Source organism: Salinicola sp. RZ23 (genome assembly GCF_003206675.1).
Taxonomy (GTDB): Bacteria; Pseudomonadota; Gammaproteobacteria; order Pseudomonadales; family Halomonadaceae; genus Salinicola; species Salinicola endophyticus.
Map to the genome: position 1 here is coordinate 56400 of NZ_PZJK01000009.1, position 57325 is coordinate 113724.

Consider the following 57325-nt stretch of genomic DNA (forward strand, 5'->3'; position numbering starts at 1 on the left):
GGTGAAGGCCAGCGCTGCGGCGATGCAGACACACAGCGCCAGCGCCCAGCGCGGTGAGGTGAAGCGCGGCACCACCAGCACCAGGAAGAGTGCGGGCAGGGCGAAGGGCATCACCTCGCCGAGCAGCGGCCACTGCGCCATCAGCCACTCCCCGGCGATGGCACCGAGCAGCGAGCCGGCGATCCAGCTCAGCCAGGCGAGCAGCGCCGCGCCGCAGAACCAGCCGACCCGCTGGCGCTCGGCGAGCTGAGGCAGGCGGGCGTGGGCCAGGGCGAAGACCTGATCGGTCAAGCCATGCATCAGCCAGGGCCACCAGCGGCTCGGCGGTAGCCAGGGGGCGAGGTTGGGCGCATAGACGACGTGGCGCAGGTTGATCAGCAGGGTCATGGCCACCGCAAGCCACAGCGGCGCGCCGCCGGCCACCATGCCCACGAACACGAACTGCGAGGCGCCGGCGTAGATCAGCCCCGAGATCGCCAGCGTCTCCAGGCTGCTGAAGCCGGCCTGGGTGGCGACCAGCCCGAATGAGACAGCGACCGGGATATAGCCACTCAGCAGTGGCAGCGAGTCGCGCACGCCCCCCAGCCAGGCAGGGGCGGTGGATGGGGCTAGGTCGTGATCAGACATGGGCGGCCGGCTCCGGGAGATAGACGATGGTGACCAGCAGCGCGGCACCGCTGTCGCCGCTGAGATAGGCGTGGGGACGGTCGCTGTCGAAGGTGTAGAGCTCGCCGACGTCGAGCTGGCGGCTCTCTTCCGGCGGCCCCACCGTCAGGCTGCCCTCGATCAGTTGCACCGTCTCGCGGGTGCCGGCGGTATGTGCCTCGGCTTCGCGCCGGTGGCGCGGGGCGAGGCGCATCAGGTAGGCATCCACCGGCACGCCGCTGCGGCTCTGCATGATCAGCTGCACGCTGGCGCCGGCATCGTCGACGGCGGCGGCGAGGGGGGCGACCAGGGTGCCGAAGGGCACGCCGAGCTGGCGCGCCAGTCGCCACAGGGTGTCGAGGGTAGGGTTGCCGTCGCCCTGTTCCAGCCGCGACAGGTTCGATTTGGCGACCTTGGCCTGGGCCGCCAGCTGCGATAGCGACAGCCCGTGGGACTGGCGCAGCGTCTGCAGATGCTGGCCGAGGATGTGGCGCGAGGCGGCGTCCATGGCGGCGGTCTCCTGAGGGTGTCGTGGTGAGGGACGTCGGATCGAGCGATGTGGCGGGCGGCGTGCCGGCAGCGAGTGTCGCGATCGGAATGGCGTCACACAGGGTTGTTCTATTTAAAGAACGTTCTACAAAAGGAACGCTCAGGCGTCAATAGCGCTGTGGCCGCGGGCTGGCGGCGCCGCGGCCGAGCATGGCAGCGGCGGGTATCCTCTGCGGATCGCGGAAGGGGCGGTGGGGTGGCGCGTCGGGGCGTCGTGGAGAGAACGTTCGGCGTGACGCAATCGGAACACTCGGATTCGCTTTCGGTCGGCGAGCGGGCAGGGCGCAGGGATATGCTGCGCGGAACAGTCGCTCTCGCCGCTTCATCATCGTGATGCCAAACCGGGAGCGCGCAACCGAGGAGGATTTCCGCATGTCGACGTCATCCGTGCACGACGATGCCATCATCATCGACGGCCTGATCATTGCCAAATGGGACCGCGCCCTGTTCGAGGACATGCGCAAGGGCGGCCTGACCGCGGCCAACTGCACGGTGTCGGTCTGGGAGGATTTCGAGTCCACCGTCGACAACATCGTCGCCGTCAACCAGCTGATGCGCGACAACGCCGAGCTGGTGCGCCCGGTGCACACCACCCGCGACATCGCCCGGGCCAAGGAAGAGGGCAAGACCGGCATCATCCTCGGTTTCCAGAACGCTTACGCCTTCGAAGACAAGCTGGGCTACATCGAGATCTTCAAGAAGCTCGGCGTGGGCATCACCCAGCTCTGCTACAACACCCAGAACCTGGTCGGTACCGGCTGCTACGAGCGCGACGGTGGCCTCTCCGGCTACGGCCGCGAGGTGATCGCGGAGATGAACCGGGTCGGCATGATGTGCGATCTCTCCCACGTCGGCTCGAAGACCTCGGAGGAGATCATCCTCGAGTCGAGCAAGCCGGTCTGCTACTCCCACTGCCTGCCCAGCGGTCTCAAGGAGCACCCGCGCAACAAGTCCGACGAGGAGCTCAAGTTCATCGCCGACCACGGCGGTTTCGTCGGGGTGACCATGTTCACGCCCTTCCTCAAGGCCGGCGTCAACGCCACCGTCGAGGATTACGTCGAAGCGATCGTCTACATCATGAACATCGTCGGCGAGGATGCCATCGGCATCGGTACCGACTTCACCCAGGGCCAGGACGAAGCCTTCTTCGAGTGGCTGACCCACGACAAGGGCTACGCCCGCCGTCTGACCCGCTTCGGCGAGATCATCAATCCCAAGGGCATCCGCACCATCGGCGAGTTCCCCAACCTGACCCAGGCGCTGCTGGACCACGGCCTGTCCGAGCCGGTGGTGCGCAAGATCATGGGGGAGAACTGGGTGCGGACGTTGCGCGACGTCTGGGGCGAGTGAGCCACCGAGCCTATTACGCTCGCGGGCGCGTTGTTGCGAATTGGGTCGCCATGCTCATGAACAAACACGTTCACTCCGCTGGCTCCCCAATCCGCGCCTACCGCCCGCTTCGCTCATGACGGCTCCGCAAGGCCCGCGGAGTCGGCTGGAGGCCCCAAGCCATCATTCTGCGCTTAGCCTGCGGCTGGAAGCGCCGCTCAAGAACAACTTCAGAGGTAATCGATATGACCCAGATGGCTCCCGAACTGCCGATCAACGTCGATAGCGACACCGGTGTCTGGACCACCGATGCGCTGCCGATGCTCTACGTGCCGCGTCACTTCTTCATCAACAACCATGTCGCCATCGAAGAGGCGCTGGGGGTCGAGGCCTACGCCAAGATTCTCTACGACGCCGGCTACAAGTCCGCCTGGCACTGGTGCGAGAAGGAAGCCGAGCTGCACGGTCTCGAGGGCGTGGCGGTCTTCGAGCACTACATGAAGCGGCTGTCGCAGCGCGGCTGGGGGCTGTTCATCACCGAAGCGATCGATCTCGACGCCGGCACGGCCAGGGTGCGCCTGGAGCACTCCTGCTTCGTCTATCAGCTGGGCAAGACCGGGAAGAAGGAAGAGTACATGTTCACCGGCTGGTTCGCCGGTGCCATGGACCAGATCCTCGAGGCCCGCGGCAGCAGCCTGCGGACCCGTGCCGAGCAGACCCAGAGCGGTGCCGAGGCGGGCTGCGAGGTCGGTTACTTCGACGTCACGCCGCGCTGACGGCGGCACCGATACGCCTCGCGATAGATACCAATAATTCAAGCAATTCCGTGTACTGAAGAACTCGTGGCGGCCGCACCTGACCCAGGGGCAGTGCGAGTTCGAGGAGATGACCGGCCATGGCCCATGAAGCGCTATTCAAGCCGATTCAGATCGGCAAGCTGACGATCCGCAACCGTGTGGTCAGTACCGCCCACGCCGAGGTCTATGCCACCGACGGTGGCATGACCACCGATCGCTACGTCAAGTATTACGAAGAGAAGTCGAAAGGTGGCTGTGGGCTCTGCATCTGCGGCGGCTCCTCGCCGGTCTCCATCGATAGCCCGCAGCAGTGGTGGAGCTCGGTCAACGTCTCCACCGACCGCATCATTCCGCATTTCCAGAATCTCGCCGATGCCGTGCACAAGCATGGCGGCAAGATCATGATCCAGATCACCCACATGGGTCGGCGTTCGCGCTGGGACGGCCACAACTGGTCGACCCTGGTGTCGCCCTCCGGGCTGCGTGAGCCGGTTCACCGCGCCACCTGCAAGACCATCGAGGAGGAGGAGATCTGGCGCATCATCAGTGACTTCGCCCAGGGCGCGCGGCGGGTCAAGGAGGGTGGGCTGGACGGCTGCGAGCTCTCCGCGGTGCACCAGCATTTGATCGATCAGTTCTGGAGCCCGCGGGTCAACAAGCGCACCGACCAGTGGGGCGGCAGCTTCGAGAACCGCATGCGCTTCGGCATGGAAGTGCTCAAGGCGGTGCGTGCCGAAGTCGGCGACGACTTCTGCGTCGGCATGCGTATCTGCGGCGACGAGTTCCATCCCGATGGTCTGTCGCATGACGACATGAAGCAGATCGCCGCCTACTACGATGCCACCGGCATGGTCGACTTCTTCGGCGTGATCGGCTCCGGCTGCGATACCCACGATACCCTGGCCAACGTCATCCCCAACATGTCCTACCCGCCGGAGCCGTTTCTGCATCTGGCTGCGGGTATCAAGGAGGTGGTCTCGGTACCGGTCATCCACGCCCAGAACATCAAGGACCCGACCCAGGCCGAGCGCATTCTCGAGGGCGGCTACGTCGATCTGGTGGGGATGACCCGGGCTCATATCGCCGATCCCCACATCATCGCCAAGATCAAGGATGGCCAGACCGACCAGATCCGCCAGTGTGTGGGCGCCAACTACTGCATCGACCGCCAGTACCAGGGGCTCGACGTGCTCTGCATCCAGAACGCGGCGACCTCGCGCGAGTACATGGGCCTGCCGCACATCATCGAGAAGAGCAGCGGACCCAAGCGCCGCGTGGTGGTGGTCGGCGGCGGCCCCGGCGGCATGGAGGCGGCGCGGGTCAGCGCCGAGCGCGGCCATGATGTGACCCTGATCGAAGCCGAGCCCCAGCTCGGCGGCCAGATCACCCTCGCGGCACGCGCCCCGCAGCGCGACCAGATCGCCGGCATCACGCGCTGGTACGAGATGGAACTGGCCCGCCTCGGTGTCGATGTCCAGCTCGAGACCCGCGCCGACGATTCGGTGGTGCGCGACCTGCAGCCCGATCTGGTGGTGCTGGCCAACGGCGGCCATCCGTTCCTCGAACAGGTGCCGGAGTGGGGCTACTCGGACAATTCTGACGAGAGTCTGGTGGTCAGCAGCTGGGACATCCTCGGCGGCAAGGTCGAGCCGGGCAAGAACGTGCTGGTCTACGACACCATGTGCGAGTTCAGCGGCATGTCCACCGCCGACTATCTCGCCAGCAAGGGCGCCACGGTGGAGATCGTCACCGATGACACCAAGCCTGGCGTGGCGATCGGCGGCACCACCTTCCCGACCTACTACCGCAGCCTCTATCAGCAGTCGGTGGTGATGACCGGCGACCTGGGGCTGCACAAGGTCTATCGCGAAGGTGACAAGCTGGTGGCGCTGTTCGAGAACGAGTACACCGGCGAGCACGAGGAGCGGGTGGTCGACCAGGTGGTGATCGAGAACGGGGTGCGCCCGGACGAGTCGCTCTACTACGCGCTCAAGTCGCGCTCGCGCAACCACGGACAGGTGGATCTGGAGGCGCTCTACGCGATCGCGCCCCAGCCGACCCTGGCCGAGAGCGGTGACTTCGCGCTGTTCCGGATCGGTGACTGTGTGGCGCAGCGGAATACGCATGCGGCGATATACGACGCCTTGCGGCTGTGCATGCACTTCTGAGGCAGGAACGGACTGCGCTCGACGAGACGGCGTTGAATCCCTCGTCGCCATGCTCATGGACAAACACGTCCACTCCGCTGGCTCCTCGGCATTCGCCTGGTCTCGTCGTCGCTCGTCATCGTTCCGCGAGCCGACGGCGAGAGCCAGGGCTCTCATGACAGAGCGTGTCGATATGGCTGACGTCAGTGACTTTTTCGGAGAAGTCCGATGCTGCAGACGCTACTCCCCATTCTGATCTTTGCCGCGCTGGCGGTGGGTGCGGCGGGCGCGGTGCGCCGCATCCGGCTGTGGCGCCAGGGGCGGCGCACGCCGATGCGGTGGCATCGGCTCGTGCTGATGCCCAAGCGCTATCTCAATGACCTGCACCATGTGGTCGCCCGCGACAAGGCGATCGCGCATACCCACGTGGCCACCGCCGGGGGCTTCGTCGCCGCCATGGCGCTGGCGTTGGTGGTCCACGGCTTCGGCTGGCACAACCCGATTCTCGGCGGGCTGCTGCTGGCGGCGAGCCTGTGCATGTTCATCGGCGCCCTGGCGGTCAATCGGCGGCGCATCGATCCGCCGGCCAAGCTCTCCAAGGGCCCCTGGCAGCGGCTGTCGAAAAGCCTGCTCGCCTACTCGGTGGGCATGTTCCTGGTCAGCCTGCCGCTGGTGGGCGTGGCGCCGACCCTGCTGGGTGGCGGCGTGCTGGCCCTGATCCTGCTGGCCCTGGTGGCCTGGGGGCTGGCCGAGATGCTGATCGGCATGGGCTGGGGCGGACCGATGAAGCACGCCTTCGCCGGCTCCTTCCATCTGGCCTTCCACCGCCGCCCCGAGCGGTTCGATGACCAGCACCGCGACGTGGCGCACGATGTCCATCGCGGCAGCCGCTCCACCGCGCTCTTCCCGCTCGATCTCACGGCGAAGACGCTCGGCGTGGAGAAGCCCGCCGATTTCCAATGGGAGCAGCTGCTGGGCTTCGATGCCTGCGTCCAGTGCGGACGCTGCCAGAACGTCTGCCCGGCCTACGCCGCCGGCCAGCCGCTCAATCCCAAGAAGCTGATCCAGGACATGGTCGTGGGCATGGCCGGCGGCAGCGATGCCCGCTACGCCGGTTCCGGCTATCCCGGCATCGAGGTCGGCAAGCACCATGGCGGCCCCTCTGATGCCATCGTGCCGCAACTGGTGGAGGCGCAGACCCTGTGGGCGTGCACCACCTGCCGCGCCTGTGTCGAGGAGTGCCCGATGATGATCGAGCACGTCGATGCCATCGTCGACATGCGCCGCTTCATCACTCTGGAACGGGGCGAGACCCCGGAGAAGGGCGCCGCGGCGATCGACAACCTGATCGCCACCGACAACCCTGGCGGGCTCGACAACGCCTCGCGTCTGGACTGGGCGGCGGATCTCGATATTCCGCGCATCCAGCAGCGTCCGGAAGGGGTCGACGTCCTGCTGTGGTTGGGTGACGGCGCCTTCGACATGCGCAACCAGCGCACCCTGCGCGCCCTGGTCAAGATCCTGCGCGCTGGTGGTGTGGACTTCGCCGTGCTGGGTGACGAAGAGCGCGACAGCGGCGACGTCGCCCGACGCCTGGGCGACGAGGCCACCTTCCAGCGCCTCGCCGAGCGCAATATCGCCACCCTGTCGCGCTATCGCTTCCAGCGCATCGTCACCGCCGACCCGCACAGCTTCCACGTGCTGGGGCGCGAGTACGGCGCCTTCGGCGGCGACTACGTGGTCAAGCACCACTCGACCTTCATCGCCGAGCTGTTCGACGCCGGCCGGCTCAGCGTCAAGGCCGCCGAGCCCGGCGAGACGGTGACCTATCACGACCCTTGCTATCTGGGCCGCTACAACGGGGAGTTCGCCGCGCCACGTCAGGTGCTCGCCGCGCTCGGCGTCGAGGTCGCCGAGATGGAGCGCTCCGGTTACCGCTCGCGCTGCTGTGGCGGCGGCGGCGGTGCCGCGCTCTCCGACGTGCCCGGCAAGGCGCGTATTCCCGACATGCGCATGGAGGATGTGCGTGAGACCGGGGCGACCACCGTCGCCGTGGCCTGCCCCCAGTGCACCGCGATGCTCGAGGGCGTGGTCGAGCCGCGGCCCCAGGTCAAGGATCTCGCCGAGCTGGTCGCCGCCGCGCTGGTGGAGCCGTCCGCGGCGCCGATTGCGCGTACCAGTACCGAAGCCCCTGAGGAGGTGCCGGCATGAGTGTCAGACGACTCGACCCGCACGCCGAACGCGCCCGGCGCAATCGGCTGCACCCGCGCCATCATGAGTTCGTACGTCCGGCGTGGCGCTGGACCAGCGGCGACGGGGTGACCCGGATCAATCCCCACGCCCTGGGGGCGATCGGCCCCAACGGCATCAAGCGCATCGACCGCAGCGGGGCCAGCGTCGAGGCTGCGGCGTCGGCTGGCCCCCAGGCCAGCGCCGAGCCGAGCCGGCGTCAGGTCCGCCTCGAGGCGCCGCAGGCGTATGTCGCGGTGGTGCCGGAGCTGCCGGAAGGGCGCCTGAGCGATCACGACCGCGACCTGTTCGGGCTGGCGCGCCAGCTGGCCGAAGCCCGCGGCGGTGCCGAGGCCGGGGTGGCTGTCGTCGCGATCACCTTCCAGACCGAGGTCGCCGGACTCGAGGAGGCCGGCGCCGACCGCCGGGTCGACCTCTCCTCCCGGGTCGAGGCCGACAGCTATGCGCCTGAGGCGCGTCTGGCGGCACTCGCGGCGATGGAAGCCGCGCTCGCCCCGGCGCACTGGATCTTTGCCGACGACTTCCCCGGCGGTGGCGATCTCGGCCGGCGCCTGGCCGCGCGGCTGGCGCTCGCTGGCGATGCCGCGGCGCGGGCGGCGACCCGGGTGTGGCAGTTCGCCGATGGCCAGACCCTCTCCCGGGCCGGTGACCGTCAGGACATCCAGCGCGAGGTGGCGCGTGTGCTGCTGGCGCTGCCGGAGTGCGCCGAGCCGGTCAGCGAGACCCTTCACGCGGCGACGCTGCTGGATCTCGATGCGCTGGATCATGAGCTGTCGGCCAGCGACGAGCGGGCGGCGGGTGTCGCCGATCTCGGCCGGGTCGCGGTGGATCCGCAGCAGATTCCGCTGGCCCAGGCGCCCTTCATTCTCTCCGCCGGCCGCGGCGTCAGCGACTGGGATGGCTACCACCACGCCGCCCGGGTGCTGGGTGCCAGCGAGGGCGCCTCGCGGGTGGCCGTCGATGACGGCTACATGCCGCGCTCGCGCCAGGTCGGGGCCACCGGCACCTTCGTCAGCGCGAGCTGCTATGTCGCGGTGGGCATCTCCGGCGCGGTGCAGCACCTGCAGGGCATCACCAAGTGTCAGCGCGTGGTCGCGATCAACAGCGACCCGAGCTGCGACATGGTCAAGCGCGCCGATTTCGCCATCATCGGCGATGGTGACGCGGTGCTGGCGGCGGTCTGCGCCCAACTGGGCCAACCCCGACCCGAGAGCGGCGACAGCCGGCACGAGGAGGTGCGACATGACGCAGCCTGAGCGCAGTCGAAACGCTGCCGGCGAGGCCAGGGTCGTGGCGCTGGTCTCCAGCGGTCGCCACCCGGTCTCCGGACGCGCCGGACGGGCGCGGGAGGACGCCCGCGCGGTGGAGATGGGGCTGGCGCTGGCGGGGGCTTCGCTGCATCTGGCCCACGCCGGCGATGCCGAGGATGCGGCGCTGCCGGAGTATCTGGGCATGTTCCACGGCCTGGACGGGGCCGGTGGGCCCGGTGAGCTCTCGCTGCTGCCGATGGCCGCCGGCGACGACGCCGTGCCGCTGCTGGCGACCTGGCTCGAGGCCTATGGCGCCAACTTGGTGCTGACCGGGCAGCGCGCCGAGTGCGGTGAGGGCTCGGGCCTGCTGCCCTATCTGCTGGCGGAGCGGCTGGGCTGGGCGGTGGCCACCGGGGTTGCCGCGATCGAGCACTGCGAGGGCGATCGCATCACCGTGCTGCAGGCGCTGCCCCAAGGGCAGCGGCGGCGGCTAGAAGTGCGCCTGCCGTGTCTGCTGTGTGTCGACGGTGTGGCACCGATGCCGCGCCAGAGCGCTTTCGGCCCCTCCCGACGCGGGCGGGTAGAGGCGGTGACGAATGTCACGGCCGAGCCCGATACGCTGCAGGCGGCGTGGCAGTGGCAGCCGGCGCGGGCGCGGCCCAAGCGCCTCAAGGTGGTCAAGTCCACCAACGCCCGCGACCGCTTCAAGGCGGCGGCGGCCAAGTCGGCGGCTTCCGGGGGGCAGGTGCTCACCGATCTCTCGTCGGACGAGGCAGCGCAGAAGCTGATCGACTATCTGCGCGCCGAAAAGGTGCTGCCGGCGGTACAGCCCGGGGAGGAGGGCCAGCCATCCGCCTGAATCCGGCCAGCCGCGGGTGTCGCCAGCGGCGCCTGCCTCAGTAGTCGAGCAGCTTCGGCATTCTCTCCGAGAGCGGCTGTCCGCCGAGCACGATGCGGCTCGGCGCCACCGGCTTGAAGGCGCCGTCGTGGAAGTAGGCGGCGTGGGTCCGGTCGAAGGTCACCAGCGGTTTCAGGTCGGTGCGCTTCGACTCCGGCAGCATCATCAGCGTCAGATTGTCGAGGATCAAATGGCTGCCGTCGTCCTGGCGGTAGCGCAGCACCGCGTGATAGGTCGGGGTGAGGGTGTCGTCGGCGGCGAGGAAATCCAGGCGTGACGTCGGCGTGCCCGCCTGGAGCAGGATCTGATACTTGGCGATGGCGAAGTCCTCGCAGTCGCCGTAGCCGTCGCTCACCAGGCGGTCGAAGCCCTTCCAGGTATCCACCTTCTCGACCTGCTGGCGGGCGGCATTGTTGACCACTCGATTGACGTAGACCAGCCGTTCTCTGCCTTGCAGACGCTTGGCCTTGGCGACGAACTGAGCGCGGGTGAGGGTCACCGCCGAGGCGCTGGGGTCGTCCCAGTAGGTGAAGCTGCCGGCGCTGGCCGCCGGGGCGATCGCGCTGCCCAGCAGAAGCAGGAGCAGGGCGGTTGGTCGCCGGTGCAGCGGGGCCTTGGCGGCGGATGAGAGCATGCGGAGATTTCCGTGGCGGACGTCGACTGTCCCGGGAGCGACAGTCAGACGATACGCGTATCGACCCGTCGCGGTCGAGTGCAGTAAATAGTGCAATAAGCCATCAATAGTGCGGTAAATAGCGATCAGCGCGGCGGCGGCGAGCCGCTGGCCTGCCGCCGAAGGATGTCCGAGGTCGGCATGGCCTGAGTCCGATCAGACCCGAGGAGGTATTGCATGATGATAGTCAATCTCGTCGACGGCGAGGATTTCCGCCAGCGGCTGGTCGCGCTGGGCGTACACGTGCCCGAGGCCGCCTGTCCGGAGACCTGTGCCCGCCTGGCCGCGGGCTGCTACCGGGCCGGACGCGTGCCCGAACTGCCGGCGGCGATCCGCGAGATGACCGAGCAGAGCGACATGCTGCTGCCGTCGGTCAAAGCCGCCATCGATCAGCACCTGCTGCCCGCCTTCGACGGGCACTGAAGAGACGGGATCTTCCCTCCCCGCAGTGCCCGTGCCGGGCACTGCGGCCGCTCAAATCTTGCGTAACCCCCACATAAAATACATCCCCCCGATCAGGGCCGCGATCAGCCCCGCCGGCAGCTGGTAGGGGAAGAACAGATTACGCCCCAGCCAGTCGGCCAGCACCATCACCACGATACCCAGCAGCCCGGCCCCGAGCAGCTGATGGCGGGCCCGATGCAGGCCCATCAGGCGTGCCATGTGCGGTGCCAGCAGGCCGATGAAGGAGAGCGGCCCCACCACCAGAGTGGCGGCGACGGTGAGCAGCGCCACCAGTGCCAGCAGCACCAGCCGGCTACGATCCACGTCCACCCCCAGCGCCCTGGCCGTGGGTGCGCCGAGTGGCAGTAGCGTCAGCCAGCGACTCAGCGGCAGGGTGATTGCGAACAGCGTCAGCGCCACCATGGCGATCACGCTCGCCGAGGTGAGACTGGCGTAGTAGGTCGAGCCACCCAGCCACGCCAGCAGCTCCTGGGCCCGCGGGTCGTTGCTCGAGAGCACGATGGCGCGCAGGGCGTCGAGCAGAGCGGTGATCGCGATCCCGGTCAGCAGCAGCCGCTCCGGCACGAAGCCGCTGCGCCGGTTGCACGCCACCAGCAGCAGCAGGGCGGCCACGGCGCCGGCAAAGCCGGTGACCCCACCGCTCAGCGGCGCGATCCCCAGCGGCAGCAGCATCAGCGCGATGACACCGATGGCTACCCCGGCGCTGATCCCCAGCACTTCCGGGCTCGCCATGGGGTTGCCGGTCATGCGCTGCAGCAGGGTGCCGGCGGCGGCCAGCAGCAGCCCGGCGGCGGCGGCGGTGACGACCCGTGGCAGGCGCCAGTCGATCACCAGGTCGAGCTGGTCCCAGCCCATCCAGGCCGGGTGGGCGCCCTGGGCATCGAGGCTGAAGCCGAAGCCCAGCGCCAACACCACGGCGACCACGGCCAGCAGGCCCAGCAGCCATAGCCTGCGGTGCGGGTCGGCGTGCTGCGGCAGGGTCAGCCCGGCGCTCGGCTGGGGGCGTGTGCCGGCCAGCTTGAGCCGGGGCAGCAGCCACAGCAGCAGGGGCGCACCGAAGGCCGCGGTCATCGCCCCGGTGGGCAGCAGCGAGGCGGTCAGCGGCGAGAGCTGCTGCACCACCAGATCGGTCAGCAGCAGCAGCAGGGCGCCGATCGCCATCGACCAGCCCAGCCGCTGGCCCAGAGTGCGGGCCCCGGCCAGGCGCGCGATGGCCGGCGCGGCGAGCCCGACGAAGCCGATCAGGCCTACCGCGCTGACCACGCAGGCGGTGATGAAGATGCCCAGCCCGAGTCCGGCGATGCGCAGGTTGCGCAGCGAGATCCCCAGGCTCTTGGCACCCTCCTCCTCGAGATCGAGCAGCGCCAGCGGACGCAGCAGGATGAACGCCAGCCCCAGCGCGATCAGCAGGCGCGCGAGCAGGAAGCGGGTGTCCTCCCAGTTGTTCTGGGACAGCGATCCCGAACCCCAGATGAACAGCCCGGCGAGGCTCTCCTGATGGAACAGCAGCAGCGCGCTGTTGAGGGCGCTGATGTAGAGGCTCACCACCATGCCGGAGAGCACTACCACCATCGGTGCCAACCGTCGGCGCCAGGAGAGCGCCAGCACCACCAGAGTGGCCAGCAGACCGCCGCCCAGGGCGATCCACTCGCGTCCCGCCAGCAGCCAGCTCGGCCCCCACAGGGTGGCGATCACCAGCGCCAGTTGGGCGCCGCTGGTCACCCCCAGGGTGGCCGGCGAGGCGAGCGGGTTGCGCAGCACCTGCTGCATCAGGCAGCCGGCCAGCGCCAGTGCGGCACCGCTCAGCAGCGCCACGCACAGGCGTGGCAGGAAGGTGTAGTGGAGCACCACCTGGCGGATATCTACATCATCCGGGGCGACCGCCGCCTGCCACCAGTGGCCGGCGAGATCGCCGAACTGTGACGCCAGGGTGAGATAGCCAAGCACCGCGGCGAGCGCGGCCATGGCCGCGACCAGCCCCAGGGGCGAGCGACGCAGCAGGGCGCGGTGCGGGGGCGGGCGCTGAAGGGAGGGTTTGCTCATGGTTGCTCCGGCGCCGCGGGGTGCAGTGCCGCCACCAGTTCGTGGATCAGGCGCGATAGCGACGACAGGCCGCCGAAGGTCCACACCGGCTCGATCTCGCTGACGCGGCCAGCACGCACCGCGGGCAGCAGTTGCCAGACCCGGTTGTCGGCGAGTTCGGCCGCGACGTTGCGCGGGTAGGGCTTGATCACCACGATGCGCGCCTCGGGGTGCTCGGCCAGGCGGGTGATCGGCACGCTGGCGAAGCCCCAGCCATTGGTCGGCCCCTGCCAGGCATTGATGAGCGGGGTGCGCTCGAACAGGGTGCCGACCATGCCGCCGGCGCCGAAGACGCGCACGTGCTGGGCATCGCTGAACTGCACCACGTAGACCGGCCGGGGGCTATCGGCGAGCGCGTTGGCCGCCGCCGCGAGCTGCGCTTCGGTGCGTGTGATCAACGCCTCGGCCGCCGCCTCCCGGCCCACCAGCTGGCCGATGTGGCGGGTCATGGCGCAGGTGCCGGCGAAGTAATCCTTGCCGGTATAGAAGTTGTCCACGATCTCCACCGGCATCAGCCGCGCAAGACGTGCGCTGTCGCGCACGAACAGGGCACTGGTCAGCAGCAGATCCGGCGGGCGCTGGGCCAGGAGTTCGAGATTGGGCTGATTGCGCAGGCCCATGTCGATCGTCTCTGTCGGTATCGCCGGAACTCTGACCCACTTGCGATAGTTGGCGATGTCCGCCACCGCATAGGGGACGATGCCGAGTGCGATCAGCGTCTCGGCGGAGGACCAGTTGGCGGCGGCGATCCGCGGCGTGGCGGCGGCCTGGGTGGATGCCGTCAGCAGCAGCCACACGCCCACCAGCAGCGCGATTCGGGTGACGACGGCTGGGCGTGAAGGGCGAGCTCGCGGCAACGTGACGGTTCCTGACAGCGGGGGTCGAGCGTGCGATGCCCGGCCTCGCGTGGCGGCATGGGCGGTTGACGGGCCGCCTGCCGGGGCTGGCGACCGCGAGTGATGGTAGATCGAATGACAATCGTTATCAATCGCCTTGCTGATAGCGTCAGTAAGTACTTATAAGAAGTATTCGCATTTTCATCCCTGGGAAAGCTGGCTAGAATGGGCCCGACGTGGTGCATACGTTCGATTCGGGCGCTCTGTGAGCGGCTCGTGCCAGGCGCCACATCCTTAAAACAATGGGTCTAGATCATGTCATCAGGGAACTCTTCTTCGGCGAGCCGGCTTCAGGCTCGTCTTGTGCTGACGATCGTTGCCATGGGGAGCACACCCTTGGCCGCGCCGGCCTGGGCGCAGAGCTCGACCGGTGCAAACCAGTCCCTCGACACCGTGACCGTCACCAGTACGGTACCGACCTATGGCGACACGCCGCCGCCGGCTTTTGCCGGTGGCCAGATCGCCGCCGGCGGGCGTGTCGGCCTGCTGGGTGAAAAGGATGCCATGGACATCCCGTTCAGCGTCACCAGTTACACCAGCAAATTGATCGAGAATCAGCAGTCTCAGACCCTGGGCGATACGCTGCAAAACGACGCTTCTGTCAGCGTGGGGCAGGGTTATGGCATCTACGGTGAAGCGTTCAAGATTCGCGGCTTCAACCTGACCGGCGACGATGTGGCTTACGGTGGCCTCTACGGCGTGCTACCCCGCCAGCTCATCAACAGCGATATTGCCGAACGCATCGAGGTGTTCAAGGGAGCCAGTGCTTTCACCTCCGGTATTCCCATCGGTGGCAATGGCGGTATCGGTGGCACCGTCAACATCGAACCCAAGCACGCCGGTAATGAGCCGATGCTCAAGCTCTCCAGCGGCTATCGTTCCGACAGCTATGGAGAGGTGGGTGTCGATGCGAGCCGGCGCTTCGGTGACCAGAAACAGTGGGGCGCGCGGGTCAGTGCTGTCCGAGGTCGTGGCGATACCGCCATCGATGACGAGAGCCAGCGCGATACCTCGGTCGTCGTCGGCCTCGACTATCGTGGCGAGCGTGGACGCGTGCTGTTCGATGTCGGTCACCAGAAATCGACGCTGGAGGGAGCCCGGTCCAGCCTCTACACCGGGGCGGCGACAAAAGTGCCCTCGGTCCCGGATGCCTCCTCGAACTACACGCCTGCCTTCGGTGGCTCCGCGCTCGAGACCCATTTCGGCATGGTGCGGGGTGAGTATGATCTGAACGACGACTGGACCGCTTTTGCGGCGCTCGGCGGCAACCGCACGATCGAACATATCGTCTCGGCGAATCCGAGCCTGACCGATGACAACGGCAACGCCAGCGTCAACGATTTCGAGACCGCTAATCATATCGACAACTTCGCCAGTCAGGCGGGGATCCGTGGCTATGTGGTCACCGGGCCGGTGAGCCACGACGTGACGCTCGCCTACTCCAGTGCCTACCGCAAGTTCGATACCGACTGGAGTTCACTGGCGGCGGGCACGACCAATATCTACGACCCCCGGGATCTGTCACGGCCAGCAGGCGACCCTTCTTTTGTGGGTGGCAGCGTGACGCGCACCCGCTCTCAAGGTGTCACCCTGAGCGATACGCTGGGCTTCCTGAATGATCGGGTCTTGCTGACCCTGGGTGCCCGCTATCAGGAGCTGGAAGTCGACGAGCGCCCCAACGCGGGTGGCAATGATCGCTATGCCGATCGCCGAGTGACGCCCGCGGTGGGTGTCGTCTTCAAGGCGACGTCCAACGTGTCGCTCTACGCCAACTATGTCGAAGCGCTGCAGGATGGTGGCACCGTCACCGATACCAGCGCCTCGAACTATGGCCAGTACCTGGGCATCGCCCACGCCAAGCAGTATGAAGTGGGGAGCAAGTTCGATTATGGCAACATCGGCGGCGGTATCAGCCTGTTTCAGATCAAGCTACCGACGGCAGCCGTCGTCGATGGTGTTGGGGGGCTGGATAACGAGCAGCGCAACCGCGGTGTCGAGCTCAGCCTCTACGGTGAACCCCTGGAGGGTCTGCGTCTGTTCAGCAGCGCGACCTGGATCGATGCCGAGCTGACCAAGACCCAGGACGGCACCGAAGGCAACCATGCGACCGGCGTGCCCGAGTACCGTGTCGTCCTGGGCAGCGAATGGGATATCCCGCATGTCGATCGCCTCACCGCGACCGGGCGTGTCATTCATACCGGGACGCAGTATGCCGATGCCGGGAACGATCTCGAACTGGACCCGTGGACGCGGCTCGACTTGGGCGTGCGCTATACCACGCCGATCGGTGGTGCGAACTGGGTATGGCGTGCCGGTGTCGACAACGTCACCGACGAGGATTACTGGGCTGGCGCCTCCACGGCCTTTGCCGGTTACCTGATCCAGGGCGAACCGCGGACGTTCAAGCTGTCGGCAACGGTGGAGTTCTAGGCTCTGTACGAAAACTGCCTAGGCTCGGCGATGGTTCTTGCCAACCCGAGCTCGTGGATGTCATGACCATCAGCAAAAAAGGCGCCTCCCGAGGGAGGCGCCTTTTTCATGGGTCTGGCTTCATGAGTCTGGCGTCAGTAAGTCACGCACTGAGCGCCACGGAGTTACTGAGATGCCACCTGCAGCGGGGCCGAGGCTTCCACGCCCAGGTTCTCTCGCATGGTTTCGCTGTACCAGTTGACGAAGTCGATGACGCCGAACTCGTAGGTCTGCGAGTAGGGGCCGGGCTGATAGGCCAGCGAGTTGATGCCGAGCTGGTTCTCTTCCGCCAGGCGGCGATCCTGATCGTTGGTGGCATCCCACACCTGGCGCAGGCGCGCCGGGTCGTAGTCGACGCCTTCCACGGCGTCCTTGTGCACCAGCCACTTGGTGGTGACCAGGGTCTCCTGCGGGCCCAGCGGCAGGACACGGAAGACCACCGCGTGGTCGCCCATGAAGTGGTTCCACGAGTTGGGCAGGTGCAGGATGCGCAGCGAGCCCATGTCGGGGTTGGGGATGTTCCCCATCAGCTTGTTGCAGCCGGGCTTGCCATCCATGGTCATCGAGACGATACCGTCGAGCAGCGGCGTGCGCGTCAGGCGGTTGCGCTTGCCGAAGCGCGCCAGCTGCCAGGGCACCTCGCAGGCGGTCCAGTCGGCCTGCTTGCGCGCGACCAGATCGCGGTACTCGCCGGTGGAGCGCGGGTCGTCGGTGTCATCGAACTCGATCAGCGAGTTGAGCAGCTCCGGGTGCGCACCGCTGCAGTGGTAGCACTCGCGATTGTTCTCGATCACCAGCTTCCAGTTGCAGCGCTCGACGATGTTGGACTCCACCGCGACCTTGACGTTGTCCATCTCGTAGGGCGAGAGGTAGTGCTCGAGCGAGACCAGGAAGTCGTCGATCGGCTCGGGGTTCTCGCTCAGGTTGATGAACACGAATCCGCCGGCGCTCTTCACCGCCACCGGCTTGAGGCCGAAGGCGCTCATGTCGAAGTCGTCGCCCATGTCGCTGCCGGCGAACAGCAGGCGGCCGTCGAGTTCGTAGGTCCACTGGTGGTAGGGGCAGACCAGCTTGGCCACCTTGCCCTTGTCCTTGAGACACAGGCGCGAGCCGCGGTGGCGACAGACGTTGTGGAAGGCGTGAATCTTGTTCTCGGCACCGCGCAGCACGATGATCGAGTTGCTGCCCACTTCGAGCTTGAAGTAGTTGCCCTTGGCGGGAATCTCGCAGCTCATGCCGGCGAACAGCCACTGCTTCTCGAAGATCTCTTCCATATCGACCTGGAACAGCCGCGGGTCGTTGTAGAAGGGTTGGGGCAGTGAATAGGTCGGGTTACGCTGTTCCAGCATATCCGCCACGGCCTTGCGGGTCGCGCTGAGAGCGTCATCCAGGCTGTCGCGTGGAAGTGGTGACATGGTCGCATCCTCATCAAACAATATATTGTGGGTCTTTCCCGAGCCCATCGGCGGGATCGACCTGGGTGTGGCGGCGCGCGGCTAGGCAGTAGCGATTCGATCCGTTCGGCGGAGTGTCGCTCAGGCGATAGCTTGGAAGTTGTCCAGCCGCGACATTCGTCGATACCAGGGCGACCGCCGGCGTTTTCACTCGGGCTCGGCGGAGCGGCCAAATCGACGAAAGAGTGCTCAGGGTGGGGGTGGCTGGCATGCCCATGTCGTTGACGGGAAAGTCGTACCTGGCCGGCGTGCTCAGAATCCGGCCATGAGGTAACCCACCGGAAGTGGGCGCTGTGGCCGCTTCCCCTGATCGAGTGCCATGACGATGCAATTTTTCAATCCGGTCACAACTCAGACCTGGACCAACGGCCGCCACCAGGTGCGCTGCGTCAAAGTCATCCAAGAGACTTGGAACGTCAAGACTTTCTGTTTCATGGCCGATCAGCCGGTAATGTTCTTCTTCAAGCCGGGGCAGTTCGTCACCCTGGAGCTGGAAATCGCGGGCAAGCCGGTGATGCGTTCCTACACCATCTCAAGTTCGCCCTCGATCCCCTACAGCTTCTCGATCACGGTCAAGCGCTTGCCGGGCGGGCAGGTCTCCAACTGGCTGCACGACAACCTCAGCGCCGGCGACGAGATGGTCGTGCACGGTCCGGTGGGCGACTTCAACGTCATCGATCACCCGGCGGAGAAGGTGCTGCTGCTCTCCGGCGGGGTCGGCATCACCCCGCTGATGTCGATGACGCGCTGGTTCTTCGACACCAATGCCGCGGTGGATCTGGAGTTCGTGCACTGCTCGCAGGCGCCCAACGACATCATCTACCACCGTGAGCTGGTGCACATGTTCTCGCGGCTGCCGGAGTTCCGCCTGCACATCGTGTGCGAGCGCAGCGACGAGCTGAGCCAGGCCTGGGCCGGTTTCCGTGGCTATCTGTCGCGCCAGATGCTGAGCCTGATGGCGCCGGACTATCTCGAACGCGAAATCTTCTGCTGCGGCCCGGCGCCGTTCATGCAGGCGGTGCGTCAGGTGCTGCTGGAAGATGGCTTCGACATGGCCCACTACCACCAGGAGTCCTTCGGCGCCACGCCGCTGGGTGTCCAGGAGGATGTCATCGAGCTGGCCGAGCAGGCCGAGGCGGCGGCGGAAGAGGTCGATGTCGCCGATCTGACCCCGGTGGAGTTCGCCAGCAGCGGCAAGAGCATTCGCATCAGCGACAACGAGACCATCCACGCCGCCGCTGCCAAGCTGGGGCTGCACATTCCCAAGGCGTGCGGTATGGGCATCTGCGGCACCTGCCGGGTGATGAAGCTCGAAGGCGAGGTGGAGATGGAGCACAACGGCGGGATCACCGAGGAGGACGAAGCCGAAGGTTACATTCTCTCCTGCTGCTCCAAGCCCAAGGGCAAGGTGGTGATCGACTACTGAGTGCCGCTCCTGCCCCGGCCACGCGGCCGGGTCAGGTCGCCTGCAGGCGCGAGTTCTGCTCGCGAGAACCGGGCACCGGCCTCGCCATGGCTGCGCGGCCGGTTCCGGACGCCGGCCCTCCCGGGCGGCGTCTCATGTCATGCCTGGGCTGTGTCCGAAAAGCCGGCGGGCGAAGGCCGTTTTCGTGCAATGCCTAAGACCTTTGGACATGCCTCCCTGTCGTCGTTGCGTCACCCGGTGGCGCAACGAGACATCTCCCCCGGGGCAGGGGCTCTTACGCTGACTCTGGTCTGTCGTTCCGGATCCGCCCCGCCAGACGGGTGGACGCGAGGGCAGCCAGAGACCAGCCACAGGAGTTCACGTCATGTCTTCACCCGCCAATCGCGGCGTCGTCTATCGCGGCCCCGGTAAAGTCGCCGTCGAGAACATCGCGTTCCCGGAACTCGCACTGGGCAGCCGTCAGTGCCAGCACGGTGTCATCCTCAAGGTTCTGACCACCAATATCTGCGGCAGCGACCAGCACATGGTTCGCGGCCGTACCACTGCGCCGGAAGGGTTGGTGCTGGGTCACGAGATCACCGGCGAGGTGGTCGAGTGCGGGCGTGACGTCGAGTTCATCAAGGTCGGCGATGTCGTCTCGGTACCCTTCAACGTCGCCTGCGGGCGCTGCCGCAACTGCAAGCGTGGCGACACCCATATCTGTCTCAACGTCAACGGCGATCGTGCCGGCGGCGCCTACGGCTATGTCGACATGGGCGGCTGGGTCGGCGGGCAGGCCGAGTACGTGATGGTGCCCTACGCGGACTTCCAGCTGCTGGTGTTCCCGGACAAGGAGCAGGCGCTGGAGAAGATCCTCGATCTGACCATGCTCTCCGACATCTTCCCCACCGGCTTCCACGGCTGCGTCACTGCCGGCGTCAAGCCGGGCTCGACCGTCTATATCGCCGGCGCGGGTCCGGTGGGCCTGGCGGCGGCGGTCTCGGCACAGCTGTTGGGCGCGGCCTGCGTGATCGTCGGCGACATGAACGATCAGCGCCTCGAACAGGCGCGCAGCTTCGGCTGTGAGGGCCTCGATCTCAAGCAGGACGCCAGCATGTCCGATCTGATCGAGTCGGTGCTCGGTGTGCCGGAGGTGGATTGCGCGGTCGACGCGGTCGGCTTCGAAGCCAACTGCCATGGCCACAACCACGCCCATGAGCAGCCGGCGACGGTGCTCAACGCGACCATGGAGATCACCCAGGCCGGCGGTGCCGTGGGTATCCCGGGTCTCTACGTGACCGAGGACCCCGGCGCCGAGAGCGAAGATGCCAAGCACGGCAACATCTCGATGAAGTTCGGGCTGGGCTGGGCCAAGGCGATGTCGTTCCACACCGGGCAGACCCCGGCGATGCGCTATCAGCGTCAACTGATGCAGGCGATCCTGCATGAGCGGGTCCATATCGGCAAGGCGGTCAACGTCCAGACCATCTCCCTGGACGATGCGCCCAAGGGCTATGCGGCCTTCGATGGCGGGGCGGCCAAGAAGTTCGTGATCGACCCCCACGGGACCCTCGGCTGATCCCGACCCCGCCCGATACCCGGGTGTTTGTGTGACGTGCCGGAAGCGCCTGCGGGCGCTTCCGGCCGTTTTGCGTTTGGTTTTGGCCACCCGGGGCGGCAGAATCGGGGACGACCGCCGTCCGCTGAAGAGAACCGAGCATGACCGTACCCGACCCCGACCTGCCGCGCTGTGCCTGGGCGCAGACCCACCCGCTCAATGCCGCCTACCACGATGCCGAGTGGGGCGTCCCCGAGTACGATAGCCGCGCCCTCTGGGAGAAGCTGATCCTCGATGGCTTTCAGGCCGGTCTCTCCTGGCTCACCATCCTCAAGAAGCGTGACGCCTTCCGCGAGGCGTTCGAGGGGTTCGACCCCGAGCGCATCGCCCGCTACGACGAGGCCGATATCGAACGCCTGATGGGCAATGCCGGCATCGTCCGCTCGCGATCCAAGATCGAGGCGACCATCGGCAACGCGCGGGCGTATCTCGCCATGCGTGACAACGGCGAGGATTTCGCCGATTTCCTGTGGGGTATGGTCGGTGGCCGTCCGATCCAGGACTCTATCGGCAGCGACGGTTCGGTGCCCACCCAGACGCCGCTCTCTGTCGATATCTCCAAGGCGCTCAAAAAACGCGGCTTCAAGTTCGTCGGGCCGGTGATCGTCTACGCCTGGATGCAGGCCGTGGGTATGGTCAACGACCATGCCGAGGATTGCCATCGCCGCAAGCCGGTGGCCGCAATGGGCTGAACCACTGCGTAGATCGCTTTTTGACGTGATATCACCGACACGCCGCCCTTCAAGGCGGCGTTTCTGCTGCTTTCAGCCTCGCCGTCATCCATCCCCACGCACGCTTCTCGACCCCCCGCTGTCGCAAATCACCAGGCCATGTCGCAAACGCACTCTAGCGTGACGTGGCAGAGCATCATGCCCCCCCGGGCGGGCGATACCATCGCGGAAAATCACCGCACGCCGACCGCGTGTCGCCAAGGCGACGAGCGACGTAGAGAGGGTCCCCATGCAACGTTATTCCGGTTTCAGCCTGGTCAAGCACGCGCTCAGTCATCACGAGAACTGGGAGCGCCACTGGCGTAACCCCACCCCCAAGAAGCGCTACGACGTGATCATCGTCGGCGGTGGCGGCCACGGTCTGGCGACGGCCTACTACCTCGCCAAGGAGTTCGGCGTCACCAATGTGGCGGTGATCGAGAAGGGCTGGCTGGGCGGCGGCAATACCGCGCGCAATACCACCATCGTGCGCTCCAACTATCTGTGGGACGAAGCGGCGCAGCTCTATAACCACTCCCTCGATCTGTGGAAGGGGCTGTCGCAGGATCTCAACTACAACGTGATGTTCTCTCAGCGCGGTGTGCTCAACCTGGCGCACACCCTGCAGGACATGCGTGACGTGCAGCGTCGGGTCAACGCCAACCGCCTCAACGGCATCGACAGCGAAGTGGTGACCCCCGAGCAGATCAAGGAGATCGAGCCGGCGCTGGACACCTCCAAGAACGCGCGTTATCCGATCATGGGCGCGTCGTGGCAGAAGAGTGCCGGGGTCGCGCGTCACGACGCGGTGGCCTGGGGCTTCGCCCGCGGCGCCGACGCCCTGGGTGTCGATCTGCTGCAGAACACCGAGGTGACCGGCTTCAAGATCCGCGATGGCCAGATCTACGGCGTGCATACCAACCGTGGTGATATCGAAGCGCATACCGTGGGCTGTGTGGCCGCGGGCAACTCCGGCGTGCTGGCCAAGATGGCCGGGATCAAGCTGCCGCTGGAGTCGCATCCGCTGCAGGCGCTGGTCTCCGAGCCGCTCAAGCCGATTCTCAACACCGTCACCATGTCCAACCACGTGCACGGCTATGTCAGCCAGTCCGACAAGGGCGATCTGGTGATCGGCGCGGGGATCGACGGCTATCTCGGTTACGGGCAGCGCGGCAGTTTCCCCACCATCGAGCACACCCTGCAGGCGATCGTTGAGATGTTCCCGATGTTCTCGCGGGTACGCATGAACCGGCAGTGGGGCGGCATCGTCGATACCTGCCCCGACGCCTGCCCGATCCTGTCCAAGACCCAGGTCAAGGGACTCTATTTCAACTGCGGCTGGGGCACCGGCGGCTTCAAGGCCACCCCCGGCTCCGGACACGTTTTCGCAGCCAGTTTGGCAAAAGGGGAAATGCACCCCATCGCGGCGCCGTTCTCCATCGACCGGTTCAATACCGGCGCCTTGATCGATGAACACGGCGCCGCTGGCGTGGCGCACTGAGGAGAGCACACCATGTTTCATATCTTCTGTCCCTACTGCCAGGAGTACCGCGAGGAAGAGGAGTTCCATCCCAGCGGTCAGGCACACCTCGTTCGTCCGGCCGACCCCGCCAGCGTGAGCGACGACGAGTGGGGGGACTACCTGTTCTTCCGTGACAACCCGCGCGGTATCCACCACGAGATGTGGGTGCACCGGCTGGGTTGTCGCAAGTTCTTCAACATCACCCGCGACACCACGACCTACGAGATTCTCGAGACCTATCGCATGGGCGAGCAGCCGAGCATCACCGCCGCCAACGCCGAGGTGCGCCGTGAACAGGGCGTGCAGACCGCCGACGGCGGCTGGCAGACCGTGGGCGCGCAGCCCGAGAACAGCCGGCTCAACGAGGAGACGCCGTCATGACCCAGTCCAATCGTCTCAATCAGGGCGGGCGCATCGACCGCTCGCGGCGGCTGTCGTTCACCTTCAACGGCCAGCAATACATGGGCTTCGCCGGGGATACTCTGGCCTCCGCGCTGCTGGCCAACGGGGTGGATGTCGTCAACCGCAGCTTCAAGTATTCGCGGCCGCGCGGGATCACCGCCGCCGGGCCGGAAGAGCCCAACGCCATCGTTCAGCTCGGCGCCACCGAAGCCGCCCAGGTGCCCAACGTGCGTGCCACCCAGCAGGCCCTGTATGACGGCCTGGTGGCGCGGGGTACCAACGGCTGGCCCAGCGTGCAGCGCGACGTGATGAGCTGGGTCGGCAAGCTGGGCGGTGGTTTCATGCCGCCAGGCTTCTACTACAAGACGTTCATGGCCCCGGCCTCGATGTGGATGACCTACGAGAAGTTCATCCGCAAGGGGGCCGGTCTCGGCCGCTCGCCCAGCGAAGCCGATCCGGACATCTACGACCACTTCAATCAGCACTGCGACGTGCTGGTGATCGGTTCCGGCCCGGCGGGGCTGACCGCCGCGCTCTCCGCCGCCCGTGCCGGTGCGCGGGTGATCCTGTGCGACGAGCAGGAAGAGATGGGTGGCTCGCTGCTCGATAGCCGCGAATCCATCGACGGCGCCCCGGCCAGCGCCTGGGCCGAACAGGCCGTGGCCGAACTCGCCGGCCTGGATAACGTCACGCTGCTGCCGCGGACCACCGCCAACGGCTATCACGACCACAACTTCGTCACCCTGCACGAGCGGCGTACCGAGCACCTCGCCGATACCGCCGCGGCTGCCGGGCGCGAGGGCGAAGTGCGTGCGCGTCTGCACCGGGTGCGTGCCGGCCGCGTGGTGCTGGCCAGCGGCAGCCACGAACGCCCGCTGGTCTATGCCAACAACGACGTACCCGGCAATCTGGTGGCCGGTGCCGTCTCCGTCTATATCCGCCGCTATGGGGTGGTGCCGGGGCAGCGGCTGGTGCTCTCCACCAACAACGACCACGCCTATCGTGCGGCGCTGGACTGGCAGGAGGCCGGCCGCGAGGTCGTCGCGGTGGTCGACTCGCGGGCCAAGCCGGACGGCGATCTGGCCAAGCAGGCCCGCGACGCCGGTATCCGTGTCATCACCGGCAGCGCCGTGATGGAAGCCACCGGCAACCAGCGCGTCAGTGGTGCCAAGGTGGTGGCGATCGACACCGAACGCTTCGTGGTGACCGGCAAGGTCGAGACGCTGGAGTGCGATACCATCGCCAGCTCCGGCGGTTACAGCCCGGTGGTGCACCTGGCGTCGCACACCGGCAAGCGCCCGCAATGGCGTGACGACCTGCTCGGTTTCGTGCCCGGTGAGGTCAAGGGGATGCATGTCGCCGGCGGTGCCCACGGCGTCTACGCCCTCGGCGAGGCCCTGGCCGACGGTGCCGGTGTCGGTGCCGAGGCGGCCCGCGCGGCGGGCTTCGAAGAGGCGGCGGCGATCGCCGTCCCCGACGTCGAGGTGCGCCACGAGTCGCCGACCAGCGCGCTCTATCAGGTGCCCCACGAGAAGCCACCGCTGCGCGCGCCCAAGCAGTTCGTCGATCTGCAGAACGATGTCACCGCGGCAGCAGTGGAGCTGGCGACCCGCGAGGGCTTCGAGTCGATCGAACACGTCAAGCGCTACACCGCGCTGGGTTTCGGTACCGACCAGGGCAAGCTCGGCAACATCAACGGCATGGCGATCGCGGCGCGCTGTCTCAATCGTTCGATTCCCGACGTGGGCACCACGGTCTTCCGTCCCAACTACACCCCGGTCAGCTTCGGCGCCATCGTCGGCCGCCACTGCCGCGATCTGTTCGATCCCGAGCGCTATACCGCGCTGCACCAGTGGCACGTGGAGAACGGCGCCGAGTTCGAGGATGTCGGCCAGTGGAAGCGCCCCTGGTATTTCCCGCGCCGGGTCAACGGCAAGCGGGAGACGATGCATGAAGCGGTGGCGCGCGAGTGCCTCGCGGTGCGCCGCGGCGTGGGCATCCTCGATGCCTCGACCCTGGGCAAGATCGATATCCAGGGGCCGGATGCGCGCGAGTTCCTGGGCCGGGTCTACACCAACAAGTGGGCCAAGCTGGCGCCGGGGCGGGTGCGTTACGGGCTGATGTGCAAAGACGACGGCATGCTGATGGACGACGGTACCACCAGCTGCCTGGGCGAAAACCACTTCCTGATGACCACCACCACCGGCGGCGCCGCCGGCGTGCTGGAGTGGCTGGAGCTGTGGCACCAGACCGAGTGGCCGGAGCTGCAGGTCTACTTCAGCTCGGTCACCGACCACTGGGCGACCATGACCGTGACCGGTCCGGACGCGCGCAAGCTGATGTCGGAAGTGACAGACATCGACCTCGACCGCGAGCAGTTCAAGTTCATGGACTGGAAAGAGGGCAAGGTCGCCGGCGTCCCGGCGCGGGTGTTCCGTATCTCCTTCACCGGTGAGCTGGCGTTCGAGATCAACGTTCAGGCCAACTACGCGATGCACGTGTGGAAGGCGCTCTTCGCCCACGGCGAGAAGTACGACCTCACGCCCTACGGTACCGAGACCATGCACGTGCTGCGTGCCGAGAAGGGGCTGATCATCGCCGGTCAGGACACCGACGGTTCGGTGACCCCGGAAGATCTCGGCATGCACTGGGCGGTGGGTTACGACAAACCGTTCTCGTGGATCGGCCAGCGCGCGTTGACGCGCCCGGACACTGCCCGCGAGGATCGCAAGCAGCTGGTGGGGCTCAAGCCCAAGGACCCCAAGGTGGTCCTCGAGGAGGGGGCGCAGATCGTGCTCGACCCCGAGCAGAAGATCCCCATGACCATGATGGGCCACGTCACTTCGAGCTACTACAGCCCGGTACTGGAGAGCGGCTTCGCGCTGGCGGTGCTCAAGGGCGGCCGCAATCGGATGGGCGAGACCGTCTATCTGCCGATGTCCGATGGCAGTGTCCACCAGGCCGAAGTCGTGAGTACCGTCTTCATCGATCCCAAGGGAGAGCGCCAGAATGTCTGAAGCCCATTCCGAAGCCAGTGCCGGCAACGTCGCCACTTTCGATACGCATCCGGGCGCCGGCGCCGGTGTCACGCCCGAGTCGCCGCTGCAGTGGAGCCGGGTGCAGGGGCGGGTCACCGAGGAGGGTGGTGCCGCCGAGCAGATCAGGGTGGTCGAGCGCCCGTTCCTTGGCCACCTGGTGCTGCGCGGTGGAGCCATCACCCTCGACGAGGCGGTACGCGCCGAGCTCGGGGTGAGCCTGCCGGGCAAGCCGCTGGGGCTGGTGCTCGACGCCGAGGGCAGCCGTTCGGTGCAGTGGGTGTCGCCGGACGAGTGGCTGGTGATCGTGCCCGCCGGCGAGGAGTTCGAGCTGGAGAACCGGCTGCGCGCGCGGCTGGGGGATGCCCACTTCGCCATCGTCAATGTCGGCGGCGGCCAGACCCTACTGGAGCTCTCCGGTGAGAAGGCGCGTGAGCTGCTGATGAAGTCGGTGGTCTACGATGTGCACGAGCACGGGCTGCCGGTGGGCAAGGCGGTGGGTACCGTCTTCGCCAAGACCAGCGTGGTGCTGCGGCGTCCGACCGAGGCGCGTTTCGAGCTGGTGGTACGGCGCAGCTTCGCCGACTACTGCGTGCGCTGGCTGCGGGACGCCGGGCGCGAGTATGGGCTGCGCGTGGAATCCGCGTCGCCCTGATGATCGAAGGCCCCTGCCATGGCAGGGGCCGGGCCTGGCTGGAGCCACCATGCACTCTGAAAACAACAGCTGGATTCTGTCCGCCCAGTGCCCCAGCCGTCTGGGCACGGTGGACGTGGTGACCCGCTTCCTCAAGGAGCAGGGCTGCTACATCACCGAACTGCACTCCTTCGACGACTACCGCGGCGGGCAGTTCTTCATCCGCGCGGCCTTTCTGCCGGAGCAGGCGGATTTCAATGGCGACGGCTTCCGCGAGCAGTTCACGGCGCGGGCGTCGGCCTTCGACATGCACTTCGAGCTGACCCCGCCGGACTATCGTCTGCCGGTGGTGATCATGGTCTCCAAGACCGATCACTGCCTCAACGATCTGCTCTATCGCTACCGCACCGGGCAGCTGGCGATCGACGTGCGCGCCATCGTCTCCAACCATCCGGATCTGGAGCCGCTGGCGGCGTGGCACGGACTGCCCTATCACCATCTGCCGATCACCCCGGAGACCAAGGCGGAGCAGGAGGCCGAGGTGCGCCGGGTGGTCGAGGAGAGCGGGGCGGAGCTGGTGATCCTGGCGCGCTACATGCAGGTGCTGTCGCCCGAGCTGTGCCACCACTTCGCCGGCCGCGCGATCAATATCCACCACTCGCTGCTGCCCGGTTTCAAGGGGGCCAAGCCCTACCATCAGGCCTACGAGAAGGGCGTGAAACTGGTCGGTGCCACCGCCCACTACATCAACGACGATCTCGACGAGGGGCCGATCATCGCCCAGGGTGTCGAGGCGGTCGACCATGCCCACTACCCCGAGGATCTGGTGGCACGCGGCCGCGACATCGAGTGTCTGACCCTGGCGCGGGCGGTGCGCTATCACCTGCAGAAACGCGTCTTCCTGCACGCTGGACGCACGGTGGTGCTCTCCGGCTGATGCCGGCTCGGCGCAGGCACCCGGTGTCTACCGGAAAACTGCCGAAAGCCCGTGATCCCACGGGCTTTTTTCTTGCCTAGCCGTCAGCGGCGGGCCACAATGCGCGGGCACGGAAGGGGAGTATCCCGCCGCCGGCGCTGCGTGCGCCGCCGGTCGATGATGTCGTCAGCACGGGCCACATTGCCCCGGGGTCATCGGTTGTTCGGGCACCCAGCGGGTGCCGCGGCCAGCGGGAGAGACTTTCGGTGACGTTCACCGTCAACCGGAGGTTTCCTCATGCATGTCCCCCTGTGGGTCTGGCTGGCTACGATTGCCGGCATCGCTGCCCTGTTCGTCTTCGACTTCTATGCCCACGTGCGCAAGCCGCACGCGCCCAGCTTCCGCGAAGCGGCCTGGTGGTCGGTCTTCTTCGTTGCCCTCGCCATGCTCTTCGGCGGAGGGCTGTGGTGGGTCTGGGGGCCGCAGCACGGCGCCGAGTACTTCGCCGGCTTCATCACCGAGAAGAGCCTCTCGGTCGATAATCTGTTCGTCTTCCTGATCATCATGTCCAAGTTCGCGGTGCCGCCGGCCTATCAGCAGAAGGCGCTGCTGATCGGGATCGTGATCGCGTTGATCATGCGCGGGCTGTTCATTGCGGTGGGGGCGGCGGCGATCGCCGAGTTCAGCTGGGTGTTCTACCTGTTCGGGCTATTCCTGCTCTATACCGCCGTCCAACTGATGCGCGAGGGCGCCGGGGGCCACGACAGCAACGAGGAGTACGAGCCCAACGCCATCGTACGTTTCGTGCAGAAACGCCTGCCCGCCACCGACGAGTATGATCGCGATCGCCTGCTCACGTTGCGCAACGGCAAGCGTCTGGTGACACCGCTGTTCATGGTGGTGGTGGCCCTGGGCATGACCGACGTGCTGTTCGCGCTGGATTCGATCCCGGCGATCTACGGGCTGACCAAGGAGCCCTATATCGTCTTCACCACCAATGCCTTCGCGCTGCTCGGCCTGCTCCAGCTCTACTTCCTGATCGGCGGGCTGCTGTCACGGCTGGTCTATCTGGGCATCGGGCTGTCGCTGATCCTGGCGTTCATCGGGGTCAAGCTGATCATCGAGGCGATGCACACCAACAACCTGCCGTTCATCAACGACGGCCAGCCGCTGCACCTGGTGCCGGAGATCCCGATCTGGCTGTCGATGACGATCATCGTCGGCACCCTGGTGGTCACCACCGTCGCCAGCCTGATCAAGAGCCGTGGGCAGCAGCAGGCCGGCTGAGCGCCGGCGCCGCGGTATAGATCCGGTGCAGTAGCGCGCGGATCTGTGACATGGGGATGGCCTGTTCCGGCCCGGGCGGCAACGCACCGGGCCGGAAACCGTTGTGGAGAAAACCTTCGAGCAGCGCCGGATCGCCGCTGATCACGTGCAGCGGCACGTCCTTGCCCGGGCTCGGGCCGATGATGCTCGGCGCGGCCTGGTGATCGCCGAGGATCAGCATCAGCGTGTGCTTGCCGACCTGGCGCTCGGCGAAGCCCGCCGCCGCCTGCAGGGCGTAGTCGATGGCCGGCGCATAGTGGGCGCGCATCGCCTCGGTGTTCTGCCATAGCGAGGCGTAGTCGTCGCCGGCACCAGCCCAGCGCGAGAACACCTCGCCGTCACCGACGCGGTTCCAGTCGACCAGCGTGATCACCGGCGACCAGGGAGCGTGGCTGGAGAGGGTGGCCAGTTCGGCGAAGGTGGCGCGCGACGCCGGCGTGGTGGCGTTCGTGGATGCCGCTGCGGCATCCAGATAGTCGCCCACGCGTTTCCAGGTGAACTGATCGGGCATGCTGGCCCAGCCCATCGGCGGCCCGCGGTAGCCGAGGCTGTCGGCGGTGTGGATCTCGTCGTAGCCGAGCTGGCGGCCTTCGGGCCAGTCGCGGATGATTCCCGGCATCACCGCCAGGGTGCGGTGGTCGCTGGCGGCGAAGTCGTCGACCAGGGTCGAGTGGTGGCGGTTGAGCATCAGCTCGAAGCGTAGCTGCGAGGTGATCGGCAGGCCGCTGAGCAGGGTGGCGTGGTTGAGCCAGGACTGTCCGCCCAGGGTCGAGGCGGTGACCCGACCGGTGACCATCGATAGCCCTGCGGCGGCCAGCTCGGCTTGTACCTGGGCGAGACGCGGGCGGATCTCGTCGGCGAAGGGTTCGCGCTCGATGGCGGCGACCCCGTAGGACTCGATGAAGCCCAGTACCACGTCGGTCCCCGCCAGCCCCGGCAGTGCCCGCGCTCCCGGATCGCTCTGGAGCTCGCCGCCGAACGCCGCCAGGGCGTTACGTGTCTCCAGCGCCCGCTGCCACTCGAAGGTCACGAAACCCAGCGCCGGGCTGCCGATCGGCGTGGACTCGAGGCGGCCGGCGTACTGCAGCGCCAGGCCGCCGGCACCGACTGCCAGCAGCACCACCCCCAGGCCGCGCGGCAGTGGAGGGCGATGGCTGGCCGCCAGCAGTGCCGTCAGCGCCCAGCCCACCGCGAACAGTGCCAGCCCCAGGCCGCAGGTCAGCGCCAGGGTCAGCGGCAGGCCCAGATTGGCGACCAGCAGCTCGATCAGAATCGGCAGCAGCGACACGTCGGTATAGAGATTGATCGAGCGCCCCTGCATCGCCTGCATCAGGCCGTCGCCGAGTGCGCCCAGGGCGATGGTCACGCCGATCAGCGCGACCGCGGCACAGGCCCAGCGGCGCAGACGTGACGGCGGCAGCAGCAGGAGCAGGCCGATCAGCAGCGGCGCCTCCAGCGCCAGCCAGTGGTGTGGGGGGAAGCCGGCCCAGGGTAGCTCGGGGGTGAGCAGCAGGGCATTGAGCAGCAGCCATGCCAGCAGCAGGCGCCAGCCGGCCTTGGCCCTGGCCGACTCGAAGGAGAGCGTCATGAGTCTTCCTGAATCCGGTGATCGTTGGGTTGCGGCCCGAGCATAGCACCGCCTATCGCCCGGGGGCTGCACAGGGGCCGGGCGATGCGCACCCGGTAAAGGCAATCGGCGCGGGCGCGGTGGCGGCAGCCACGTTAGACTGTCGATTTTACGCTATAGGGAGAGCTGCCATGCCATCCGCTCAGGAACTCATCGTCGAGCCGAGTCACGGCCGCGCCGCCGACGCCTGTGTCATTCTGCTCCACGGTCTCGGCGCCGATGGCCATGACTTCGAGCCGCTGGTGCCGGCGCTGGGCCTGGATGCGACGCTTTCGGTGCGTTTCGTGCTGCCCCATGCGCCGCAGTTGCCGGTCACCGTCAACGGCGGCATGAGCATGCCGGCCTGGTACGACATTCTCGAGATGAATCTGGGGCGGCGGGTCGATGTCGCCCAGCTGCGCGCCTCCGCCGAGCGGGTGCAGGGCCTGATCGAGGCGCAGATCGAGGCCGGCATCGACAGCCGGCGGATCATCGTCGCCGGTTTCTCCCAGGGCGGGGCGGTGGCCTACGAGGCGGCACTGTCATGCCCGCATCCGCTAGGTGGGCTGCTCGCGCTCTCGACCTACTTCGCCACCGCCGACAGCATCGCGCTGGCCGCGGAGAATCGTCAGCTGCCGATCGAGGTACACCATGGCAGCGCCGATCCGGTGGTGCCCGAAGCGCTGGGCCGCGAGGGCGCCGAGCGGGTCGAGGCGCTGGGCTATCCGGTGCACTATCGCACCTACGACATGGGCCATAGCCTGTGCCCCGAGCAGGCCGGCGACATCGCGGCCTGGCTCCAGGCGCGGCTGGGTTGAGCGGGTATCACGATGCACAGCATGGACGATATCGGCCGCGCCGCCGACGACCCGCGGCTATCGAGCCCGGCGGCGCAGCGTAATCGCGCCCCCATCGCCGCGATCCTGCGCCAGGTGCTGCCGGCCCGCGGCAGCGTGCTGGAGATCGCCAGCGGCAGCGGCGAGCACGCCGTCTACCTGGCCGAGGCGCTGCCCGGCCTGCACTGGCAGCCCTCGGACCCGAGCCCGGAGGCGCTGCGCTCGATCGCGGCCTGGCGCGAGGTCGCCGCGCGCCCCAATCTGCTGGCGCCGCTGGCACTCGATGTCACCGCCGAGTGGCCCAAGATCGAGGAGCTGGTGGCCGTGTGCGCCTTCAACCTGCTGCACATCGCGCCCTGGGCGGCGGCGGAGTCACTGTTCGCCGCCGCCGGGCGCCAGCTACCGCCGGGTGGGCTATTGGTGCTGTACGGGCCGTTCCGGCGCGCCGGAACGCCGCTGGCCGAGAGCAACTCGCGCTTCGACGAGGCGCTGCGTACGCGTGATCCGCGCTGGGGGATTCGCGATCTGACGGCGCTGGAAGCGCTGGCCGCCGAGGCCGGGCTGGAGGCGCTGCAGGTGCATGAGATGCCGGCCAACAACCTCTGCCTGGTGTGGCGGCGGGTCGCCTAGGACTAGCCGCGACGGGGATGGCGGCTTCCGCTGCCCCCGATCGCTGCGACTCGACTACACTGAAGTTCATTCCCGACGGCCGACAAGGAGTAACGCCGTGTCAGACTTTTCCGTGGAATTCCGGATGCCCAAGGGCTGCCCCAACTGCGGCAACCACATGATGAAGGTCTCCCAGGCCAAGCAGCCCGACGATGGGGTCTTCTGCACCTCGTGCAATACCGAGGTGTGCGCCTGGGACCAGGCCGAGCGGATTCTCGACGAGACCCCGCGCAGCGAGTCCGAGCAGTTGATCGAGGATGTGATCAACAACAAGAAGCCCGATAGCGACGACGAGTGACGCGTGATACGACGCTGACGTCAGAGAGCCCCGGCCGAGTGCCGGGGCTTCTTCGTTTGGGGTTCTCCAACTGGGGTTGTCGCAGGCCTCCGAGAGGGGCGGGGCGAGGCCCCGCCGCCTGGCGTCACGACAGCGTCACAGCAGCTCTTCGGCCGCCAGCGCCAGGCGCGAACGCTCCACGCTCTTGAGCGTGATGTGTCCGGCATGGGGCCAGTTGCGGAAACGCTCGACCACGGCGGCCATGCCGCAGGTGCTGGCGGTGAGGTAGGGCGTGTCGATCTGGCCGACGTTGCCCAGGCAGACGATCTTGGTGTTGCGCCCGGCACGGGTGACCAGGGACTTGAGCTGTTTGGGGGTGAAGTTCTGGGCCTCGTCGATGATCAGGAAGGTATCGTTGAGGGTGCGCCCACGCATGAAGGTGGGCGAGCGGATCTGCACCCGCGAGCCGATCAACTGGCGGGTGGCGCCGTCGCTCCAGCTGGTCGAGCCCTCGCGCTCGTCGCGCAGCAGGTTGTCCATGTTGTCGTGGAAGGCACCCATCCACGGTGACATCTTCTCCTCCTCGGTGCCGGGCAGAAAGCCGATGTCCTCACCCATGGGGATGGGCGCGCGGGTGAAGACGATACGTTCGAACTGCTTGGCGTCCAGCGTCTGCTGGAAGGCCGCGGCCAGGGCCATGAAGGTCTTGCCGGTCCCCGCGCTGCCGGCCAGGGTGATGAAGTCGATCTCCGGGTCCATCAGCAGATTGAGGGCGAAGTTCTGGCGGCTGTCGTGGGCATGCACGCCCCAGACGCCGTCGTGGTGGCGGTAATTGGTGAGCAGTTGCAGGGTGGCGCGGCGCGGCGAGTGGCTGCGCACGATCGCTTCGAAGTCGGCGCCGTTGTCGCTGTCGGAGACCAGCATGCCGACATGCCAGTCGTCGGGAATCGCGCCTTCCAGGTGGTAGAGGGTGTGCCCCTCGGCGCGCTCGACCATCACGTCGACGTCCAGCGACTCCCACAGGCCGTGGCCGTCACGGCCGGCGTCGGCATAGACCTTGGCGCCCTCGATCATGGCATCGAGATCGTCGAAAGCCTTGTCGCTGAGGTAGTCCTCCACCGGCACCTTGAGCGCGGCGGCCTTGACCCGCAGGTTGATGTCCTTGGTCACCAGGATGACGGAGGCGTCGGGACGGTCGCGGCACAGGCGGCAGGTTTCGGCGAGAATGCGATTGTCCGGAGAGTCCTCCAGGGTCTCCAGCGGCTCCAGGTCCTGATAGCAGAGGAAGCGCAGACGGCCGGCGGCTCCGCCGCTGACGCGGGGGATGGGAATGCCTTGCTGAATCTCCTCGGGCGTGACGTGGGCGGTGAGGTCGGAGAGAGTGCGGCTGATCTGGCGGGCGGTGCGAGCGATCTCGCGCATGCCGTTCTTGTGCTTGTCGAGCTCCTCGAGCACGGTCATGGGAATGACCACATCATGCTCTTCGAAATGGTAGAGGGCTGCGGGGTCGTGGATCAGGACATTGGTGTCCAGTACGTAGAGCCTGTTCGCTTTCTTGTCGATACGCACCATCGGCAAAAGCACTCCTGTGAGTTCAAGGCTTCTCGACCCTGACAGAGTGCCATGACAAGTCGATGTCGGGCAGGAGACTCCGTCAGTGCCACTGTCGTGTCGGACGCAAGAACGGTGTCGGCGTTACCTCCCTGACGTAACGGAGTCATTATCAGAATGAGCCCAAGCGACAGAAACTTCTACCCCCGGGAAACGGAAATTAGTGTCGCTCCCAGTGCAGGTCCGCTGCGTTGCGGTTCGCCTGACGCTTTTCATGCCGGGCAGACAGCAAAAAGCCCCGCACGGGGCGGGGCTTTTTCGAGGTAGGGCTTGCTGGTGTCGGCCAGCGACGGATCAGATGTTGTCGTCACCGCGCTTGGTCTTCTGCGGATCGACCTGGGCGATCGCCGGTTCGTCGCCGCTGCCCTGGTCGAGCTTGGCCAGCAGATTCTCCGACTGACGCTTGAAGGCGGCCAGCGCCTTGCCGGTCAGCTGCTGCGAGTCCGGCAGCTTCACGCGCATGGCGTCGACCTGACGGTTGTTGACCAGGATCTCGTAGTGCAGATGCGGCCCGGTGGTGCGGCCGGTGTTGCCGGAGAGGGCGATCTCCTGGCCCATCTTGACCCGGTCGCCGGGTTTCACCAGCGCCTTGCTCAGGTGCAGGTAGCGGGTGACATAGCCGTTGTCGTGACGGATCACGATGTACTTGCCGGCGAGCGGGTGGTTGACCACCTTCTCGACCCGGCCGTCGGCGGGGGCATCGATCGGGGTGCCGCTGCGCATGGCAAAGTCGGTGCCCTTGTGCGGGCTGATCCGGCCGGTGACAGGATGGTGCCGGCGCAGGTTGAACGGCGAGCTGATGCGGTAGTGACCCTGGAAGGGGTAGCGGTCGAAGGCGGGATCGAGGCCGTTGCCGTCCGGGGTATAGAAGTGGTCGTCGGCGCTGTTGCGGATCACGGTCAGATCCATGCGCTGGCCTTCGTACTTGGCGGCGAGGATCTTGGAGTCCAGCGACTGGCCGTCGATCATGTCGGATTCGACCAGCACCTGGAAGTGATCGCCGGCGCGGGCGTCACGGCGGAAATCGAGCTTCTTGGAGAGCACGTGGGTCAGTTCGGAGACCTCGGCGCTGGAGAGCCCGGTGGACTGCGCCGAGAGCGCGAAGGAGCCGCTGACGGTGCCGCTGAACATGCGCTGGGTGGCTTCGCCGGCTTTCTCGATCGGCGAGTAGGCGAACTCGGCGGTCTCGCTGTCGCGCTCGATCAGGTAGCCGTCGCGGGGGTTCTTCATCACCCGCAGGGCCAGCAGCTGGCCATTCTCGTCGAGCTTGTAGTCGAAGGTACGGCCGACCCGCCAGCGGGTCAGCACCTTCTTGTCCGGCACGGCGCCGAGGATCTGGGTCACGTCGCTGTACTCCAGGCCCAGGGTGCGCTCGGCGGTCAGGGCGAAGGAGTCGCCCTTCTGGATGGTGTAGCTCTGCCACTCCGGCACGTAGTGCTCGTTAGAGGCGATCTCGCTGCCGAGATCGGGATCGCCGTTGGGGTCGAGCGCCCCATCGGAAGTCCAGTCCTCGTAGGAGGTGCCGCCGATGTCGTCGTCGCTGTCGCTGTTGGCCGCGTAATCCTGGCCGCTGGCACCCAGCGCCAGGGCCGACTTGAGCGCCGTGGCGGCGAGCAATGGGGCACCGGCCGTCGCCGGAGCACTGGCCGCGGGGATATCCTCGCTGGCCTGCGCCTGGGGGATCAGATCGACATCCATGACTTCCAGCGGCTTCAGCTGCGCCAGCGGAATATCGTCGGAAAGACGCTGGAGCGCCGAAGGGCCGTCTGCCTGATCATGATCGCCAGCCGAGGCGATGATCGACTGGGAAAGTGTGGCGGTCGAGGCGACGGAAATCGGTGTCTGCGCTTTGTCGGCGTGGTCGAAGACGCCGATGATCTTTTGCGTACCCAGCACGGTAACCATCGTGGCAACCGGAAGCAGCAACACTTTATGAGTGCGGGGTAGCGAATGGAAAATTCGCAGCATGAAGGTGAAGGCCCGAGTAAAAAAGGTGACAAACTAATATAAAGGCTCGGGAACCATACCTCATGGCGGTATTAATTGCCTAGTCTGTATTAATGTACAGCACCGTATCCCAGGCGCCATGGGGTGCGAAGAAGAGTGGCGCGGTGTCAAGAAGATGTTTTGCAGCCTAACCTTCCGGGCGTAGTTTCGGCCCGCTCTGACAGGCTTTTTGCACCAATATGGTGCGCAAAAAAACGTCGCTATTTTGCGCCAATGGCGTCGCGTAAAACCCTTGTATCACTTTTCGATGGCGTCGAAAAATAGCTTCCTGGCAGCGCGGGAAGGGGCTGCACGATGGTGTCAGATACGGGTGCCCGAGGCCAGAGTGCACGCACCGAATGGCAGCGTGCAACGGGTTTCTCGACGCCTTCGACGCGGTAAACTGACCGGGGCGCGGCGTTCCTGCCCGGGCCCATGAGCGTTGTTCAGCCGGAGACGAGCGCATGCCGAGAGTGACCTTGCTGCAGTGGCAGATGCTGGCGGCGGTGGCCGACCATGGGGGGTTCGCCAAGGCGGCAGAGGCGATCCACAAGAGCCCCTCGACGCTCAACCATGCGATTCACAAGATCGAGGAGCAGCTGGGGGTGCGCCTGTTCGAGCCCAAGGGGCGCCAGGTGGTGCTGACCGAGGCCGGCGAGATGCTATTGCGCCGGGCGCGCCAGCTGATCGAGAACGCGGCGCTGCTCGAAGATGTCGCCGAGCGCCTCGCCGGCGGCCTCGAGGCGGAGATCACGCTGGCGGTGGATCAGATCTTTCCCGGGCACGCGCTGGCCGAGGCGCTGACTCAATTCTCGGCGGCCTATCCCCACGTGCGCGTGCAACTGCACGAGACCGTGCTCAACGGTGCCGTCGAAATGCTGTACGAGTCGCGCGCCGACCTGATCATCTCGGGCTTCAGCCCGCAGGGCTTTCTGGGTCAGCCGCTGGTGGACATTCCGTTCATCGCCGTGGCCCACCCCGAGCATCCGTTGCACGGTCTGGGCCGGGCGCTCGATCTGCGTGACCTGGAAGGCCATCGCCAGCTGGTGGTGCGCGACTCCGCCATGCGTCACCGGCTGGACTCAGGCTGGCTGAAGGCCGAGCAGCGCTGGACGCTGTCGCACCTCTCTACCTCCATCGACATGCTCGAGCGCGGGCTGGGCTTTGCCTGGGTGCCGCAGACGCGTATCCAGGCAGCGCTCGACGCCGGCCGGCTGAAAGCCCTGCCGCTGCGGGTCGGCGGTATCCGCTACGCCTCGCTGCAGATCGTCCATCGCGATATCGATGGCGCCGGTCCGGCGACCCAGGCCTTGGCGCAGGCGCTGATCGAGGCAACCGTCACCAGCTGCCGTGATGCAGAGCCGCTGCTGCTCCAGGAGGGGGCGGAGGCGCGGCAGATCCCACTGGCCGACGAGCAGACCCAGTAAGGTTCGTCTGTGCCGAACGGTGGCAGCGAATTTATGCGCTCGATATTCGATCCCGGCACTCTATGCTGAAGACGAATCCCGCGCCTGGCGCGCCGGCAATATGAGAAAGAGGGAGAGACGCATGGGCCTGTTGGTCAACGGTGAATGGCAGGACAAGTGGTATGACACCCAGAGCCACGGTGGGGAGTTCGTGCGCGAATCCGCCAAGCTGCGCGACTGGGTCACGGCCGACGGTGAACCCGGGCCGGACGGGCAACCGGGCGTGCGCGCCGAGGCCGGGCGCTTTCATCTCTACGTCTCGCTGGCCTGCCCCTGGGCCCACCGGGCACTGATCATGCGCAAGCTCAAGGGGCTCGATACGCTGATCGGGGTCTCCCACACCAGCCCACTGATGCTCGATCAGGGCTGGTCGTATCACCGCGACGAGGGCGCCAGCGGCGATGCCATCAATGGGGTCGAGTATCATCACCAGCTCTATACCCTGACCGACCCGCGCTACACCGGACGAGTCACCGTGCCCGCGCTGTGGGACAAGCAGCAGGGCCGGATTCTCAACAACGAGTCGGCGGAGCTGGTACGCATGTTCGACTCGGCCTTCGATGGGCTCACCGGCAACCGGCTCGAGTTCTACCCCGAGGATCTGCGCGAGGTGATCGATGCGGTCAACGCCGATGTCTATGACAACGTCAACAACGGCGTCTACAAGACCGGCTTCGCCACCGAACAGTCGGTCTACGAGAAGCACTACGAGGCGTTGTTCGCCTGTCTCGACCGACTCGAGGCGCGTCTTGCCGAACAGCGCTACCTGGCCGGGGCCTGGCTGACCGAGGCGGATATCCGTCTGTTCACCACGCTGATTCGCTTCGACGCGGTCTACTTCGGTCACTTCAAGTGCAATCGCCGGCGGATCGAGGACTACCCGCAGCTCGCCAACTACCTGCGCGAGCTCTACCAGTGGCCGGGCATCGCCGAGACGGTCGACTTCGACCATATCAAGCGCCACTACTATTACAGCCACGACACCATCAACCCGACACGCATCGTGCCGCGGGGGCCACAGCTGGATCTCGAGCGCCCCCATGACCGCGGACGGCTGGAGGGCCACGGTATCCGCGAGCGCGATTGATGCTTCGCCGACGTGTGATGCCGCGGGCAGGCGCCCGGGGCTGGCAGATTCAGATGTGATGTCTCAGGTATGGCGGCGCAGCCAGCGATCCAGCGCATTGGCAAACTCGCGCCGCTCGGCGTCGCCGTAGGCGTCAGGGCCCCGGGTCTGCTCGCCGCTGGCGCGCAGCGTCTCCAGGAAGTCGCGCATCTGCACCTTGGCGCGCACATTGTCGGCGCTCAGCCGCTCTCCGCGGGTGGTCATGACGTCGGCGCCGCGCTCGATCACCTCCTGGGCCAGCGGCAGGTCGCTGGTGATCACCAGGTCACCGGGGCTCAGCGAGGCTGCGATCAGGTCGTCGGCGGCATCGAAGCCGTGGGCCACGCTGCGAGCCTTGACCCAGGCCGAGGGTGGCAGCGGCAGGGCGTGGTTGGCGACCATCCAGGTGCGGGTATGGGTGCGCTCGGCCGCGCGCAGGATGATCTCGCGGGCCGCCCGCGGGCAGGCGTCGGCATCGATCCACAGGGTCACGGCGGGTGTCTCCGCCGCCGGCTCTTGGGGCACATCTCGGGACATCGGCGGTTCTCCTGGGGCCTGATGAGGGTGCTGATGATAGGCACTCGCGATTCTAGCCGTGATGGGCCGTGCACTCACCCTTCGGTGGCAAGCGGGAGCAAGGGGCGGAAAAGGAGCAAGGGCGAAAAAGAGGGGGCGGGAGACAGAGAGGGCTAGATGTAGGAAATTTACGATCGTGTTGGAGGTGAAGCTTCACCCATGGTATAGTTGCGCTTCCTCGCATGTGTTGACCCCACCATCCTGCCGATATGTCTGCAATCCACACCATCGACCCGTGAGTCGATGCCACTACCGGACGTATCTCGTGTACGACGCACGGCGCAAGCCGATTTCTGCGTCCGGATGCAACGATGGCGCGCTTTCAGCGGTCGATGATTCTCACGACCGGGCGCAGCAAGGTCGCCACAGACGTCTCCGACCCGGCACTCGCGCCGACTCGGTGACAATGCCAGGTGCGACCGGTGTCGGTCGGGCCACAAGCCCGCGGCACCATGACATTTTTGCCGGTACCCCCACCGGCCACTCCAAGGTGTGAAATGACCTCGACTGTAGTTGCGACGCCTAGTTTTGGCGAACTGGCGCTATTGCCGGAAGTACTCTCTGCCCTCGATACCCTGGGCTATGAAACGCCATCCCCGATCCAGTCGCAGACCATTCCTGCGCTGCTCGATGGCCGTGACGTGCTGGGCCAGGCCCAGACCGGCACCGGCAAGACCGCTGCCTTTGCTCTGCCGCTGTTGAGCCGTATCGAGCTCGATCGGCGTGAACCCCAGGTGCTGGTACTGGCACCGACCCGCGAGCTGGCCCAGCAGGTGGCCGTCTCGTTCTCCAAGTATGGACAGAATCTGAAAGGTCTCGAGATCGCCACCCTGTGCGGCGGTCAGGAGTACCGTGAACAGTTGAGCGCGCTCAAGCGTGGCGCTCAAGTGGTGGTCGGCACCCCGGGCCGGATCATCGATCACCTGGATCGTGGCAGCCTCAAGCTGGAAGGGCTCTCCGCGCTGGTGCTCGACGAAGCCGACGAGATGCTGCGCATGGGCTTCATCGACGACGTCAAGCGCGTGGTCGCCGACGCCCCCAGCGACTCCCAGCGGGTATTCTTCTCGGCCACCCTGCCGAGCGAGATCGAGCGCATCGTCAATCGCTATCTGGTCGATCCGGTCAAGGTGGCGATCGAGTCCAAGGTCAGCACCGGCGAGAACATCGAGCAGCGTGTGGTGCGGGTCGAAGGCCCGAGCAAGCTCGAAGCGCTGGCCCGTATCCTCGAAGTCGAGCCGGTCGACGCCGCGATCGTCTTCGTGCGTACCCGTGCCGCCTGCACCACGCTGGTCGAGCAGCTGACCGCCCGCGGCGTCAACGCCGCCGGCCTCTCCGGCGACCTCGACCAGAGCCTGCGCGAGCGCACCATCACCCGGCTCAAGCGGGCCAAGGTCGATGTGCTGGTGGCCACCGACGTGGCGGCGCGTGGTCTCGACGTGCCGCGTATCACCCACGTGGTCAACTACGACCTGCCGCAGGACTCGGAAGCCTACATCCACCGTATCGGGCGTACCGGCCGTGCCGGCCGTGACGGCGTGGCGATCACCTTCGCCGGCGGTCGCGAGACGCGCAAGGTGCGCTGGGTCGAGCAGGCCACCGGCCAGCCGATGACCGAGATGCCGCTGCCCGACGAGAGCGCCATCCGCGCCCATCGTGACGAGCGCTTCAGCGCGCGTCTGCTCGAGATGCTCGAAGCCGGTGCCGGCCAGCAGCGTGAGCTGATCGAGAAGCTGGTCGCAGAGGGTCATGACCCCGTCGATCTGGCCGCTGCCATGGCGACCCTGGCGCGTGCCGGTGAAGCCCCGATCGGACGTATCACCGCAGGTCCGGCACGCCGCGACAACCCGCGTGACGGCGGTCGTGATGCCGGCCGCGAGCGTGGCCCGCGTCGTCGCGACAGCGCCCCGCGTGAAGGCATGACCCGCTATCGCGTCTCGGTCGGCCACAAGGATGGCGTCAAGCCCGGCCAACTGGTCGGTGCGCTGGCCAACGAAGGCGGTATCGAAGGTGCCCGGATCGGTCGTATCGACATCCGCAACGCCTTCTCGGTGGTCGAGCTGCCCAGCGGCCTGCCCAGCACCATTCTGACCAAGATGGCGCGTGCTCGGGTCGCCGGCCGCTCGCTGGAGATCACCGAAGATCAGGGCGCGCCGGAGCGCGCACCGCGTCGCCGCAGCGACGGCGATGCGCCGATGCGCCGCTCGCGCGCCTGATCCCAGGCATCGCCGGCCCTACGCCGTCCCTGTTTTCAGGGGCGGCGTTTTTGTGTGCGTACCCCGCACCTTTGCGGGGGCGCCGCCGTCGCGGCCGCGATTCCGCCGGGAGCCGCTTGGGCCATGGTCGGACAGCCACCAATGATCATGGTGTGCAATAATCGTTTCGTTCGCTGAATCGAGACAGGTGTCGCGTCGGCGCCGCGCACTGGCGCCACCGACGGCTAAGGAAAGGCATGGTCAAGACGCTCAAGGACCAGCTCTACCAGGCGCTGCTGCGCAGCATGGCCAGCGGTCATCTGGAGCCCGGCCTGGTATTGCTGGAGGGCAATATCGCCGAGATCTTCGGCATGAGCCGCTCACCGGTGCGCCAGACCCTGGCGCGGCTGCACGACGAGGGAGCGATCAGTCGCTTTGAGGGGCGCGGCTATGTGGTCGGCCGCGGGCCGAGCGAGGTGGTACGGCGCTCGCTCACCGCCGCCGACTTCCGCGCCGCCGGCGGGCGCGCCTCGGTCAAGCGTACCGAGTCGTGGCGCGCGCTGGCCGAACGGGTCGAGCACGATGTGGTGCTCGGTTCGATGAAGGGGCGGCTGGAGCTCAACGAGCTGGAGCTCTCGCGTACGCTCGACGTCAGTCGCAGCGTGACCCACCGCATTCTGCTGCAGTTGCAGTCGCTGGGCGTGGTGGCCAAGGTCAAGTATTCGAGCTGGAACGTGGTGCCGCTGGACAGCGACCGGCTGCATCAGCTCTACGAGGCACGCCGCCTGCTCGAACCCTTCATGATCGGCAAGGCGTGTGAGCGTATCGGGGCAGACGACATCGCGCGCTATCTGCAGCGGCTGGCCCAGGCCGAGCGGCGCTATCCGCATATCGACCCGGGGCGGCTGGATGCGCTGGAGCACGACCTGCACCACGACGCCCTGGTCCACGGCGCCAATGACGAACTGCTGTCGATGCTGCAGCGCACCCGGCCGATCCTGCTGATCAGCAAGCACCTGCTGGGCGGTGAGATCGCACTGCCGCCGGAGGATCCCTTCTTCGCTGCCCACCGCCAGGTGTTCGAAGCGCTGGCGGCGGGGCAGGCGGCCCGCGCGAGTCAGACGTTGAGTGACCACCTGGCCTGCTCCGAGTCGCTGGTGCAGGCGCGGCTGGTCAACTTCCAGCGCGATGGCGATATCCGCATCCCCGCTTATCTGCGCTGGCTCAGCCGCTGCTGAGCGGCCGGCCCCTAGGCCGGCTTGCCATTCACCGCCGGGCCGTCGACCGGCAGCGCATTGTGGCGGCGCAATTCGCGGATGATGCCACTGTGGTCGAGATCGCCATCGCCCTGTTCGAGCATGGCGCCGAACAGGGCATCGGCGCGCTGGCTCAGCGGTAGCGACAGCCCCAGTTCGGTGGCCACGGCCAGTGCGGTCTGGGTGTCCTTGTGCTGCCACTTGGCCGGGCCCCCGGGGACGAAGTCACCGGCCAGCATGCGCTCGCCGTGCTGCTGGAGAATGGTCGAGTCGGCAAAACCGCCAAGCAGTGCCTGGCGCACCTGGGCCGGATCGGCGCCACCGCGCTCGACCAGCAGCAGCGCCTCGGCCACCGTGGCCAGAGTGTTGGCGACGATCATCTGATTGGCCAGCTTGGCCAGTTCCCCGCAGCCGGCTGGGCCGACATGGGTGGGGCGGCCCAGATGGCTCAGCAGCTCGCGGCTGGTCTCGAAGGCGGCGGCCTCGCCGCCGACCATGATCGCCAGGGTGCCGTCGATGGCGCCGCGTTCACCGCCGGAGACCGGGGCGTCGAGATAGTCGATGCCGCGGGCTGCGGCCGCTTTGGCCTGGCCGCGGGCGGTGGCCACGGGGATCGAACTCATCACGATCAGTTGGCTGCCGGCGGGCATGGCGGCGATCACGCCATCCGCGCCCAGCAGCACCTCATCGCATATCGGCCCTGAGCTGAGCATCACGATCAGGGTGTCGACCGTGGCTGCCTCGGCCGGGGTGGCGGCGAGACGGATGCCGTGATCCGCCAGTGGCGTCAGCTTGTCTCGGCTGCGGTTCCAGGCGCTGACGGCGTAGCCGGCAGCGGCCAGGCGGCGGGCGATCGGAGCGCCCATGATGCCGGTGCCCAGAACACCGACGCGTCGTTGTGTGGTCATCTCGCCTTGTCCTCGCCTATCTGTCTCGTGCGGGGCGCACGGATGGCGCGCCCCGGGGATGCACTGGCACGTGGCTGCTGCGTTGCCCTCGCCGGTGTCATTCGCCGCTGGTCGGCAGGATACGCCCCGGCGAGAGCAGCTCGCGGGGATCGAGCAGATGCTTGATCCCGCGCATCAGGTCGTACTCCGGCCCCGGCAGGGTGTCCAGAAAGGCAGCCTGCTTGAGCCGCCCGATGCCGTGCTCGGCGCTGATGCTGCCGTCGAACGCCTCGACGATCTCGAACAGGCGCAGCTCCAGGTCGTGGAGCAGGGGCGGGCGCTCGGCTTCCGCCAGCGTCGCCGGCGGCAGGATGTTGAAGTGCAGGTTGCCGTCGCCGATATGGCCGTAGGCGATCACCGTGGCCTCCGGGCAGGCTTCGGCGATGGCGTGGCAGGCCTGGGCGTGGAACAGCGACAGCGACGAGATCGGCAGCGAGATATCGGTGCGCAGATGCTCGCCGGTCTGCCGCTGACCCTCCAGCATCGCCTCGCGGATCAGCCAAAGCTGCTGGGCCTGGGCCTCGCTGGAGGCGAGGACGCCGTCGGCCAGCAATCCCGCCTCGGACCCCTGCTCGAACAGGGCCTCGATCATCGCATCGAGGTCGGCGGGGCCGCTCGCCGCGACCTCCATCAGCACGTAGGTGGGGTGGGCCGAGTCGAGCGGGTCGCGCAGCTCCGGTGCCGCCTGCATGGCCAGCTCCAGGCAGTGCCGCGGGATCAGCTCGAAGGCGGTGAGCAGATCGCAGCAGCAGCGTCGAGCCAGCGCATAGAGCGCCAGCACCGCATCGATGTCGGCGCAGGCGAGCAGCGCGGTGCGGGTGACCTGCGGCTTGGGGAAGAGCTTGAGCACCGCACCGGTGACGATGCCCAGGGTACCCTCGGCGCCGATGAACAGCTGCTTCAGGTCGTAGCCGGTGTTGTTCTTGTGCAGCGCGCGCATGTGGCTGAGGATGCGCCCGTCGGGCATCACCACTTCCAGGCCCAGCACCAGCTGGCGTGTCATGCCGTAGCGCAGCACGTTGATCCCGCCGGCATTGGTCGAGATATTGCCGCCGATCTGGCAGCTGCCCTGGGCGCCCAGCGCCAGCGGGAAGTAGCAGTCCGCCTCCTCCGCGACCTCCTTGAGCGTCTGCAGCACGCAGCCGGCGTCGACGCTCAGGCTGAAGTTCAGCGGGTCGAGCTCGCGCACCTGGTTCATGCGCTCCAGGCTGAGCACCAGCTCGGCGCGCTCTTCGTCCGGCATCGCCCCGCACACCAGCCCGCTGTGCCCGCCCTGGGGCACCAGCGGCACGTCGTGGCGGTGGCAGTAGGCGACGATATCGGCCACCTGGGCGGTGTTCTCCGGGCGTACCACGGCCAGCGGCATGCCGCCGCAGCGTCCGGTCCAGTCGGTGCGGTAGCGCGCCAGGTCATCTTCCTGGGTGAGCACGCCGCGCGCGCCCAGCAGTTTTTCGAGTTCGCCGATCAGGGCGTTGTCGTTACTCATCGTCATCTCACCTTGCTCAGCGGTACCACAGCACGATGCCGGGGAAGACCAGGAACAGCACCAGCAGGCCCAGCAGGGTGAAATAGAAGGGCAGCAGGCTCTTGACCAGGCTCTCCATCCCCACCTTGCCCACGCCGCAGCCGACATAGAGCACCGTGCCCACCGGCGGGGTGATCAGCCCGATACCGAGGACGAAGGACATCAGCACGCCGAAGTAGACCGGATCGATGCCCAGCTTGACCACCACCGGCGTCATCAGCGGTGCCAGGATCACCATGGCCGGGGTCAGATCCATGAAGAAGCCCACCACCAGCAGGAAGGCCGCGAGGATCAGCAGCAGCAGGAAGCGATTGTCGGTCAGCGCCGAGAGGGTCACCACCAGTTGTTGCGGAATCATGTTGGCGGTCAGCAGCCACGCCAGCACGCTGGCGAAGGCGAGCAGCAGCATCACCACGCCGGTCAGTTTGCCGGTGGTGATACAGAGCTGGAAGAAGCGCTTGAGGGTGAGGCTGCGGTAGATCACGAACGACACCACGAAGGCGTAGACCAGCGCGATTGCCGCGCTCTCGGTGGGCGTGAAGACCCCCGAGAGAATGCCGCCGACGATGATCACCGGCAGCAGCAGGGCGAGGGCGGCATCCTTCAGCGCGCTACCCAGCTCCGGCAGCGAGAAGGGCTGGCCGCGGCCGTTCTTGCGCGACTGCACGTAAGTGGTCACCGCCAGCCCCAGGGTGATCAGGATGCCGGGCACGATACCCGCCATGAACAGCGCCGAGATCGAGGTGTTGGTGACCACACCGAACAGGATCATCGGGATCGAGGGCGGAATGATGATCCCCACCACCGAGGCCGCGACCACGATCGCCGTGGCCAGCGGCCCGCTGTAGCGGTGGCGCTTCATCGGTTCGATCATCATGCTGCCGACGGCGGAGGCGTCGGCCACCGCCGAGCCGCTGATGCCGCCGAAGAACATCGAGGTCAGCACCGCGACCTGGCCCAGACCGCCGGCGACGAAGCCGACCAGGGCACTGGCCAGGCGCACAAGTCGGGTGGCGATACCGCCCTCGCTCATCACCTCGCCGACCAGGATGAACAGCGGGATCGCCAGCAGCGGGAAGGAGTCGAGCCCGTTGACCGCCTGCGCCACGATCGGCGACAGCGCATAGTCCGACTCGAAGAAGATGAACAGGGTGATCGCGGCGAGGCCGAACGAGATCGGCATGCCGATGACGATACAGATCGCCAGACCGACGAGAATGCTCCAGAGAATCATGGTGTTTTTCCTCGCAGCAGGGCGACGAGCGCAACGCTGTTGGCGATCAGGGTGAGGATCGCCATCACCGGCATGGCGCTGTAGAGGAAGGTCTGCGGAATGCCCAGCATTGGCGTGGCGCTGGTGTAGCCCGAGATCAGGTCGCGGAAGCCGAGCAGGATGCAGATGCAGACGATATAGATCACCGCGATGGCGAGCAGCGAGGCGGCGCGCTTGAGCGCGGTCGGTGCCTTGTCGCGGAAGAAGGTCACCGCGACGTGCTCGTTACCGAGACTGCCGACGCCGGCGCCCAGCAGCACCAGCCAGATGAACAGCACCCGGGACATCTCTTCGGCCCAGGTGTAGGAGTAGTTGAGCACGTAGCGGCCGAAGACGTTGGCGGTGACGCAGAAGACGACACCCAGCACGAGCAGGCCGACGGCGATCTCCAGGGTCAGCTTGAGCCACCCCAGCACGCCGCGTGCAGTGGACGAGGAAGCGGTCATCGCGCTCTCCGAGCAAGAGGGGGCGTGACGGCCAGGCCGGCACGCCCCCGACAATGAGGCGCGGCCGGCGCGTCGGGCGGCGGCCGCGGTGGGTGGGATTACTGGGCCGAGGAGGCGGCCTGGCGGATGCTGTCGATCAGGTCACCGCCGATCTTGTCGCGCCAGTCGGCGTAGACCGGCTCCAGCTTGTCCTGGAAGACCTTGACCTGGGCCGGCGTCAGCTCGGTGATCTGCATGCCTTCGTCGGCGAGCTCCTGCTTGATCTGGTCGTTCATGCTGCGGCTGACGTGGCGCTCGTAGTCGCCCATCTGCTTGGCGGCATCACGCAGCAGCTGCTGGTAGTCGGCCGGCAGGCGATTCCAGAAGCGCTCGGAGACCAGCGTGATGAAGGGCGTGTAGACGTGGTTGGTCTCGGTGGCGTACTGCTGCACCTCGTTGAACTTGGAGGATTTGATGGTGATCCAGGGGTTCTCCTGGCCATCGACCACGTGCTGCTCGAGAGCGGTGAAAAGCTCGGCGAACGACATCGGCGTCGGGTTGGCACCCAGGGTGCGCCAGATATCCAGATGGATCGGGTTCTGCATGGTGCGGATCTTGAGACCCTCGAGATCCGCCGGCTTGGAGACCGGACGCTTGCTGTTGGTCAGCTGGCGGTAGCCGTTCTCCGACCAGCCGATCGCCACCAGGCCCTTGGTCGATGCTTCCTTCAGCATGCGCTGACCGATCTCGCCGTCGAGTACCTTGTCGGCCACTTCCGGCTTGGGAAACAGGAACGGCAGGTCGAATACCGCGAACTGCGGGAACATGTTGACCATCGGTGAAGTCGAGGGCGAGGTCATCTCCAGGGTGCCGGCCTGCAGTGCACTCACCGACTGCAGGTCATCGCCCAGCTGGGCGCTGTGGAACATCTGCACCTGGATATGGCCGTCGCTGCGCTTTTCGACGATCTTCTTGAAGTACTCCAGACCACGGTACTGGGCGCTGGACTGGGTCAGGCCGATGTTGAACTTGAGGCTGTAGTCCTTGCCGTTGCCCTGGACGACATCGCCCTTGACCTCGGGCAGCGGCGGCATTTCGGTGGCGGCCGCGGCTGACAGGCTGCCCAGGCCGAGCACGCCGGCGGTCAGCAGCGACACCAGCGAGCGGCGCAGCGGCAGGGTACGTGGGGAACGTGTGGTTGTTTTCATCTTCGGCTCCAGAGCGTGTGGGCTGATGGACTGGGGCAGGGCGGCGCCATCTTGTTGTGGCTTGTCGATGGCGTCCGCGCCCGCCGGGGGACGGCGCTAGGCTGACTGCCAGGCGCTGCCGTCGGGGTAGCGGTGGGCCGCGAGCGACGCCGCCTTCATGGTCACCCCGTAACCCGGGGCATCCGGTACCCGGTAGTGGCCGCGATGGATCTGCACCGGGGCCTCGAAGTGTTCGTGCAGGTGGTCGACGTACTCGAGCAGACGACCCTCCAACGAGCCGGAGACCGCGATGTAGTCGAACATCGAGATGTGCTGGGTGTACTCGCACAGGCCCACGCCGCCGCCGTGAGGGCAGACCGGGATGCCGTACTTGGCCGCCAGCAGCAGCACCACCAGCACTTCGTTGAGGCCGCCCAGGCGGGCGGCATCGAGCTGGCAGAAGTCGAGCGCTTCGGCCTGGAACAGCTGCTTGAACATCACCCGGTTATGGCAGTGCTCGCCGGTGGCGACACCGATCGGGGCCAGGCGGTGGCGGATCTCGGCGTGGCCGAGAATGTCGTCGGGGCTGGTCGGCTCCTCGATCCAGTGCGGATCGAACTCGGCCAGCCGGCGCATGTTGGCGACCGCCTCGTCGACGTCCCACATCTGGTTGGCATCCATCATCAGGGTGCACTCGGGGCCGATCTCCTCGCGCAGGATGCGAGCGCGGGTGCGATCCTCCTCGATGTCGCCACCCACCTTCTGCTTGAAGTGGCGCCAGCCTTCGTCCAGCGCCTCGCGGCAGAGCTTGCGCATCTTCTCTTCCGAGTAGCCCAGCCAGCCCGCCGAGGTGGTGTAGCCGGGGTAGCCGTGCTCGCGCAGCTGGGCCACACGCTCGGCCTTGGTCGGCGCCTGGCGACGCAGCAGGGCGATCGCCTCCTCCGGGGTCAGGGCATCGCTGACGAAGCGGAAGTCGAGGCACTGGACCAGCGCCTCCGGGGTCATGTCGGCGAGCAACTGCCACACCGGCTTGCCCTCGCGCTTGGCCCACAGATCCCACACCGCGTTGATCATCGCCGCGCAGGCCAGATGGATGACGCCTTTCTCCGGCCCCAGCCAGCGCAGCTGGCTGTCGCCGCTGGTCAGGTCGCGCCAGAAGGCGCCCATGTCGGCGGTGATCTCCTCGAGGGCACGGCCCTCCAGGCGCGAGGCCAGGGAGTTGACCGCTGCGACGCAGATCTCGTTGCCGCGACCGATGGTGAAGGTGAGTCCGTGACCGCTGATCCCGTCGTCCGCGTCGGTGTGCAGGATGACGTAGGTGGCCGAATAGTCCGGTGCCGCGTTCATCGCGTCCGAGCCGTCGAGCTCGCGCGAGGTGGGAAAGCGGATGTCCTGGGCTTCGACACGCTGAATGATCGTCATGGGGCGCGGATTTCCTTATGGCTTACGACACGAAATAGGTCGCGCTATTGTCGGGTGATTGCGCCAATTTTCAGCCATCAATCGATGGCCTAGGTGGCGATTTAGGACAGCCTAAAGGAGCGGTGAGGCCTCGAATAATCGTTTTTTTTGCAACTGCTATAACCCGGGGTTATTGTCTTTGACCAAAGAATAAAGGCAGGGATGAGCATGTCCCACGATAGTCGAATTCACATCAAGAGCTGGTTGCGTATCAAGCACCTGGTGCTGCTGGTAACTCTCGACGAAAGTCGTAGTCTTCACGCCACCGCGCGGCATATGAACATGAGCCAACCCGCCGCCAGCAAGATGCTCAAGGACATTGAAACCTTCTTCGGCATGGCGCTGTTCTTGCGCCAGCCCCGGCAGATGGCCTTGACCAGCGGCGGCCGCCTGCTGGTGCGCTATGCGCGCAGCATTCTCAACGACACCGACCGCCTGATCGACGACCTGATCTCGCTGCGCGAGGGCGGCCACGGCAAACTGGTGATCGGCAGCGTGCCGGGTGCGGCACCGGTGCTGCTGCCGCAGGCGATCATCCAGCTCAAGCACGAGCGTCCGCAGCTGGCGGTGAGCGTTCACGAGAACTCCAGCGACCGTCTCCTGGCCGATCTCGAGTACAAGCGGCTCGACGTGGTGCTGGGACGCTTCACCGAGCCCGCCCAGCACCATCTGTTCGACTTCCTGCCGCTGCAGGCCGAGCCGGTCTCGATCGTGGTACGTGCCGGCCACCCGCTGTGCCAGCACACCCCGACCCTGGCCGAGGTGGTGCGCTGGCCGTGGGTGATGCACCCCACCTCCAGCCCCATGCGCGGCCTCTTCGAAGTCGCCCTGGCGGAGGCCGAGGTGCGCTCGCCGCGCAATGTGATCGAGACCACGTCGACCCAGACCACGCTGCAGCTGGTCAGCGCCTCGGATGCCATTGCGCTGCTGCCCACCTCGGTGCTGCGCACGACCCTCTCGGCCGGGCGCTTCGCCGCGCTGCCGCTGACCATCGGCGAGCCGCTGGGCTACTACGGGGTGATGACGCGCAAGGGCGAGGAGCGTGCCGAGGTGGTGGATGCCTTCATCGCGCTGCTGATGACCCGTTCCGAGGTCTGAACGCTGCCATCATCCCCCCCCGTCGCCGGCAGGTCACCGGCGGCGGGGAGGGCGCGATGCCCGGGTGGGGCAGTGGCAGTTCGGGGCGGTAGGCGCGCTCAGCGCCGGGCGAGGTGGGCGATCAGGCTGCGGATGCCGAAGGTCCAGGGCGGCAACTGGTCGCTGCGCGCGACCACGTTGCTCAGCCGCCCCAGTCTGGGCGTGGCGATGTCGACCCGGTCGCCCAGGTGGTGGGTGAAGCCCTGGCCCACGCCGTCGCGATCCTGGATCGGCGAGAACATGGTGCCGAGGAAGAGCATGAAGCCGTCCGGATACTGGTGATGCGCGCCACGGGTCTGGCTCACCAGGTCGAGCGGGTCGCGGCTGATCTCGCGCATGTCGCTGTCGCCTTCGAGCACGAAACCATCGTCATGCCCCTCGATACGCAGCGAGACCTGCGCCTGGCGCACGTCGTCGATGCCGAAGTGGGCGTCGAACAGGCGGATGAACGGGCCGATGGCGCAGGAGGCGTTGTTGTCCTTGGCCTTGCCCAGCAGCAGTGCACTGCGCCCCTCGACATCGCGCAGGTTGACGTCGTTGCCCAGGCTGGCGCCGCGCACCTGACCCTGGGCGTCCACCGCGAGCACGATCTCCGGCTCCGGGTTGTTCCACTGCGAGGCGGGGTGCAGACCGACCCGGGCGCCGTGTCCCACCGCGGAGAGCGGCTGCGCCTTGGAGAAGACCTCGGCGTCGGGGCCGATGCCCACCTCCATGTATTGCGACCAGGCCCCCCGCGCCTGCAGCTCGCGCTTGAGTGTCATCGCCTCTTCCGAGCCGGGCTGGATGCGTGACAGATCGCTGCCGATCAGCGTCTGAATCTCACGGCGCAGCTCGGCGGCGCGGTTGAGATCGCCGCCGGCCTGCTCCTCGATCACCCGTTCCAGCAGGCTGACGGCGAAGGTCACGCCGCAGGCCTTGATCGCCTGGACGTCGCAGGGGGCGAGCAGATAGGGGGCCACCGGCTCGACCTCGGCGCTATTGGCCAGCACCGTCGCCAGCGGGGCGATCAGCGGGGCCTCGGCGTCGCGCACCAGGCCGGCGGCGTCGGGGTGTTCGAGCAGGTCGGCCATGGTGGCGACATGCGCGGAGAGATCGACCAGGCTATCGCCACGCACGGCGACGATGGCCGGGCCTCCGCGCTGCGGGTCGTCGCCCAGCCAGGCGCGCCCTACCAGCAGCGCGCGGTCGGCGTCCTCGGGCAGGCAGTCGAGTGACTCGGGCAGGCGGTCGGATCCTTGGGATTGCGTCATGGTTGAACCAGCTCTCGATGATCATGGGTGACTGAACGCCGGCACGCACAGGGCGCGAGCACGGCGCGGGCACGGCGCGGGCAAAGCGTCGTGTGGCGGCCGGCGGCTCAGCCGAACGCTGTGGTGCCGGCCAGCGATGAGCGTGCCACCGCCTGGCGCATCGCCGCCACCACGTCCTCGGGCAGCGGGATACCGTCGGCGAGATAGTCGCGCCGCCGCGCCAGGCCGGATTGACCGGGCAGGCGCACCGGGTGCTCGGCGTCGCGCGGGCGTGCCTCGCGGCAGCGTCGGGCGAGATGGTCGGTCTCGTCGAGGAACGCATCCGTACCGCCGAAGCGCGCCGGGTCGATCACCATCACCATCACCGAGGCGCCCCAGGTGGTGGGGCCATCCTTGCGCCCGAAGCCGGCCAGGGCCGAGGTCAGCGCCTCCACCATCAGCCCCAGGGCGAAGCCCTTGTGGCCGAAGGCCAGCTCGCCCAGCGGCAGAATGCTGCCGCCCGGCTCGGCGAAGTAGTCGGCGGGATCGTCGCTTACCTTGCCGTGTCCGGAGAGGATCGCCGGATGCGCCAGGCGCCCACCGGCGGCATGGGTCTTGCCCACGGTGCCGTTGGTGATGGTCGACATACTGACATCGATCAGCAGCGGCTGCTCGCGGCCGGGGATGCCGGCGGCCAGCGGGTTGGGGGTGTAGACCCGGTCGAGACCGCCGAACGGCGCCACCGAAGCCACCGCCGGGTCCGAACTCAGGATCAGCGGCACCAGATTGGCTTCCACCAGCGGCTGCAGGTAGGCCGCCAGGCAGGCGATATGGTGCGAGCGCTTGAGGCTGACCATGCCCAGGCCGAAGGTGGCCGCGGCCTCACGGCAGTGATCGAGGGCTCGCTGCACCAGGTAGGGGCCGAGCAGATAGTGGCCGTCGAACAGCGCCGCCACCGGCGTGTTCTCATGAATCTCCAGCACCCCGGGGTCGCCGCTGGCATTGCCGGCGGCGAGATCCTTGAGGTAGCCGTCGGCCAGCTTCACCCCGTGGGTGTGGTGGCCGAGCAGATCCCCCTCTACCAGTATCCTGGCGGTGGTCTCGGCGACCTCCTGCTGCGCCCCCGCCTCGCGGAACAGGGCACTCAGGGTGGTGCGCAGGGTAGCGGCGTCATAGCGGGTCATGTCTTTTCTCCGGCGGAGGCGGGGCGGCGCAGGCGGCGGAACTGCTTGATCAGCGTCGGCAGCAGCCAGATCAGGATCACCAGCGCGCCGAGGGCGGCGCTGATCGGACGCTCGAAGAAGGCGAAAAGATTCCCCCCCGACTTGAGCATCGAACTCATGAAGCTGTTCTCCAGCGTGCCGCCCAGTACCAGCCCCAGAATCGCCGGCGCCATGGGGAAGTCGTTGCGCGCCAGCATGAAGGCGACCAGGCCGATGACCAGCATGATCCAGATATCGGTGACCGAGTTGTTGATGGCGAAGGCGCCGACGATGCAGAAGGTGAAGATCACCGGCATCAGCATCTTGCGCGGGGTCAGGATGAAGATCTTGGAGGCGCGAATCGCCAGATAGCCCAGCGGCAGCATCATCAGGTTGGCGACGAAGAACACCGTGAACAGGGCGTAGACCTGGCTGCCGCCGTTCATGAAGATGGTCGGCCCCGGGTTCATGCCCTTCATGTAGAGCACGCCGATGACGATGGCGGTAATGGTGTCGCCGGGGATGCCGAACACCAGTGCCGGCACCCAGGCGCCGCTGATACCGGAGTTGTTGGCCGAGCTGGCATCGACGATCCCTTCGATATGGCCGGTGCCATACTTCTCTTTCTCCTGGGAGCGACTCTTGCCCAGCGCATAGGCGATCCAGGCGGCGATATCGGCGCCTGCCCCCGGCAGCGCGCCGATCAGCGTGCCCAGCGCACTGCCGCGCAGCATGTTGCGCCAGTAGCGGCGCAGGGTGGCGGGGGCCTGGCGGAACACGCTGTCCTTGGCCATCGCCGGCACGCTGCGGGCCTCGTTACGCGAGCCGTAGAACAGCATGATCTCGTTGAGCGCGAACATGCCGATCATCACCGGGATGAAGTTGACCCCGGCCATCAGGTCGGGCACCCCGAAGGTGAAGCGCGGCGCGCCGCTCATCATGTCGAGGCCCACGGTGGAGAGCAGAAGGCCCACGGTGAGCGAGAGAAACGCCTTCAGCCGCGAGCCGATGGCGATGAAGATCGAGCAGCTCAGACCCAGCAGGGCCAGCCAGAAGTACTCGAAGGAGCTGAAGTTGAGCGCCACCTCGGCCAGCGAGGGCGACACGAACACCAGCACCAGGGTGCCGAACAGGCCGCCGAACACCGAGCACAGCAGGTTGGTGCCCAGGGTTTCGCGGGCCCGGCCCTGACGCGCCAGGCGGTACGACTCGCCGACATAGGCGGCGGAGGCGGGGGTGCCGGGAATGTTGAGATAGGTGCCGGGAATGTCACCGGCGAAGATCGCCATCGCCGAGGTCGCGACGATCGCCGCGATCGCCGGCGTGGCGTCCATGTAGAAGGTGATCGGCACCAGCAGGGCCACCGCCATGGTGGCGGTGAGGCCGGGAATGGCGCCGACGAAGAGCCCGAACACGGCCGCCGCGACGATCACCAGCAGCGTCTGGGCGTTGAACACCATGGCCAGGCCTTGCACAAAGGTTTCCATGAGCGATTACCCGATCCAGGCCAGACTTTGCGGGAGCAGGACGCCCTCCGGCAGTGGAATCAGCAGATAGCGCGAGAACAGCAGGGTGACGATGAGCGACACCACCAGGGCGACGCCCAGTGCCAGCCACCACTTCGCCCCGCGTATCAGCATCAGTAGCCACATCGAGAGCAGCATGCAGAGCCCGGCGCCGAGGGTCTCGGCCGCCAGGATGTAGAACACGATCAGGGCGCAGGGCACCAAGGAGAGCGCCAGCCCGCGGTAGTCGTAGCGCGAGAGCCCCGGGTCCTCGGGCGCGTGCCGCCGGGCGGCGAGCACGCGGACCTGGCTCAGTGCCAGCAGCGCGCCGCCGATCAGCATCCCCCCGCCGATCAGCGAGGGGAACAGCGACGGCCCGTACTGCAGCGAGGGCATGGTGGGGTAGGTCTGGGCCACGGCGATCACCACGCCGCCGCCGATGGCAAAGGCCAGACCCAGGAGAAAGTCTCTCATCGTGCGACTCCCGCGGGCTGCGCCCTCACTTGGCCAGGCCGACCTGTTTCACGATCTCGCCGAAGCGCTGATCCTGCTCGGCCATGAACTTGCCGAAGTCATCGGCGCCGCGCCACTCGGTGCCGAAGCCCTGCTTGGCCATGAAGTTCTGGTAGGTGTCGCTCTGGTAGGCCGCCTCGACCGCCTTCTCCAGTGTCTCGACCACGGCCGGGTCCATGCCCTTGGGACCGGCGATACCACGCCACTCACCGATGGTGTAGTCGCTGCCGATCGCCTCCTTCAGCGTGGGCACGTCGGGGAAGCTCGCGAGCCGCTCCGGTGCCATGATCGCCAGGCTCTTGACCTTGCCCGCCTCGATCATCGCACGCCCCTCGGGCACCGAGCTGGGCACGATATCGATACTGCCCGCCGCCATCTCGGTCATCGCCGGTGCCGCACCCTGGCTGGGAATCCAGGTCACCCGGTCGGCGTCCATGCCCTGGTCGAGCAGCAGCCCGGCGAAGGCCAGATGCCACACGCCGCCCTGGCCGGTGCCGGAGGCGTTGTAGGTGCCCTTGGGCTCGTCCTTGACCTTGTCGAGCAGGGTCTTTACCGAATCGAAGGGGCCGTCGGCGGCGACCTGGATGCCGGCGTAGTCGTAATTGATCTGGGCGATCGGGGTGTAGTCGGCATAGGTGAGCTGGGTCAGGCCCTGCCAGTGCATCATGTTGATCTCACCGGTGATCAGGCCGAGGGTGTAGCCGTCCGGCTTGGCCATGGCGATGGCGGTATGCCCGACCACGCCGCTACCGCCGGTGCGGTTGACCACATTGACGGTCTGGCCGAGCTCTTTCTCCAGCGCCGTGGCGATGGTGCGTGCGGTGGCATCGGTGCCGCCCCCCGCCGCCCAAGGCACGATCAGTGTGATCGGCTTTTCGGGATAGTCGGCCAGTGCCGGCAGGGGCAGAACCAGGGCGGCGCCGAGCAGGCCGAGGCAGAAGCGTTTCGCGGTCGTCGAGATCATGGCGGTGTCTCCGGAGTGACGTATCGTTTTGTTTATCGTTGTGTGGGGCGTCGTTGTGTCGATCGCCGTCTTGCTCAGGGAGTGGTTGTGGGCTTGGCCGCTTGACACGCAACGGGCCTTTAGCGGGTGAAGCACACGGCGCCTGCCGAGCCTTCCCTATCGGTGCCAGATGCGTCGGAATCGGCACTGATATCGGGTGAATGACGCTCTGTCCGGGCTCATCAAGTGTCGTGCTTTTCGTCCTCGACGCTATGACGAATGAACATTGAGTGCAATATTCGTGTTGGCTAGACATTGGTCGAGTGCACCTGCCGATGGGGCCAGAAGCTGTCACCATGGCCGCCGGTGAGTCCGTAAGAACATCCGCCGGGTTGGCTGCCTAGCCTAGCGTGATTCGCGGGTGGGGTATTTGCGCCGAAAGTCTATGTTGTACTTATTGGTAGTATGTTCAACATAGTCGGTATGAGTGTCTATTGCTGCACGTGCTGGGGCGGGGGGGCTGGGCCGCCTGGCCGTCGGCCGGTAGCGAGCCCGAACCCGCTTGGCTGTTTAACGAGCCCGAACCCGCTCGGCTGTCTAGCGAGCCCGAATCCGCTCGGTCGTTCATCGAGCCCAAGCAATGCCGAGGAGAGCAAAGACGATGCGCCTGATTCAATGTCGCCACGATGGACGACTGACGGTGGGCCTGGTGGTCAACGCCGGGAGCGTGCAGGTGGTGGCCGCGGAGGAGGGGGTCTACGGCCTGGCGCGGCAGGCGATCGCCGAAGGGCGCCCGCTGAGTGAGGTGGTCGAGGCGGCGCTGACCGAGACCCGGCTAGACTACGCCGCGCTGGTCGACAACGGCGAGCTGCTGCCGCCGCTGACCCACCCCGACCCGGCCCACTGGCTGGTGACCGGCACCGGAC

The 57325-nt window shown here is 66.8% G+C and carries 47 protein-coding genes (2 of these 47 only partly in view); 26 read left to right on the forward strand and 21 right to left on the reverse strand.

Annotated elements, in window-relative coordinates; genetic code table 11:
• On the reverse strand, positions 1–627 hold the 5' portion of the coding sequence (locus DOM67_RS09570; protein ID WP_110675419.1) for an AzlC family ABC transporter permease. It extends 102 nt beyond the left edge of the window; the window shows 627 of its 729 coding nt (coding positions 1–627); the start codon lies at positions 625–627; its stop codon lies beyond the left edge, outside the window.
• The gene (locus DOM67_RS09575; RefSeq protein WP_110675420.1) at positions 620–1153 is read right to left on the reverse strand and encodes an XRE family transcriptional regulator; all 534 of its coding nucleotides are present in this window, start codon (positions 1151–1153) and stop codon (positions 620–622) included. Before DOM67_RS09575 ends, DOM67_RS09570 begins: the two co-directional genes overlap by 8 nt.
• A gap of 413 nt (positions 1154–1566) precedes the next feature.
• Between DOM67_RS09575 and DOM67_RS09580 the strand changes: the two genes are divergently transcribed.
• The 6 genes from DOM67_RS09580 (at position 1567) to DOM67_RS09605 (ending at position 9826) form a co-directional block, all read left to right on the forward strand.
• The gene (locus DOM67_RS09580) at positions 1567–2544 is read left to right on the forward strand and encodes a dipeptidase (protein ID WP_110675421.1); all 978 of its coding nucleotides are present in this window, start codon (positions 1567–1569) and stop codon (positions 2542–2544) included.
• A 224-nt stretch (positions 2545–2768) separates the two neighbouring features.
• The gene (locus tag DOM67_RS09585; protein ID WP_110675422.1) at positions 2769–3299 is read left to right on the forward strand and encodes a DUF5943 domain-containing protein; all 531 of its coding nucleotides are present in this window, start codon (positions 2769–2771) and stop codon (positions 3297–3299) included.
• Positions 3300–3418: 119 nt separating this feature from the next.
• Positions 3419–5488 (forward strand): dimethylglycine demethylation protein DgcA, encoded by a 2070-nt coding sequence (gene dgcA / locus DOM67_RS09590; protein ID WP_110675423.1) that lies wholly within the window; start codon positions 3419–3421, stop codon positions 5486–5488.
• Between the two features lie 207 nt (positions 5489–5695).
• Complete coding sequence (locus DOM67_RS09595) at positions 5696–7678, forward strand: (Fe-S)-binding protein (protein WP_110675424.1); 1983 nt, start codon at positions 5696–5698, stop codon at positions 7676–7678.
• Positions 7675–8973 (forward strand): FAD-binding protein, encoded by a 1299-nt coding sequence (locus DOM67_RS09600; protein ID WP_110675425.1) that lies wholly within the window; start codon positions 7675–7677, stop codon positions 8971–8973. Before DOM67_RS09595 ends, DOM67_RS09600 begins: the two co-directional genes overlap by 4 nt.
• The gene (locus DOM67_RS09605) at positions 8960–9826 is read left to right on the forward strand and encodes an electron transfer flavoprotein subunit beta (RefSeq protein ID WP_110675426.1); all 867 of its coding nucleotides are present in this window, start codon (positions 8960–8962) and stop codon (positions 9824–9826) included. The genes DOM67_RS09600 and DOM67_RS09605 overlap by 14 nt, the downstream gene beginning before the upstream one ends.
• 37 nt (positions 9827–9863) lie before the next feature.
• Here DOM67_RS09605 and DOM67_RS09610 read toward each other — a convergent pair whose 3' ends face one another.
• Positions 9864–10499, reverse strand: a complete 636-nt coding sequence (locus DOM67_RS09610) for a transglutaminase-like cysteine peptidase (RefSeq protein ID WP_110675427.1) — start codon at positions 10497–10499, stop codon at positions 9864–9866.
• A gap of 216 nt (positions 10500–10715) precedes the next feature.
• Between DOM67_RS09610 and DOM67_RS09615 the strand changes: the two genes are divergently transcribed.
• Complete coding sequence (locus DOM67_RS09615) at positions 10716–10961, forward strand: hypothetical protein (protein ID WP_110675428.1); 246 nt, start codon at positions 10716–10718, stop codon at positions 10959–10961.
• Between the two features lie 51 nt (positions 10962–11012).
• On the opposite strand, the gene fhuB is transcribed toward DOM67_RS09615, so the two are convergent.
• Both fhuB and DOM67_RS09625 read right to left on the reverse strand, forming a co-directional pair.
• Entirely contained in the window at positions 11013–13046 is a 2034-nt protein-coding gene (gene fhuB / locus DOM67_RS09620; protein WP_232825198.1) for a Fe(3+)-hydroxamate ABC transporter permease FhuB, read from the reverse strand.
• Positions 13043–13942, reverse strand: coding sequence for an ABC transporter substrate-binding protein (locus tag DOM67_RS09625; RefSeq protein ID WP_157958833.1), 900 nt, complete (start codon positions 13940–13942; stop codon positions 13043–13045). Before DOM67_RS09625 ends, fhuB begins: the two co-directional genes overlap by 4 nt.
• A gap of 360 nt (positions 13943–14302) precedes the next feature.
• Here DOM67_RS09625 and DOM67_RS09630 point away from each other — a divergent pair, with 360 nt between their 5' ends.
• Complete coding sequence (locus DOM67_RS09630; RefSeq protein WP_157958834.1) at positions 14303–16411, forward strand: TonB-dependent siderophore receptor; 2109 nt, start codon at positions 14303–14305, stop codon at positions 16409–16411.
• Positions 16412–16575: 164 nt separating this feature from the next.
• Here the strand turns inward: DOM67_RS09630 and DOM67_RS09635 are convergent, their stop codons facing one another.
• Positions 16576–17865 (reverse strand): aromatic ring-hydroxylating dioxygenase subunit alpha, encoded by a 1290-nt coding sequence (locus tag DOM67_RS09635; RefSeq protein ID WP_110675431.1) that lies wholly within the window; start codon positions 17863–17865, stop codon positions 16576–16578.
• 358 nt (positions 17866–18223) lie between these two features.
• On the opposite strand from DOM67_RS09635, the gene DOM67_RS09640 reads away from it, so the two are divergent.
• From DOM67_RS09640 to DOM67_RS09680, 9 genes are all read left to right on the forward strand, one after another.
• On the forward strand, positions 18224–19330 hold the full coding sequence (locus tag DOM67_RS09640; RefSeq protein WP_110675432.1) for a hybrid-cluster NAD(P)-dependent oxidoreductase: 1107 nt from the start codon (positions 18224–18226) through the stop codon (positions 19328–19330).
• Between the two features lie 364 nt (positions 19331–19694).
• Positions 19695–20888: a formaldehyde dehydrogenase, glutathione-independent gene (gene fdhA, locus DOM67_RS09645; protein WP_035471891.1), complete on the forward strand. Its 1194-nt coding sequence runs from the start codon at positions 19695–19697 to the stop codon at positions 20886–20888.
• A 140-nt stretch (positions 20889–21028) separates the two neighbouring features.
• Positions 21029–21619, forward strand: coding sequence for a DNA-3-methyladenine glycosylase I (locus DOM67_RS09650; RefSeq protein ID WP_110675433.1), 591 nt, complete (start codon positions 21029–21031; stop codon positions 21617–21619).
• A 268-nt stretch (positions 21620–21887) separates the two neighbouring features.
• On the forward strand, positions 21888–23138 hold the full coding sequence (locus tag DOM67_RS09655) for a sarcosine oxidase subunit beta family protein (RefSeq protein ID WP_110675434.1): 1251 nt from the start codon (positions 21888–21890) through the stop codon (positions 23136–23138).
• 12 nt (positions 23139–23150) lie between these two features.
• Positions 23151–23540, forward strand: coding sequence for a sarcosine oxidase subunit delta (locus DOM67_RS09660; RefSeq protein ID WP_110675435.1), 390 nt, complete (start codon positions 23151–23153; stop codon positions 23538–23540).
• A complete protein-coding gene (locus tag DOM67_RS09665; protein ID WP_110675436.1) occupies positions 23537–26578 on the forward strand; it encodes a sarcosine oxidase subunit alpha in 3042 nt (1013 codons plus the stop codon). The genes DOM67_RS09660 and DOM67_RS09665 overlap by 4 nt, the downstream gene beginning before the upstream one ends.
• Positions 26571–27251 (forward strand): sarcosine oxidase subunit gamma family protein, encoded by a 681-nt coding sequence (locus tag DOM67_RS09670; RefSeq protein WP_110675437.1) that lies wholly within the window; start codon positions 26571–26573, stop codon positions 27249–27251. The genes DOM67_RS09665 and DOM67_RS09670 overlap by 8 nt, the downstream gene beginning before the upstream one ends.
• 49 nt (positions 27252–27300) lie before the next feature.
• A complete protein-coding gene (gene purU, locus DOM67_RS09675) occupies positions 27301–28167 on the forward strand; it encodes a formyltetrahydrofolate deformylase (protein ID WP_110675438.1) in 867 nt (288 codons plus the stop codon).
• A 276-nt stretch (positions 28168–28443) separates the two neighbouring features.
• Positions 28444–29433 (forward strand): TerC family protein, encoded by a 990-nt coding sequence (locus DOM67_RS09680; RefSeq protein WP_110675439.1) that lies wholly within the window; start codon positions 28444–28446, stop codon positions 29431–29433.
• Here the strand turns inward: DOM67_RS09680 and DOM67_RS09685 are convergent.
• Entirely contained in the window at positions 29402–31060 is a 1659-nt protein-coding gene (locus DOM67_RS09685; RefSeq protein ID WP_110675440.1) for a hypothetical protein, read from the reverse strand. The two genes, DOM67_RS09680 and DOM67_RS09685, sit on opposite strands and share 32 nt — an antisense overlap.
• Before the next feature lie 170 nt (positions 31061–31230).
• Between DOM67_RS09685 and DOM67_RS09690 the strand changes: the two genes are divergently transcribed.
• From DOM67_RS09690 to DOM67_RS09700, 3 genes are all read left to right on the forward strand, one after another.
• Positions 31231–31896: a dienelactone hydrolase family protein gene (locus DOM67_RS09690; RefSeq protein WP_110675441.1), complete on the forward strand. Its 666-nt coding sequence runs from the start codon at positions 31231–31233 to the stop codon at positions 31894–31896.
• 21 nt (positions 31897–31917) lie between these two features.
• The gene (locus DOM67_RS09695) at positions 31918–32544 is read left to right on the forward strand and encodes a DUF938 domain-containing protein (protein WP_110675442.1); all 627 of its coding nucleotides are present in this window, start codon (positions 31918–31920) and stop codon (positions 32542–32544) included.
• Positions 32545–32641: 97 nt separating this feature from the next.
• Entirely contained in the window at positions 32642–32881 is a 240-nt protein-coding gene (locus DOM67_RS09700) for a hypothetical protein (RefSeq protein WP_106418254.1), read from the forward strand.
• A 135-nt stretch (positions 32882–33016) separates the two neighbouring features.
• On the opposite strand, the gene DOM67_RS09705 is transcribed toward DOM67_RS09700, so the two are convergent.
• A complete protein-coding gene (locus DOM67_RS09705) occupies positions 33017–34432 on the reverse strand; it encodes a PhoH family protein (RefSeq protein ID WP_110675443.1) in 1416 nt (471 codons plus the stop codon).
• 333 nt (positions 34433–34765) lie between these two features.
• Positions 34766–36376 (reverse strand): peptidoglycan DD-metalloendopeptidase family protein, encoded by a 1611-nt coding sequence (locus DOM67_RS09710; protein ID WP_348627299.1) that lies wholly within the window; start codon positions 36374–36376, stop codon positions 34766–34768.
• 545 nt (positions 36377–36921) lie between these two features.
• Here DOM67_RS09710 and DOM67_RS09715 point away from each other — a divergent pair.
• On the forward strand, positions 36922–37884 hold the full coding sequence (locus DOM67_RS09715; RefSeq protein WP_110675445.1) for a LysR family transcriptional regulator: 963 nt from the start codon (positions 36922–36924) through the stop codon (positions 37882–37884).
• Positions 37885–38005: 121 nt separating this feature from the next.
• On the forward strand, positions 38006–39010 hold the full coding sequence (locus tag DOM67_RS09720) for a glutathione S-transferase family protein (protein WP_110675446.1): 1005 nt from the start codon (positions 38006–38008) through the stop codon (positions 39008–39010).
• 63 nt (positions 39011–39073) lie between these two features.
• On the opposite strand, the gene DOM67_RS09725 is transcribed toward DOM67_RS09720, so the two are convergent.
• On the reverse strand, positions 39074–39565 hold the full coding sequence (locus DOM67_RS09725) for a YaiI/YqxD family protein (protein WP_110675447.1): 492 nt from the start codon (positions 39563–39565) through the stop codon (positions 39074–39076).
• A 536-nt stretch (positions 39566–40101) separates the two neighbouring features.
• Between DOM67_RS09725 and DOM67_RS09730 the strand changes: the two genes are divergently transcribed.
• Together DOM67_RS09730 and DOM67_RS09735 are read left to right on the forward strand one after the other, a co-directional pair.
• Complete coding sequence (locus DOM67_RS09730; protein WP_110675448.1) at positions 40102–41817, forward strand: DEAD/DEAH box helicase; 1716 nt, start codon at positions 40102–40104, stop codon at positions 41815–41817.
• A 236-nt stretch (positions 41818–42053) separates the two neighbouring features.
• Positions 42054–43034, forward strand: coding sequence for a GntR family transcriptional regulator (locus DOM67_RS09735; protein WP_110675449.1), 981 nt, complete (start codon positions 42054–42056; stop codon positions 43032–43034).
• Between the two features lie 11 nt (positions 43035–43045).
• On the opposite strand, the gene DOM67_RS09740 is transcribed toward DOM67_RS09735, so the two are convergent.
• The 6 genes from DOM67_RS09740 to DOM67_RS09765 form a co-directional block, all read right to left on the reverse strand.
• Positions 43046–44119, reverse strand: a complete 1074-nt coding sequence (locus DOM67_RS09740) for an NAD(P)-dependent oxidoreductase (protein WP_348627300.1) — start codon at positions 44117–44119, stop codon at positions 43046–43048.
• The gene (locus tag DOM67_RS09745; protein WP_110675451.1) at positions 44058–45485 is read right to left on the reverse strand and encodes an FAD-binding oxidoreductase; all 1428 of its coding nucleotides are present in this window, start codon (positions 45483–45485) and stop codon (positions 44058–44060) included. Before DOM67_RS09745 ends, DOM67_RS09740 begins: the two co-directional genes overlap by 62 nt.
• Positions 45486–45501: 16 nt before the next feature.
• Complete coding sequence (locus DOM67_RS09750) at positions 45502–46758, reverse strand: TRAP transporter large permease (protein WP_110675452.1); 1257 nt, start codon at positions 46756–46758, stop codon at positions 45502–45504.
• The gene (locus DOM67_RS09755) at positions 46755–47243 is read right to left on the reverse strand and encodes a TRAP transporter small permease (RefSeq protein WP_110675453.1); all 489 of its coding nucleotides are present in this window, start codon (positions 47241–47243) and stop codon (positions 46755–46757) included. The genes DOM67_RS09750 and DOM67_RS09755 overlap by 4 nt, the downstream gene beginning before the upstream one ends.
• 98 nt (positions 47244–47341) lie before the next feature.
• Positions 47342–48430, reverse strand: a complete 1089-nt coding sequence (locus DOM67_RS09760; protein WP_110675454.1) for a TRAP transporter substrate-binding protein — start codon at positions 48428–48430, stop codon at positions 47342–47344.
• Positions 48431–48526: 96 nt separating this feature from the next.
• Positions 48527–49831: an enolase C-terminal domain-like protein gene (locus tag DOM67_RS09765; protein ID WP_110675455.1), complete on the reverse strand. Its 1305-nt coding sequence runs from the start codon at positions 49829–49831 to the stop codon at positions 48527–48529.
• A gap of 207 nt (positions 49832–50038) precedes the next feature.
• Between DOM67_RS09765 and DOM67_RS09770 the strand changes: the two genes are divergently transcribed.
• Positions 50039–50968 carry a LysR substrate-binding domain-containing protein gene (locus DOM67_RS09770; RefSeq protein WP_188115173.1) on the forward strand — a complete coding sequence of 310 codons (930 nt, stop codon included), beginning with the start codon at positions 50039–50041 and terminating at the stop codon, positions 50966–50968.
• A gap of 98 nt (positions 50969–51066) precedes the next feature.
• On the opposite strand, the gene DOM67_RS09775 is transcribed toward DOM67_RS09770, so the two are convergent.
• From DOM67_RS09775 to DOM67_RS09795, 5 genes are all read right to left on the reverse strand, one after another.
• A complete protein-coding gene (locus tag DOM67_RS09775; protein ID WP_110675457.1) occupies positions 51067–52257 on the reverse strand; it encodes a fumarylacetoacetate hydrolase family protein in 1191 nt (396 codons plus the stop codon).
• Between the two features lie 107 nt (positions 52258–52364).
• Positions 52365–53420: an Ldh family oxidoreductase gene (locus tag DOM67_RS09780; protein WP_110675458.1), complete on the reverse strand. Its 1056-nt coding sequence runs from the start codon at positions 53418–53420 to the stop codon at positions 52365–52367.
• Positions 53417–54925 carry a tripartite tricarboxylate transporter permease gene (locus tag DOM67_RS09785; RefSeq protein WP_110675459.1) on the reverse strand — a complete coding sequence of 503 codons (1509 nt, stop codon included), beginning with the start codon at positions 54923–54925 and terminating at the stop codon, positions 53417–53419. Before DOM67_RS09785 ends, DOM67_RS09780 begins: the two co-directional genes overlap by 4 nt.
• 6 nt (positions 54926–54931) lie before the next feature.
• A complete protein-coding gene (locus DOM67_RS09790; RefSeq protein WP_110675460.1) occupies positions 54932–55417 on the reverse strand; it encodes a tripartite tricarboxylate transporter TctB family protein in 486 nt (161 codons plus the stop codon).
• Between the two features lie 25 nt (positions 55418–55442).
• Positions 55443–56420 carry a tripartite tricarboxylate transporter substrate binding protein gene (locus tag DOM67_RS09795; protein ID WP_110675461.1) on the reverse strand — a complete coding sequence of 326 codons (978 nt, stop codon included), beginning with the start codon at positions 56418–56420 and terminating at the stop codon, positions 55443–55445.
• Positions 56421–57060: 640 nt separating this feature from the next.
• Between DOM67_RS09795 and araD1 the strand changes: the two genes are divergently transcribed.
• Positions 57061–57325 carry the 5' portion of an AraD1 family protein gene (araD1, locus tag DOM67_RS09800; protein WP_110675462.1) on the forward strand. The gene runs 728 nt beyond the window's last position, so only the first 265 of its 993 coding nucleotides appear in the window; it begins with the start codon at positions 57061–57063; its stop codon lies beyond the right edge, outside the window.

Excerpts from the sequence above, each read along its gene's own strand:
- DOM67_RS09750 (WP_110675452.1), bottom strand. The coding sequence starts at position 46,758 with ATGATTCTCTGGAGCATTCTCGTCGGTCTGGCGATCTGTATCGTCATC.
- DOM67_RS09710 (WP_348627299.1), bottom strand. The coding sequence starts at position 36,376 with ATGGTTACCGTGCTGGGTACGCAAAAGATCATCGGCGTCTTCGACCAC.
- DOM67_RS09765 (WP_110675455.1), bottom strand. The coding sequence starts at position 49,831 with ATGACGATCATTCAGCGTGTCGAAGCCCAGGACATCCGCTTTCCCACC.
- DOM67_RS09690 (WP_110675441.1), top strand. The coding sequence starts at position 31,231 with ATGCCATCCGCTCAGGAACTCATCGTCGAGCCGAGTCACGGCCGCGCC.
- DOM67_RS09630 (WP_157958834.1), top strand. The coding sequence starts at position 14,303 with ATGGGGAGCACACCCTTGGCCGCGCCGGCCTGGGCGCAGAGCTCGACC.
- DOM67_RS09575 (WP_110675420.1), bottom strand. The coding sequence starts at position 1,153 with ATGGACGCCGCCTCGCGCCACATCCTCGGCCAGCATCTGCAGACGCTG.
- DOM67_RS09785 (WP_110675459.1), bottom strand. The coding sequence starts at position 54,925 with ATGGAAACCTTTGTGCAAGGCCTGGCCATGGTGTTCAACGCCCAGACG.
- DOM67_RS09745 (WP_110675451.1), bottom strand. The coding sequence starts at position 45,485 with ATGAGTAACGACAACGCCCTGATCGGCGAACTCGAAAAACTGCTGGGC.
- DOM67_RS09635 (WP_110675431.1), bottom strand. The coding sequence starts at position 17,865 with ATGTCACCACTTCCACGCGACAGCCTGGATGACGCTCTCAGCGCGACC.
- DOM67_RS09760 (WP_110675454.1), bottom strand. The coding sequence starts at position 48,430 with ATGAAAACAACCACACGTTCCCCACGTACCCTGCCGCTGCGCCGCTCG.
- DOM67_RS09600 (WP_110675425.1), top strand. The coding sequence starts at position 7,675 with ATGAGTGTCAGACGACTCGACCCGCACGCCGAACGCGCCCGGCGCAAT.
- fhuB (WP_232825198.1), bottom strand. The coding sequence starts at position 13,046 with ATGAGCAAACCCTCCCTTCAGCGCCCGCCCCCGCACCGCGCCCTGCTG.
- DOM67_RS09585 (WP_110675422.1), top strand. The coding sequence starts at position 2,769 with ATGACCCAGATGGCTCCCGAACTGCCGATCAACGTCGATAGCGACACC.
- dgcA (WP_110675423.1), top strand. The coding sequence starts at position 3,419 with ATGGCCCATGAAGCGCTATTCAAGCCGATTCAGATCGGCAAGCTGACG.
- DOM67_RS09755 (WP_110675453.1), bottom strand. The coding sequence starts at position 47,243 with ATGACCGCTTCCTCGTCCACTGCACGCGGCGTGCTGGGGTGGCTCAAG.
- DOM67_RS09795 (WP_110675461.1), bottom strand. The coding sequence starts at position 56,420 with ATGATCTCGACGACCGCGAAACGCTTCTGCCTCGGCCTGCTCGGCGCC.
- DOM67_RS09725 (WP_110675447.1), bottom strand. The coding sequence starts at position 39,565 with ATGTCCCGAGATGTGCCCCAAGAGCCGGCGGCGGAGACACCCGCCGTG.
- DOM67_RS09650 (WP_110675433.1), top strand. The coding sequence starts at position 21,029 with ATGACCGTACCCGACCCCGACCTGCCGCGCTGTGCCTGGGCGCAGACC.
- DOM67_RS09735 (WP_110675449.1), top strand. The coding sequence starts at position 42,054 with ATGGTCAAGACGCTCAAGGACCAGCTCTACCAGGCGCTGCTGCGCAGC.
- fdhA (WP_035471891.1), top strand. The coding sequence starts at position 19,695 with ATGTCTTCACCCGCCAATCGCGGCGTCGTCTATCGCGGCCCCGGTAAA.
- DOM67_RS09720 (WP_110675446.1), top strand. The coding sequence starts at position 38,006 with ATGGGCCTGTTGGTCAACGGTGAATGGCAGGACAAGTGGTATGACACC.
- DOM67_RS09660 (WP_110675435.1), top strand. The coding sequence starts at position 23,151 with ATGTTTCATATCTTCTGTCCCTACTGCCAGGAGTACCGCGAGGAAGAG.
- DOM67_RS09665 (WP_110675436.1), top strand. The coding sequence starts at position 23,537 with ATGACCCAGTCCAATCGTCTCAATCAGGGCGGGCGCATCGACCGCTCG.
- DOM67_RS09595 (WP_110675424.1), top strand. The coding sequence starts at position 5,696 with ATGCTGCAGACGCTACTCCCCATTCTGATCTTTGCCGCGCTGGCGGTG.
- DOM67_RS09605 (WP_110675426.1), top strand. The coding sequence starts at position 8,960 with ATGACGCAGCCTGAGCGCAGTCGAAACGCTGCCGGCGAGGCCAGGGTC.
- DOM67_RS09770 (WP_188115173.1), top strand. The coding sequence starts at position 50,039 with ATGTCCCACGATAGTCGAATTCACATCAAGAGCTGGTTGCGTATCAAG.
- DOM67_RS09780 (WP_110675458.1), bottom strand. The coding sequence starts at position 53,420 with ATGACCCGCTATGACGCCGCTACCCTGCGCACCACCCTGAGTGCCCTG.
- DOM67_RS09730 (WP_110675448.1), top strand. The coding sequence starts at position 40,102 with ATGACCTCGACTGTAGTTGCGACGCCTAGTTTTGGCGAACTGGCGCTA.
- purU (WP_110675438.1), top strand. The coding sequence starts at position 27,301 with ATGCACTCTGAAAACAACAGCTGGATTCTGTCCGCCCAGTGCCCCAGC.
- DOM67_RS09670 (WP_110675437.1), top strand. The coding sequence starts at position 26,571 with ATGTCTGAAGCCCATTCCGAAGCCAGTGCCGGCAACGTCGCCACTTTC.
- DOM67_RS09775 (WP_110675457.1), bottom strand. The coding sequence starts at position 52,257 with ATGACGCAATCCCAAGGATCCGACCGCCTGCCCGAGTCACTCGACTGC.
- DOM67_RS09615 (WP_110675428.1), top strand. The coding sequence starts at position 10,716 with ATGATGATAGTCAATCTCGTCGACGGCGAGGATTTCCGCCAGCGGCTG.
- DOM67_RS09680 (WP_110675439.1), top strand. The coding sequence starts at position 28,444 with ATGCATGTCCCCCTGTGGGTCTGGCTGGCTACGATTGCCGGCATCGCT.
- DOM67_RS09640 (WP_110675432.1), top strand. The coding sequence starts at position 18,224 with ATGACGATGCAATTTTTCAATCCGGTCACAACTCAGACCTGGACCAAC.
- DOM67_RS09705 (WP_110675443.1), bottom strand. The coding sequence starts at position 34,432 with ATGGTGCGTATCGACAAGAAAGCGAACAGGCTCTACGTACTGGACACC.
- DOM67_RS09695 (WP_110675442.1), top strand. The coding sequence starts at position 31,918 with ATGGACGATATCGGCCGCGCCGCCGACGACCCGCGGCTATCGAGCCCG.
- DOM67_RS09655 (WP_110675434.1), top strand. The coding sequence starts at position 21,888 with ATGCAACGTTATTCCGGTTTCAGCCTGGTCAAGCACGCGCTCAGTCAT.
- DOM67_RS09610 (WP_110675427.1), bottom strand. The coding sequence starts at position 10,499 with ATGCTCTCATCCGCCGCCAAGGCCCCGCTGCACCGGCGACCAACCGCC.
- DOM67_RS09790 (WP_110675460.1), bottom strand. The coding sequence starts at position 55,417 with ATGAGAGACTTTCTCCTGGGTCTGGCCTTTGCCATCGGCGGCGGCGTG.
- DOM67_RS09685 (WP_110675440.1), bottom strand. The coding sequence starts at position 31,060 with ATGACGCTCTCCTTCGAGTCGGCCAGGGCCAAGGCCGGCTGGCGCCTG.
- DOM67_RS09715 (WP_110675445.1), top strand. The coding sequence starts at position 36,922 with ATGCCGAGAGTGACCTTGCTGCAGTGGCAGATGCTGGCGGCGGTGGCC.
- DOM67_RS09580 (WP_110675421.1), top strand. The coding sequence starts at position 1,567 with ATGTCGACGTCATCCGTGCACGACGATGCCATCATCATCGACGGCCTG.